A 55,640-nucleotide genomic window follows, 5' to 3' on the forward strand; every position below is an offset into this window, starting at 1 on the left:
CCGGTGAAGACCAGATTGCCGATGCCCGCCGAAAGCTCGGGGGCCGTTTCGAAAAGTGCTGCATAATGGCGTTCGACCTGCTGCAACGAGGCGCGAAACGCCAGGGAAAAGGCAGCCGCATCGGCAAAGCCCAGCATGCGGGCGATGCGCTCCAGCCCCTCATCGTCTTCCGGCAGCGTGTGGGTCTGCTCGTCGGCCACCATCTGGATGGCGTGCTCGACGCGGCGCAGGAACCAGTACTGGCGGGCGAGTGCGTCACGCGCCTCAGTGGTGATCCATCCGCGGGCCGCGAGTTGGCCGAGCATCGGCACGGTTTCGCGGCCGCGCAGTTCCGGAAAGCGGCCGCCGGCGATGAGCTGCTGGGTCTGGACGAAGAACTCGATCTCACGGATGCCGCCACGGCCGAGCTTGACGTTGTGGCCCTTCACGGCGATCTCGCCATGGCCCTTGTGGGCGTGGATCTGGCGCTTGATCGAATGGACGTCGGCAATCGCCGCGTAGTCCATGTATTTGCGCCAGATATAGGGCTGCAACTCCTTGAGGAAGGCTGCACCCGCGGCGAGGTCGCCGGCGACCGGACGCGCCTTGATCATCGCCGCGCGTTCCCAGTTCTGGCCACGCGCTTCGTAGTAGCGCAGTGCTGCTTCAACGGGGATCGCCAGCGGAGTCGAACCGGGATCGGGGCGCAGCCGCAGATCGGTGCGGAAGACGTAGCCGTGCTCGGTGCGATCCTGCAGGATGCGCACCAGCCGTCGCGTCAGCCGCGAAAACAGCTCTGTGGCGTCGAGAGGATCGACAATTGCGGGTGCTTCCGGATCGAAGAAGACGACGAGATCAATGTCGGAGGAGAAATTCAGCTCATGCGCGCCGAGCTTGCCCATGCCGAGCAGGATCCAGCCCGACTGCCGCGACGGGTTGTCGAGATTGGGCAGTTTGAGCTTGCCCTGGCCATGCGCGTCGCGCAGCAGGAAGTCGACTGCCGCCCGGGTGCAGGCGTCGGCAAGGTCGCTCAGCCGCCGTACCGTCAGCGACGTTTCCGCCTCCCCGGCGAGGTCGGCGAGCGCGATCAGGAAATGCGCTTCGGCCTTGCACTGGCGCAGCTCCATCATCAGGCTGGATTCGGAGACCGCCTCGGCCAGCGGCGCCTGTTCGATCGCGGCGGCGATCGCCTTCAGACGCGCCTCGACCGGCTGGTCGAAGAGAGCATCCAGAATCCGGGGCCGGCGACGCGCCGTGTCGCGCAAAAATGGCGAGAGATCGAAGACAGCGGTAAGGAAATCTTCGCCCTTCCCTTTGCCGGCCAGGAACTTGGCCAGCCGCGTCAGCCCTTCTTCGCGTGCCACAGCAGTGATTTCGGTCAGTTCCTGTCGCGCCCGACCTTCATCGAGAGGGACAAGCTCCAGCACCGGCTTCAGCAGCCAGTCCGTGGCCGTCCGTTTCGCGGCCGCAGCCATCAGTGATCCTCCCGTGCAGGGAAACTCATGACCACGGATAGTCCCGGATTGCCAGGCAAGAGATCAAGCCGTCCAGAGTGGAAGGTCATGACCGCCTTGGCGAGGCTGAGGCCTAGGCCGGAGCCAGGCTGCGAGCGGCTCTTCTCCAGCCGAACGAAACGTTCGGTCGCCCGAGCGCGATCGGCATCGTCTGGAATGCCCTGGCCGTTGTCGGCGACACAAAGCCTGATCTCGCCATGGGTGCGCTCAAGCGTCACCCGGACCGCCGGCTTGGACGTGGAATCAGTCGAATATTTGATCGCATTGTCGACGATGTTGGACAGCGCCTGGCCGATCAGTTCGCGGTTGCCGTTGACGACAAAGGCGCCGTTCACGTCGGCTTCGAGCGAAACGCCAGCCTCTTCCGCCACCGGCTCGTAGAGCTCGACGACATCACGCACGGCCGCTGCCAGATCGACGCGGTTGGTGTGCTCCGACGAATATCCGGCTTCGAGCCGGGAGATCATCAGGATGGCGTTGAAGGTCTTTATGAGCTGGTCGGACTCAGTGATGGTGCCTTCCAGAGCCTGGCGGTAATCGGCCGGCTTGTGCTTGCCGGAAAGTGTTGCTTCGGCCCGGTTGCGCAGCCGGGTCAGCGGTGTCTTCAGATCATGCGCGATGTTGTCGGAAACCTGCTTCAGGCCTTCGTTAAGCGTGGCTATCCGGGCCAGCATGGAATTGAGGTTTTCCGAAAGCCGGTCGAACTCGTCGCCGGCGCCGGTCACCGGCAGCCGGCCCGAGAGATCGCCGCCCATGATGCGGCGGCTGGCCTCCGACACGCTGTCGATGCGTTTCAGCGCGGCATGGCCGACAAAGAACCAGATGAGCAGTCCGCCGAGCCCCATCATGCCGAGCGCCAGCATCAGGGCGCGGCGGATGACGGCGCGAAAGCGCTCCGGTTCGCCAAGATCGCGCCCGACCAGCAGGATCATCTGGTTGGGCAGCCGCAGCACCAGCGCAATGGCGTTGTGACCCTTTTCGCCTTCGGCCTGCTGCGCCGTGTTGTCGCCAGTTGAAGGCGATGGCGTCTGGTCGGATGCTCCGCTGCGCAAACGATCAAGCTCGCCTTCGCCGAAGCGCTTGTAGGAGAACGGCTCGGTCGTCCAGCCCTCGGTATCGATCACACCAGGTTCCAGGGCCTGCACATTGCCGGTCAGGATCTGGCCATTGGTGTCGGCGATCAGATAGAGGTTGGCGCCAGGCTGACGGGAGCGGTTTTCGACCACGCGCACCAGCAGCGGCAGGCCGCCCTTTTGGTAGGCGCGGGCCAGGCCTATTATCTCATCATTGATTGTGTCCTGCGTCTGCCCGGTCAGCATGCTCGCTGACAGCGACGTCATGTAGAAGACCAGCAGCACGGCGCACAGCGCGAAAAGCAGGAAATAGAGCGCCGAAAGCCGCGCTGCCGTCGTCTTCATGATGGCGGGCACGGAAAGAGCCATGCTGTTGCTAGCCGCTTTTCAGCATGTAGCCGGCGCCGCGAACCGTATGCAGGATCGGCTTGTCGAAGCCCTTTTCGATCTTGCCGCGCAGCCGCGAGACGTGGACGTCGATGACATTGGTCTGCGGGTCGAAATGATAATCCCAGACATTTTCGAGCAGCATGGTGCGCGTCACCACCTGGCCGGCATGGCGCATCAGATATTCGAGCAGGCGGAACTCGCGCGGCTGCAGCGTGATCTCGCGCGCCGCCCGGCGGACCGAATGCGACAGCCTGTCGAGTTCAAGGTCGCCAACCCGGTAGACGGTCTCGGCCTCCTTGGCGCTGGCGCGGCGGTTCAGCACCTCGACGCGGGCCAGAAGTTCGGAGAACGCATAGGGCTTGGTCAGATAATCGTCGCCGCCGGCGCGCAGGCCGGTGACCCGGTCATCGACCTCGCCCAGCGCCGACAGGATCAGCACCGGCGTGGTGTTGCCCCGGGAGCGAAGGCCGGCAATGACCGAAAGACCGTCGCGGCGCGGCATCATGCGGTCGATGACCATCACGTCATAGTCGCCGGCGTCGGCAAGCGCGAAACCGGTTTCGCCGTCACCGGCGACATGCGCGGTATGACCAGCCTCGGCGAAGGCTTTCTGGAGATAATCCGCAGCCTCACGATCGTCTTCAATGACGAGAATCTTCATAGGGCCGTTATACGCGATTTCGTTGGAAGGTTGAGTAGCCGGCATCTGCATTTTAGCCTTTGCCAAAGCGCGTCGCGATCAAGATGATCGGGACCGCGCGCGATAAAATCTTATTCTCTGGTTGTCTTCATCCCGGACAAGCCTGTTTCGGGCCTGTTTCAGGGCATGATCCTGCAATCATAACGTCCTCTCGGCCCAGGCCCGAGGGAGCGCTTTTAGGCGGCTTCCAAAATGTGCGGCAGCGGGCGATGGGAGGCCCGCTGCCGCTGGAGGAGAGCACGATGACTGACTAACGTACCCGGCTCCATGCTTTCCCATGCGGTGGCTCGGGGGTGTTTGAAACCGCCGCACCGGAAAAGTCGTTGTCAGCCCTTGGCGACGGGCAGCGCGACGAAGCGGTTGTTGTCGTCGCGGGTGATCTGCATCAACACGGCCTTGCGTCCGGCCTTCACCGCTTCGGTCATCGCCTTGGTGACGTCGTCGGTGCCGTTGACTTCGATCGAGTTGACAGCGGTGATGATGTCTCCCGGCTGGATGCCGCGGTCGGCGGCATCGCTGTCGGGATCGACATCGGTCACCACAAGACCCTTGCCGTTTTCGGACTTGGTGACTTTGAGGCCGAGATCGGCCAGCGTGTCGGGCTTCGCCGGAGCGGCGGGCTGCTGTTGCTGGTCGTTCGAGGCCTGCTTGTCGCTTACCGGCAGCTTGCCGAGATCGACCTTGATCGTCTGGCTCTTGCCGTCGCGCCAGACGGTGACGTCAACCGACTTGCCCGGCGAATAGGCGCCGATCAGGCGGGCGAGTTCCTTCGGCGAAGCGACGTCCTTGCCCTCGACCTGGGTGATCACGTCGCCAGCGATGATACCGGCCTTCTTGCCGGGCCCATCGTCCTGGGCGCTCGACACCAACGCACCATTGTTGGACTTCAGGCCGAGCGATTCGGCGATGTCGGAGGTAACCGGCTGGATTTCGACGCCGAGCCAGCCGCGCTGCACCGCACCGTTCTTCATCAGGTCTTCGACGACCTGCTTGGCGGTCGAGGCAGGAATGTCGAAGGCGATACCGACGCTGCCGCCGGAAGGGGAGAAGATCGCCGTGTTGATGCCGACCACCTGGCCGTTGAGATTGAAGGTCGGGCCGCCCGAATTGCCACGGTTGACCGAGGCGTCGATCTGGAGGAAATCGTCATAGGGGCCAGCGCCGATGTCACGGCCGCGCGCCGATACGATGCCGGCGGTGACAGTGCCACCGAGACCGAACGGATTGCCGACGGCCACGACCCAGTCGCCAACGCGAACCTTGGAATCGTCGGCGAAGTCGACATAGGTGAACTTGCCACTGCCTTCGACCTTGAGCACGGCGAGGTCGGTGCGCGGGTCGGTGCCGACCAGCTTCGCATCGAGTTCCTTGCCGTCACTGGTCACCACGGTGAAAGCGGTGCCTTCCTCGACGACGTGGTTGTTGGTGACGAGATAGCCATCCTCGGAAATGAAGAAGCCGGAGCCCTGCGCCACCGGGCGCGGCTGGTCGTTGTTGCGGTCGCGATTACCGAAGCGGCGATGGCCGTCATCATTCTGGCCGTTCTGGTCGCCGAAGCCGCGGAACTCCTTGAAGAAGCGGCGCAACTGCGGATTGTTGGGAAGATTGTCGAGACCGTCCTGATCATCGGAGCCGTCATCGGCGGTCGGCTGGATCTTGGCCTTCACCTTGACGCTGACCACGGCCGGCGAAACGCGCTCGACGACATCGGCGAAGCCTTGCACCTGCGGTGCCTCGACGCGCACGGCATCGGCCAGAACGGGGCTGGTTCCAGTGGTCAGCGCGCCAACGCCGATCACGCCGGCAACGGCGACCGAAGCGACGGCTGCCATGAGACGCTTGCGGGTGACGGAATATGAATTGGGGGCAATATTCATGGATCTCTTATCCTCTTTCAAACGGACGCTGCTTGATTGGCATCCTCGAGGAGAGAGACTTAGAGAGGCGCACATTACGGCGCCATTTCCGACACATGAAACTTTGGTAATGTTGGTGGGGCGGTCGCCGCCTTCAGTCGCGGTGAAGGATAGCGTCCAGTGCCGCCTGTTCATCTGATGACAGAGACTTTGTCGCCAGTGTCCGGCGTGACCGCGCGGTCAGCACAATGAATATGCCTCCGACCAGCAGCAACAATACGGGCGTGCACCAAAGCAGTGCGTTGCGCAGGTCGAAACGCGGCTTCAGCAGCACGAATTCGCCGTAGCGCGAAACGACATAGTCCATAACCTGCTGGTCGGTATCGCCGGCGACCAGGCGCTGGCGCACCAGGATACGCAGATCACGGGCAAGATCGGCATCGGATTCGTCGATCGACTGGTTCTGGCAGACCATGCAGCGCAGGCCTTCCGACAGCGCCCGCGCCCTCGCCTCGAGCGCCGGATCGGCCAGCATTTCGTCAGGCTTCACCGCCATTGCCGTACCGGCAATGAACAGCGCCAGCAAAAGGACAATCGAGGTCAATGAAAGGCGTACATTCATGGCAGGGCCGCGGGCGCCACGGCGCTCGCCTGCTTGCGCCGGCGCGAGGGCGCGCCGACACGCAGGCGCCTGTCCATCAGCGACATGGCAGCACCTGCCATCATCACCAGGCCGCCGCCCCAGATCAGCGTCACCAAAGGTTTCCACCACAGGCGCACCACCACGGAGCCGTCCTTGTTCTCATCACCGAGCGAAATGTAGAGCTGCGAAAAACCAAGGGTCTTGATACCGGACTCCGTCGTCGTCGTCTGCCGCACCGGAAAGAAACGCTTGGCGGAACTGATTTCGCCGACAGGACTGCCGGCGACACCGATCAACTCGAAGCGGCCGCGGTCCTCGCTGTAGTTTGGCCCTTGCGCCGGATAGAGCCCGACGAAACGCAGCGTATGGCCGGATAATTCGACCGTCTCGCCGGCACGCATGCTGAGGATCTTCTCAGTGCCGAAGGAGAGCGTGGCGACGATGCCGAGCAATGTCAGGCCGAGGCCGAGATGGGCCAATGCCGTGCCGAAGACCGAGCGCGGCAGGCCGGCAAAGCGCCTGAACATGACGGCCGGTGCGACCGATCCGACGCCGGACTTGACGGCAAGGTCGGTGAGCGCGCCGGCAACCAGCCAGACGGCAAGGCCGATGCCGAGGGCGGCGAAAACCGACGCGCCGTCGACAAACAGGCCGGTGACCAGCATCGCCGCCAACGCTACGGCGAAGGCCGCCATCAGGCGTTGCGATGCAGCGAAGACATCGCCACGCTTCCAGGCCAGCAGCGGACCGAACGGCACAATGGCCAGAAGCGGCAGCATCAAGGGGCCGAAGGTCAGGTCGAAGAACGGTGCCCCGACCGAGATCTTGTCGCCGGTGAGCGCCTCCAACGCCAGTGGATAGAGCGTGCCGACGAGCACGGTGGCGGTCGCCGTGGTCAGGAACAGATTGTTGAGGACGAGTGCGCCTTCACGCGAAATCGGGTGGAACAGGCCGCCGGCCGTCAACCTTGAGGCGCGGAGCGCAAACAGCGCCAGCGAGCCGCCGATGAACAGCGTCAGGATGCACAGGATGAAGACACCACGCGTCGGATCGGTGGCAAAGGCGTGCACCGAGGTGAGCACGCCCGAGCGCACCAGGAAGGTGCCGAGCAGCGACAGCGAGAAGGTCAGGATGGCGAGCAGCAGCGTCCAGATCTTCAGCGCCGAGCGCTTTTCCATGACGATGGCCGAATGCAGCAGCGCGGTGCCCGCCAGCCACGGCATGAAGGAGGCGTTCTCGACCGGATCCCAGAACCAGAAGCCACCCCAGCCGAGCTCGTAGTAGGCCCAGTATGACCCCATGGCGATGCCGCCGGTCAGGAACATCCAGGCGACCAGTGTCCATGGCCGCACCCAGCGCGCCCAGGAGGCGTCGATGCGGCCCTCGATGAGGGCTGCGACCGAGAAGGAGAAGCAGATCGAGAAGCCGACATAGCCGAGATAGAGCAGCGGCGGATGAATGGCGAGGCCGAGATCCTGCAGGACCGGGTTTAGGTCACGGCCTTCGATCGGTGCCGGATTGAGCCGGATGAAGGGGTTGGACGTCGCCAGGATGAACAGGAAGAAGGCAGCGCCAATGGAGCCCTGCACCGCCAGCACATTGGCGCGCAGCGTCGCCGGCAGGTTGGAGCCGAACGCAGCGACCAGCGCGCCGAAAAAGGTCAGGATCAGCACCCAGAGCAGCATCGAGCCTTCGTGATTGCCCCAGGTTCCGGTGATCTTGTAGATCATCGGCTGCAGCGAATGCGAGTTTTCCCAAACACTCGCCACCGAGAAATCGGAGTTCGCGTAGGCACTCGCCAGCGCCGCGAAGGACAGCGCCGTCAGGGCAAAACCGGTCACCGCGACGGGACCGCCGACAGACATCAGGCGCTGGTTGTTGAGGCGCGCGCCATACAGCGGCACGATCGTCTGCACCAGCGAAAGCGCGAACGCCAGGACCAGGGCGAAATGTCCAGTTTCAACCATGGTTGTTCCCGAAATCCACGTTTGCTCTCCCGCTACTCACTCTTGCTCTCCTGCCAGACGCCCTTGGCCTTCAGCCCGTCGGCCACTTCCTTGGGCATGTAGCGCTCATCATGCTTTGCCAGCACGCTGTCGGCAACAAAGACGCCGTCCGGACCGAAGGTGCCCTCGGTGATGACGCCCTGCTCCTCGCGAAAAAGGTCGGGCAGGATGCCGGTATAGGTGACCTTGACCGATTTATGCGTGTCGGTAACCGAAAAGGCGACCGTCGCCCCCAGCCCGCGCTGGATGGTGCCTTTTTCGACCAAGCCGCCCAGCCTGATGCGCTGGCCGGGCTGGACGCTTGCCGTGGTGAGGTCAGCCGGCATGTAGAAATAGGATGCCTTCTGGCCAAGCGCGTAGAAGGTCAGCCCGGTGGCGGCGCCCAGGAAAGCCAGGCCGCCTACGATGACCGACAACCGTTTCTGCTTGCGCGTCATGTCTACTCCGTCGCCGTCAGGCCGAGCGAGGCGGCAAAGGCGGTGAATTTCTTGGCTTCGTCACTGCCGGCGCCAAAGACGGCGATGGCGCGACCCAGCGCCTCGCGCGCCTGATCGGCCTTGCCCAGCACGACATAGGAACGAACGAGCCGCATCCATCCTTCCGGGTCACGCGGATTTTGCCGCAATTTTTCGTCAAGGCCGGCGACCATCGTCTTGATCATGGCTTCGCGATCCTGCGGCGACATTGAGGATGCGTTGTCGACATCCGCAGCGTCAGGGCCTTTCGCTGCCGCGCCGGAAGCGACTTCGCCGGATTTGGCCAATGCCTGCTCGACCGCGCCGCGCCATGGCGATTCCGGCGGCAAAGCGCCCAGCATCGCCTGCCAGGCCGTCACCGCGTCCTTGTTCCGCCCCTCCTGCGCCAAGGCCATGGCCAGATAGAAGCTGGCTTTCGCGTTGGCCGGATCGAACTTCAGCGCCGCCTCGAAGGCATCCTGGGCATCGGCGGAAACAATGCCGCCCGCCGCACCGGCGATTGCCTCGCCGAGGCCAGCCTGGCGAACAGCGCTGTCGCCATCGAAGCGGATGGCGTTGCGATACGCGGCCACCGCGTCGGAAAAGCGCTGCATGCGCAGATAGACCGGGGCCAGCACGTCCCAGCCCCTGCCGTCGGAAGGGTTGGCGGCAAGATGGGCCTCGGCCCGCGCCACCAATTCGTCGACCGAACTGTCGGCCGGGTTCTTGGCCAGACGTTCGCTGAGCGGCTGCGATGGCAGGTCAGGCGAGCCGATCTGGCTGTAAAGGCCCCAGCTGACCAGCGGCACCGCCAGCACGGCCACGGTCGCGACAAGCCGCGCCATGACCGAGACCTGCCTGGCCGATGTCTTGCCGGCCGCATCTGAATTATCGAGGCGAAGGATCCGGCGCGCGATCTCGGCGCGCGCCTCGGTCGCTTCCGCCGGCTGGATCAAGCCGCGCGCAGCGTCGCGGTCAAGCTCGGACAATTGATCGCGGTAGACTTCCAGGTCGTGATCGCCGCTCGATGAGTCGCTCTTCGAGCCGGCCGCCAGCGGCAGCAGCACCGCCAGGCTCGCGCCCAGCGTCAGTATTGCGGCTATGACCCAGAACAGCATGGTTCTTCCAATAACGACAGAGCCCTGCCCTGCCAACACAAGCATCCTGCGACGCTTTGACGGCAGCCGCGCCTGATGTCCTTGATCGACATCAACCGGCCGGAGCCGGTCTGGATATCAGGTCAGCGGCGTCCAACTGCCATCGGCGTTGCGGCAAGCGGTTCCGCGCGCCGTAACGCCGGCTCCGCCGGTGAAGACCGTCTGCGTATATTGGCGGCAATCCTGCGAACCGACGCGATAGGGTTGGGCCGGAACCACCTCGCCATAGCGCGATGCCTGATCGCCCTTCCACGCCACCTTCTGGCCGCTCGTCGTATATTCGAGCGCCTTGTATTCGGCCTCGAGGGCGCTGCGTTTTTCCGATTCACTGAGGCCGTTGCCGATCGAGCCGCCGATGAGACCGCCGTCCATTGCCGAAATGATCGACTTGGTGACCTTGCCGCTTGACGGAGGCGTCGAGGCCGGTGTCGGCGCGAGCGTTGGGCCCTTGCCGCTCAACGTGGAGCAGCCGGACACGGCCAGCAAGGCGGAAACAAGCGCGACGCGAATCTTCATGCCAACAACCGGTTTTCTTGAGTTGGAGCCTGCCATGGATGCGCCGGGGGCCGCGTCATCGGAGAAAGTAAGCGTGGCCATAGTATTGATATTTGTCGGAAATTTGGCCGCTGCCGGCAGGTTCTGGAGCAATCGGTATTGCTCCAGGATGAATCGATATGCCGCCATACCATACGCCGTCCATCGCTGTCGATTGGCCCCGAGAAAGCGTCACTGAAGGCTCCGCAATCGCACCACTGCCTTCAACCCGCCCAGGCCGGACCGTTCGAGCGCAAGAACGCCTCCATACTCGTTGACGAGATCGGCGACAATGGCCAGCCCCAGACCTGTTCCCGGCTTTGTCTCGTCGAGGCGCCTTCCACGCTTCAACGCGTCGCGCGCCTTGTCCTCGGGAATGCCCGGGCCGTCGTCGTCGATGCTGATCTCGAAAAGATTGTCATCCTTGCCGGCCGACGGCGCCACCGTGACCGACACCGCGCTCTTTGCCCATTTCATCGCATTTTCGAGAAGATTGCCGAGCAATTCCTCGAGGTCCTCGCGCTCACCGGCAAACACGATCTCGGTGGCCGGCAGCGACAGCGACAGGCTGGTCTGCGGATTGAGTTTCTGCAAGACCCGCACCATGCGCTGCATCAGCGGCGCCACCGGTGTGCGGTAGACGACGCTGTCGCGTTGCGCGGCGACGCGGGCGCGCTGCAGATAGTGGTCGACCTGCTTCTGCATCGAGGCGGCCTGCTCGGCGATCAATTGTCCCTTGGCGCCGCCAAGTGCCCGGCCTTCGTTGAGCAGCACCGCCAGCGGGGTCTTCAGCGAATGGGCGAGATTGCCGACCTGGGTTCGCGAGCGCTCGACGATGCGTTTGTTGTTTTCGATCAAGGCGTTGGTTTCGTTGGCTAATGGTTCGATCTCCGCCGGGAAGCGGCCGTCGAGCCGCTGCGCGGTGCCTTCGCGCACCATGGCAAGTGCGTTGCGGACCCGGCGCAGCGGCTGCAGGCCGAGCAGGATGGCGATGGCGTTGATGGCAATCATGCCGACGCCGAACAGGCTGAGATAGGTCAACAGGCGGCGCTGGAAGGTGGAGATTTCCTGTTCGAGTTCGCTCTGGTTGCCCATGACGCGGAAACGCGCGGCGCGGTTCTTGGCGTCGAGCACGAATTCGCTCTCGAACACTTCGAGCTTCTCGCCGTCGATGCCTTCGGCCGAATAGCTGCGCTGGAAGCTGGCATTGAAGGGCACCTCGGCAACGCTGGGCGATGGGATCGTCGTGGTCATCGAGGACGAATGAAGATCGCCATGCACGCCTTCCGAGGCAGGTTCCACCGACCAGTACCAGCCTGAATTCGGCTCCGAGAAGCGGAGGTCGCCGAGGTCGGGAGCGCCAGTCAGAGCTCCCGTGTCGGAAATGCCGATGGACCCGATCAGGTTGAACAGATGCGCCGAAAGCAGGCTGTCGAAACCGCGCTCGCTGGCCTGGCGATAGAGCGTGGTGATCAAGGTGAAGATGACGACAAGTGTCAGGATCGCCCACACGGTGGAAAAGGCGATGACGCGGAACGTCAGCGAACGCGGCCACAAACGCAGCGAAAGCGGCGCCCTTGCGGTTGGTTTGAGCGGTTCCGAGTTACGCCTCCGGCTCACGCATGCGGTAGCCCATGCCACGCACGGTTTCGATCATGTCGATGCCCATCTTCTTGCGCAGCCGCCCGACAAAGACCTCGATGGTGTTGGAATCGCGGTCGAAATCCTGGTCGTAGAGATGCTCGACCAGTTCGGTGCGCGAGACGACCTCGCCCATATGGTGCATCAGATAGGCAAGCAGGCGGAATTCGTGCGAGGTCAGCTTCAGCGGCACGCCGTCGACATCGGCCTTCGAGGCCTTGGTGTCGAGGCGAAGCGGCCCGCAGGTGAGTTCGGACGAGGCATGGCYGGCGGCACGTCGGATCAGGGCCCTGAGCCGCGCCAGCACTTCCTCGATGTGGAACGGCTTGGTGACATAGTCGTCCGCGCCGGCGTCGATGCCGGAGACCTTGTCGCTCCAGCGGTCGCGCGCCGTCAGGATCAGCACCGGCATCTTGCGGCCGCCGCGGCGCCAGCGCTCGACCACGCTGATGCCGTCCATCTGCGGAAGGCCGATATCGAGCACGACGGCGTCGTAGGGTTCGGTGTCGCCGAGGAAATGGCCTTCCTCGCCGTCAAAGGCACGGTCGACGACATAGCCGGCATCGACCAGCGCATCCGCTATCTGCCGGTTGAGATCCTTGTCATCCTCGACGACGAGTACGCGCATGCGGTGATCGATACCTGTTGAAGGACTGGTTCAGATATAGGCCGATTCCGGCGGCCTGGGAAACTTAGCCTTGTCAGTTGAAAGATTGGCTCAGTTCTGCGGAACGACGATCTCGGACCGGCGCGGACGCTGCCCGTCCTTGCCAGGCACCAGCACGACGATGACGCAGACCGGCTGGCCACCGCGTGTCGACTGCGAGGCCTTGGCCAGCGTCCCGCCATTCTGCTCGGCCACCTGCTGGCCGATCGCGTAGCAGTCGGATGCGGCCAGGACGATCGGGCTGGCCTGGTCGGGCGCGATCACCGGCATCGCTGTCGCCTGCGACGCGAACAGCCCGGCAGCACAGAGCGCCAGGGTCGCGGTTCGAAAGTGGGAGCGAAGCGTTTTCATGGTCGGCGTTGTAACGCATCGGTGCTGAACGTGAAATGAACAGTGATCGATGCGAAAAACATGCCCGCTAAACCCCTGAACGCGAGACGACCGATGGCGATTTCGACGCCCCAACCCGACGAAATCCCTGAGATGCCAGTCTAGACTCCGTTTCGGTCAGATTGAAAGCGTGTCAGGCATCTTCCTGCGTCAGCGCACGAAACCGCAGCAGTCCGTGGTGGACGAGGAGATCCTCGTCGTAACGGGCCTCGGTGAACTCAAGCGACAGCCGCGTGTGGCCGCGCGGGCCGATCACCAGCGCCGCGTCGGCAAGGCGCGTCTTGATGGCGTCCATGATGGCAAGCGTTTCGGCTTCGCCCTGGGCTTTCGACCAGACATGCAGCGTGATCAGCTGATCGTCATTGTTGTCGGCGCCGGTGTTCCAGTCAAAGGCACTGGTCTGGCCGCAGGTCACATAGGGAAAGGCGGCATTGTCGGTCGCCTGTTCGAGCAGGCCAGCGCCGCTCAGCAACGCCGACAGCGACTTATCGCTTTTGAGCCTTAGAAACAGTGCCTGCAGCAAATCGCCGGGCGCGGTCATTTGTCATTCCTCAAGCCGTTGCATCACCGACATTGCTTTTCCAAAGCCTGTCCATGTCTGCATACCCTTGCCAGATATAGCGGTTCGCCACGCGAAGACGATGGCGATTCGTCATCAGAATGATGAATGCCGATGATCTCGGAAATACGACTTGCCGGCGCGCGTTGCAAACCGTGGCGTACTGCTTGCCTGGTCACCAGATCTTGCCCCATATGGACTGGTCCACTCGATGGAATGTTCCTTGCCGGTTTTGGCTGAGCACCGGAGCATTTCCCACATTTCCGGAGCTGACGATGCTCGATGCAGAAAAGGCCAGGGCCGCGTCCCGGTTGTTGGTAGGCCATTGGGACAACGGCACCCGTCTCGACGCCATACCCCAGGAATTGCGGCCGCAGACGCGGATCGACGGCTACGCCATCCAGTCACATGTGATGGAGCGTTCGTCAGCGCCGCTTTTCGGCTGGAAGATCGCGGCGACCAGCCTGGCCGGGCAAAGGCACATCAATGTCGATGGCCCGATGGCCGGGCGTCTCATCGCCGAGAAGGCGGTCGAGGTTGGCGGGGCCGTTTCGCTCGCGACGAGCAAGATGCGCGTGGCCGAGATCGAATTCGCTTTCCGCTTCGGACGCCAGCTGCCGCCGCGTCCGGCGCCTTATGAAATCGCCGAGGTGATGGATGCGGTGGCGAGCCTGCACCCGGCGATCGAAATTCCGGACTCGCGCTATGACGATTTCTGCGCTGTCGGGGCGGCACAGCTCATAGCGGACAATGCCTGTGCCAATCTGTTTGTCATCGGCGAGGCCGTCGAAGACGATTGGCGCGACGTGAACCTCGCGGAGCACCCGGTGACCGGCTTCGTTTCCGGCAAGTCACAACACAATGGATCGGGCGCGGCGGTGCTGGGCGACCCTCGTATCGCACTGACATGGATCGTCAATGAACTGTCGGGCCTTGGCATAGCGCTCCAGCCGGGACAGGTGGTGATTACAGGCACCTGTGTCACGCCGATCAGTGTCGAGGCCGGCGACGAAATCATCGGCGATCTGGGCAGGTTCGGCCGCGTCTCGGTCAGGTTTATGTAGAGCAATCAGTGCCCGGCGCGCTGCCTGGTGACCACACTGCGCACCGCCAACACCAGCACCGTGATGATGATCAGGATCACCGACAGCGCCGCGATCGCCGGGTCGATGTTGTCGCGCAGGCCCATCCACATCAGACGCGGCAGCGTGATGGCGTTGACCGAGGTGATGAACAGCGTGACGCCGATTTCTTCCCAAGACAGCACGAAGGACAGCAACGCGGCGGTGACGATGCCGAATTTGATGTTGGGCATGATGATGCGGGTGGCGCGCTCCCATACGCTGGCGCCGAGGCCCCGCGCCGCAAGGTCGATGCGGCGGTCGAGCTGGCTGAGCGAGACCAGGATTAGCACCGTGGCGAAAGGCACCGTCATCACCGAATGCGCCATGGCGACGCCAAGCCAGGTGTCGTAGCCGAAAAACGAGCTGACGCCGGACATCGAGGTGAGCAGGAAATAGAGTGTGATCGCCGAAACCACCGGCGGCACCACCATCGGCAACAGCACGAAGCCGACGAGAGCGGCGGTAAAGCGCGGCTGGAACATCCAGACGCCGAGGCTGAAGCACAGCGCGAGCACGGTGGAAAAGGCGCTGCTGACGACGCCGATGCGGATCGACAGCAGGATCGACTGGAGCCAACGCGGATCCTCGATCAGCGAGCGGTAGTGGCGCAGCGACAGTTCGCCCGATGGCATCGCCAGCATACGGCTCGGCGTCAGCGACACCGGGATGACCGCAAGCAGCGGCAGCAGCAGGAACAGCGCCACCAGCGCGGCGAGGATCAGCGAGACGGGTCCGGGGCGATAGGTCGGCATCAGATCAACTGCTTCGGTTTGACGTAGCGGAACAGCAGCGCCATCAGCCCGCCGACGAACAACACCAGCACAACGCTGATCGCAGCCCCCAGCCCCCAGTCCGGGCTCTGGAATATCCTGAGATAGATCAGCTCGGCGATCATGACGCTGCGGCCGCCGCCGAGGATTGCCGGCGTGACGAAGAAGCCAAGCGAGAAGACGAAGACGATCATCGCGGAGCCGATGATGCCGGACCGCGTCATCGGCACGAACACCGTCCAGAAGGTGCGCATGCGGCTGGAGCCGAGCCCGCGCGCGGCCAACAGCACGCGGTCGTCGAGGCTGCGCATGGCGGATGCCAGCGGAAAGACGGCGAATGGAATGAGGAAATGCGTCATGCCGACGATGACGCCGAACTCATTGCGCACCAGCGTCAGCGGTTCGGAGATGAAGCCGATCGACTGCAGCCAGGTGTTGATCAATCCGCGATTGGACAAAAGCGCCACCCAGCCGAAGGCGCGCGTCAGCACGGAGATCCAGAACGGCACCAGGATGCAGAATTCGGCGACGAGGCGCTGCGCCGGGCTGCCGCGCACCCAGACGACCGTGATGGCATAGGCGGCGGCGACGGACACAACAGTGACGATCGCCGCGATGCGCAGCGTGCGGATGAACACCGACTGCACCAGATCGTCGGTGAGCAATGCCTCGTATTGGCCTAGCCCAGGCGTCGGCAGAGTAAAACTCCACTTGACGACACCGAGAAACGGCCAGGCATAGGCAAGCACAAGGAACAGGAGCAGCGGCGCCATCAACAGCGCCGCGCCCATCCTGTCGGAGAGATATGCTCTCATTTGGACCCGATTATCCCGGCCTTGGTCAGGCCGAAATGATCTTGGTGTATTCGTCGAGGGCCGCGCCATAGTTCTTGGCGTACCAATCCATGTCGAGCGCGATCTGCTTCTTCATGTTCTCCGGATCGACGGGGTTGATGCGCTTCTTGTCGGCGGGGATCAGCGCGTCGGCGGCCGGATTGGCCGGCCCCTGGCCGAGCTTGTCGAACATGACGAGCTGCTTTTGCGGATCCTGGGCGCTGGCGATGAACTTCATCGCCGCGTCCTTGCCGCCGGGATTGCCCTTGAGCACGGCCAGCGCGCCGGGCGAGATCAGGCCCTGGTCCCAGATGAACTTGATCTTGCCGCCGGAATCCTGCTCGATCAGCGAGGCGCGGGTCGACCAGACGATGGCCATCGAGGCTTCACCATTGAGCAGCACGCTCTGGCTCTCGGCGCCGCCACCCCAGTAGGCGACGACGTTTTCCTTGAAGGCGGCGATCTTGTCATGCGCGCGCTTGAGGTCGAGCGGGTAGAGCGAAGCCGGCGCGATACCGTCTGCAAGAAGCGCCGCTTCCCAGCTCGACACGCCCCATTTGTAGAGCGAGCGCTTGCCGGGGAACTTCTTCACATCGAAGAAGTCGGCCATGCCGGTTGGGGCGTCCTTGCCGTATTTCTCGGAATCATAGGCGATGACATAGGAGAAGAAATAGGTCGAAGCGGCAAACTCCCAGCCGAAGCCGGGGCGCATCTTGGTCTTGTCGACGATCTTGTAGTCGATCGGCTCGAGAGCGCCCTGGGCGCCGAGTGTAATGGCCGAGAACGGGTCGACGTCGACCAGATCCCAGGTCGGCGCGCCGCTCTTGAACTGCGCCGAAATGGCGCCTTCGGTCGGGCCGGAGCCGTCCATCTTGACGGTGATGCCGGTGTCCTTGGTGAAAGCCTGGCCATAGGCCGCATCATAGGCGGTGATGGCATCGCCGCCCCAGTTGACCAGCACCAGTTCCTTGGCCTGGGCGAAGGCACCGGTCGAGCGCAGCAGCATCGGCGTGCCGGCAAGCACGAGGGCCGCGAGCTGCGTGAACTGGCGGCGCGAAATCTCGCCGCGACCTGCCCTTGCGGACAGGCTGTCGATGGCTTGTTTCTTGGTATCGTTTGTCATGTCAGTTCCCCTTTTTTGTCGTTGATCATTCCCGGAAGCCTGCGTGTCCCATAGGTCCACGCCGGCGGTCATTGTCCTCCGTCCGGAAGGAGGAAACCCTTTTCCGCCGGCCAGGTCAGCCAGACGGAATTGCCTTTGCTCAATGCGGAGGCCGCGACTTCGTTCGGCACCGAGACGGTCACCTTGGCGCCCTGGCGCGTCGTCAGGTCAAGCTTGGTCGCGGCACCCATATAGGTCGAGGCAATGGCGGTCGCAGCAATGCCGTTCTCGCCGACCGTCGCCTCACGCGCGATCGACATATGTTCGGGCCGGATCGCCAGGATGGCGTCACCCCGAACTTTCTCGGCCTTGCAATGCATGCTGACCGCGCGGTCCTCGCAAACGCCGGTCGAGCCATTGTCGGCGGGTTGCACGCCCTTCAATGGCAGCATGTTGATCTCGCCGAGGAACTCGGCGACGAAGCGGTTGTCCGGCCGGTCGTAGACTTCGTCCGGCGCGCCGACCTGCAGCAATTTGCCGTGGTTGAAGATGGCGACGCGCGACGACAGCGCCAGCGCCTCGCTCTGGTCGTGGGTGACGAAGACGAAGGTGGTGCCGGTTTCCTGGTGCAGGCGCTTCATCTCGGCCTGCATCTGGCCGCGCAGGCTCTTGTCCAGCGCCGAGAACGGCTCGTCGAGCAGAAGCACGCCCGGCTCGAACACCAGCGCGCGGGCAAGCGCCACGCGCTGCTGCTGGCCGCCCGAGAGCTGCGAGGGCAGTTTCTTTTCATGGCCGATCAGGCCGACACGCTCGATCATCTCACCGACGCGCTTCTTGATGTCGGAGGCCGATTTCTTGCGGACCTTGAGCGGGAAAGCGATGTTGGCCTCGACGCTCATGTGTGGGAACAGCGCATAGCCCTGGAACACCATGCCGGCGGCGCGCTGTTCGGCCGGTCGATCGGTGATGTCGGTGCCGTCGCTGAAAAGCTTGCCTTCGGTCGGCTGCACGAAGCCGGCCAGGATCATCAGGAAGGTGGTCTTGCCCGAGCCGGAGGGGCCGAGCAGCGTCAGGAACTCGCCGCGGCCGATATTGAGCGACAGATTGTCCAGCGCACGGAACGAGCCGAAGCTCTTGCCGATCCCGATTGCCTTGATCTCTGCGGCCCGGCCGGGTTGCTGCATCCTGCCTCTTCCTCAGTCTCTGGTGAAATCGTAGGCAGGCTCACGGCTCACCGCAACCGAATAGTTTTCGCCTGATCGGCAAATTTGATTCACGGGTGGGAGATGGCGCGCGCCTAATCTCCCACCTTGAGGGGGAGATGTCGCCAAAGGCGACAGAGGGGGTCGCCGCGCATGGAGCGCCAACCTTCATCCGCCGCAGCAGGCCGAGCCCGGTCGAACCGACCCCCTCTGGCCGCTTCGCGGCCATCTCCCCCTCGAGAGGGGAGATTAGAGCCTGTTCTCCGACAGCTTTGCCCTTAGCCAGTCGCTGAAGGCATTGAGCACGGGATGGTTGGCTTTGGCGTGCTCGAAGACCAGGAAATAGGAGCGTGGCGAGGGCACCGAAGCTTCAAACGGCTTGACCAGACGGCCCTCGCTCAGCGCCCGGCGGCCGGTCAACTCGTCGCCCATGGCAATGCCTTGTCCGGCGACCGCCGCCGAAAAGACGAGGTTCATGTCGGAAAAGAAGATACCGCCTTCGGTATCGGGGTTCTCCACCTTGGACAGCGCCAGCCACCGCGCCCAGTCCTCGGTGTCGGAGAGATGCAGCAGGTTGGCGCGCAGCACGTCCGCCGGTTTGGAAAAGCCGCCGACCTTGTTGAGCAGCGTCGGGCTGCAGAGCGGCGTGAAGTGAACTTCGCAGAGCAGTTCCACCGCCCGGTTCGGCCAGTTGCCGACGCCGAAGGCGATGAAGGCGTCAGCGTCCGGATTCGAGACGTCGTCGAGGCGGCGAGGTGTCAGGATCGAGAGCGCCACGTCTGGGTACATTTGCTGGAACTCGCCGATATGGCTGCACAGGAACATCGAGGCGAAGCCCGGAGGGCAGGAAATGGCGAAGGACCCACCGACGCCGGCGCCGCTGTTTTGCGCCCCCGCGTCGCCGAGCACGGTCAGCGCCTTCCTGACATCGGCTGCGTAGCGCTGGCCGCGCGGCGTCAGCGCCACCCCTTTGCCAATGCGCTGCAGCAGATCGAAGCCGAGATCGCGTTCCAACAGCCGCAACTGGTGGCTCACCGCGCTGCGGGTGAGGTGCAGTTCGTCGGCGGCACGCCAGACGCTGCCGTGGCGGGCGAAACTGTCGAGAGCGCGCAGCGCCTGTGTGGATGGAATTCTCAAGAGGTGAACCGAATTTGCATGAACCGGGAAAACATATCACTTTTTGGCGAGCCGCTTCACTGCTTTCTTTGCGGCATGGACAAACCGGTGACGACATCGGCGCAAGAGACGGCCCTTGCCTGCCTCGACGGCATCCAGCCGCTGCTGTCGGCGTGGACGCGCACCATCTTCGATTTCGGCGAGACCGCCTGGCGCGAATACCAGTCAGCCGCCTGGTATGTGGCACGGCTGAAGCTTGAGGGCTTTTCCGTCGAGGAAGGTTCCGGCGGCATGCCGACCGCATTTTGCGCCCACTGGACGAATGGCGCCGGGCCGACGATCGGTATGTATGCCGAATATGATGCCGTCCCCGGCAACTGCCAGGACGCAGTGACCGTAAAGCAGCCGCGGCCCGGCCTTGGCGTCGAGGCCGGCGGCCACACCGACCCGCATTCGGGGCTCGGCATGGCGAGCCTCGGCGGCCTGCTGGCCACCAAGGCCGCCATGCAGCGCCATGGCATTCCAGGCACGTTGCGCTTCACCGGCGAGCCGGCCGAGAAGGTGCGCGGCTCGAAGCCGATCCATGCGGCAAAAGGCTATTATGACGGCCTTGCCGGGATGATCTCCTTCCATCCCTTCTACATGCTGCCGCTCTGCAACACGGCGCGCTGGGATACGCATTGTGGCGCCGCCTACGCCATGATCTACCGCTTCATCTGCGACGAGCCGCAGAATTGGGCGCGCGCTGCGGGCGACGGCGCGCCGATCCCGCAGGCACATTCAGCGGTGCGGGCGCCGGGTGCCAACGACGCGCTGATGATGATGTATATGGCCTCCAAGGCGCTGCGCGACTCCATGCTGCCGCATCAGGGTGGCTGGTCGATCAGCGAGGCGATCCTGACCGCCGGCCAGGCCACCGCTGACAATCTGCCGGCGGGGCTGGCCGAGATCCAGTATATGATCCGGGTGCCGACCATTGCCATGGCCGAGCAGGTCACCGCCGTGCTCGACCGCAATGCCGCGGCCGCCGCCACGATGAGTGGCTGCCGATACGAACGCCACTGGGTGTCGAAGTCGCGGCCGGGACTGGCCAATCACGCCATGGCCGAGATCGCCTATGAAGCGCTGTCGACGGTCGGGCCGCCACGTTGGGACGAGGCCGCCAGGGCGATCGGCCGTGAAATCCAGGTCAATGCCGGGGCTGCCGCGACCGAGAACCCGTTCATCGATGAGCTGGAGCGGCTGATTTCGCCACAGGAGGCCGAGGCGATCCTGCGCCGCGACCTGCCGCCCTCGCAGGTGAATTCGACCTCCGACGACTATACCGACATGAGCTGGCATGGGCCGACGGCACGCTTCTATGTCGCCCGTCCGGCATTGCGTTCGGCGAATGGCCACGCCTATCCTGCCTGGGTGATGAATGCGCTGGGCGGCATTTCCGCCACCATCGACCCGATGGTCACCTGCGCGGCGAAGACGGTCGCGCTGGCAGCACTACGCCTGCTCGAGGACAAGACCGTCCGCGATGCGGCGATGGAAGAGTTCGTCACCCGCACCGGCGGCGGCATTGGCGGCACGAACTGGATCGCACCGCTCTGTGATTACGATCCGCCGATCAATTTCCGCTGGCCGGAATATGTCACCACAGCGCGTGGCCGCGACTGGTGGATCCCAAGCAATGCATGACCAGACCAACTCTTGAGAACAAGCCCATGAGGAGAACCGCATGACCGTTCATGATCGCATCGTCGCCGAGCCGTTTTCGCTGCAGCGCCGCAATCCGGCGGGCGGCACCAAGCCGCTGACCGCCTGGGGCTTCGCCAACGAAACCGATGTGTTGACCGACGTGCTGCTCGGATCGCCGAATTTTTTGCGCCATTTGTCGACCAGCTCGCTGTCGCGCAAGCATCTGCGCGAGGCGCCCTGCAACGTCCAGATCGCCCAGGCGCAGCACAAGGATCTGGTCGCCGCCTATGAGCATTTCGGTGTCAACATCCACTGGCACGAGCCGACGCCGGAACTGCCGATGCAGGTCTATTCCCGCGATTCCAGCGTCATGACGCCTTATGGCGCCTTCATCACCGCCATGGCCAACTGGTGGCGGCGCGGCGAAAACTATGCCGCCATCCGCACCTACGAGAAACTCGGCATCCCGATCTACGACATGGTGACCGCCGGCACGTTCGAAGGCGGTGACTTCAACGTCATCGAAGAGGGCGTGGTGCTGATCGGCTGCGGTGGCGCCCGCACGCAGGAAGAAGGCGCCCGCCAGGTCCAGTCCTGGTTCGAGAAGGAGGGCTGGGAGACGCGTCTCGCCTTCATCGACGAATATTACGTCCATATCGACCTGATGGTGGTGCCGATCGCCGAAAAGCTCACCGCCGTCTGCCTCGCCTGCACCGAACCCGGCATCGTCGACTGGCTGAAGGGCAAGGGCCATGAGATCATCGACGTACCGTTCCAGGACACGATGGCGCTCGGCTGCAACTTCATGTCTCTAGGCAAGGACCGGGTGATCGCGCCGACCTCCAGCCAGGCGCTGATCGGCCAGCTCAAGGCACGCGGCTTCGAGGTCGCGGCGATCGACATGAGCGAAATCTCCAAGACCGGCGGCGGCATCCACTGCATGGCGCAGGCGCTGAAGCGCGAAGCGGCCTGACAGCCAAGGAACGACAAACAGCCCTCGCCCGCCGGATCAAGAATCCGGTGGGCGGGCGGCCAGCTTGCCGGTTGCCTGCCTTTTCATCGACAAACCTTGCGGCTGTGTCCTCGGCGCCCTTGTGAGCGTCCACAAAATGGATGAATAGTCGGAACAGGGCGCTGCCCTGAAATTGCCGGCTTGCGGTTTTCAGGTCACGCCACAGCCGAGCCGGGTTTTTGAATGGTCAGCCCTGAACCGCGCAAGAGAAGAGGTGCGATCGCCTCCCGCCTTCTGGCGCTGGACGCCTGGATCGATTCCTCGCTCTACGAGATCGGTTTCAAGGCACGGCAGTTCTGGGAAGGCGCAACGATCTTCTCGCGGCGCTTCCGTCTGAAAGGCTGGCGGCGCGGCATCATCGAAGTTTTGAGCGAAGGGTTCACGCTCGGCGCCGGCGGCATCGTGGTGATGCTGGCGCTTGCGATACCCGCCTTCCAGGATACGACCGGCGACTGGCGTGCCCAGGGCGACTTCGCCGTCACCTTCCTCGACCGCTACGGCAATGAGATCGGCCAGCGCGGCATCATCCAGCGCGATTCCGTGCCGGTCGACGAGATGCCCGATCACGTCATCAAGGCGGTGCTCGCCACCGAGGATCGGCGTTTCTTCGATCACTACGGCATCGACGTGCTGGGCCTTTCGCGCGCGATCTTCGAGAATGTGCGGGCGAATTCCGTCGTCCAGGGCGGCTCCAGCATCACCCAGCAGTTGGCCAAGAACCTGTTCCTGACCAATGAGCGCACCTTCGAGCGCAAGATCAAGGAAGCCTTCCTGTCGCTGTGGCTCGAAGCCAATCTGTCGAAGAAGGAAATTCTGCAGCTCTATCTCGACCGCGCCTATATGGGCGGCGGCACGTTCGGCATCGAAGCGGCGGCCGACTTCTATTTCGGCAAGAGCGTCAAGGACCTGAACCTTGCCGAGGCGGCGATGCTGGCCGGCCTGTTCAAGGCGCCGACCAAATACGCACCCCACATCAACCTGCCTGCAGCGCGTGCGCGCGCCAATGTGGTGCTCTCCAACCTGGTCGATTCCGGCTTCATGACCGAAGGCCAGGTGCTGCAGGCCAGGCTGCATCCGGCCGATGTCGTCGATCGTGGCGAACAAAAAAGCCCGGATTATTACCTCGACTGGGCCTTCGACGAGGTCAAGAAGATCGCCAAGCCGGGCCAGCACTCGTTGGTTGCCCACACCACCTTCGACGCCAACATCCAGAAGGCGGCGGAAGAGTCCGTAGAGTTCCACCTGCGCCAGTTCGGCAAGGAGTACAACGTCACCGAGGGCGCGGTTGTGGTCATCGAGACCAACGGCGCGGTGCGCGCGATCGTCGGTGGCCGCGACTATGGCGCCAGCCAGTTCAACCGCGCCACCAAGGCGCTGCGCCAGACCGGCTCGTCGTTCAAACCCTATGTCTACGCCACGGCGATGGAACACGGCTTTACGCCCAACTCGATCATATCAGGCGGCCCGATCAGTTGGGGCAACTGGTCGCCGCACAATTACAGCGGCGAGTCGGCGGGCAACATCACGCTGTTGATGGCGATGGCCAAGTCGATCAACACGGTGCCGGTACGGCTGGCCAAGGACCATCTCGGCATCGCGCCGATCAAGGCGATGGCGGAATCCTTCGGGGTGGAATCGCCGCTCGAGGCACACAAGACCATGGTGCTCGGCACTTCGGGCATGACCGTGATGGACCAGGCGACGGGCTACAGCGTGTTCGCCCAGAACGGCTTCGTCGGCTCCCGGCACGGCATCACCCAGCTCGTCACCCGCACCGGCGACGTGGTCTATGACTGGACGAAGGATGCGCCGCCGCCGCACCGGGTGCTGTCCGAGCAGGCGCTGAAATCGATGAACACCATGCTGGCGGCCGTACCGGTGATGGGCACGGCGCGGCGGGCGCTCATTCCCAACATCGTCGTCGCCGGCAAGACCGGCACGACGCAATCCTACCGCGACGCCTGGTTCGTCGGCTTCACCGGCAACTACACGGCGGCCGTGTGGCTGGGCAACGACGATTTCACCCCGACCAAGAACATGACCGGTGGCTCGCTGCCGGCGATGGTGTGGCAGCGCCTGATGGTCTACGCGCACCAGAACATCGACCTGAAGCCGATCCCCGGCATCGACAAGCCGTTCGTCGATGAGGAGATCGCGGCCAAGGCCGCGGAAGCGCAGAAGAAGAGCGAGGACCAAGCTGCGGCCGACGCGGCAGCCGAACGCCCGGCGGTGCTGTCTAGCCGGACAACGCAGACGCTGCGGGACATGACCCAGCTGTTCCAGTCCGCCCCCAAACTCGACGCCTCAACGCCGCCCGAAACGCTTTCGGCGCTATGACATCGGCCCCGGCGCTGGCGAGGCCGACAGGCAAATCCATCACGCCGGCTTGCCACAGGGGCCTGCGCCGCGATATCCCCGAACGGCACTCCTTCATTCACCCGGCCCTTCATGCTCAAGAATGCCTTCCTGACGCTGCTTTCGCTTGCCATAGCCATTGGCGGCGGCGGCGCTAGCGTCTGGTATGCGCTGAAGATCCAGGACGGCGTCGGCGCGATCCGCATCGGCCAGTGGACCGCCTTTCCCGACATCGGCACGCCGGCCGCCGACCCCTATTCCAAGGCGCGCGTGGCGCGCGAGGGCGTGCTTGCGCTCGGCCGCGCCGAAGGCCTGTCCTTCGTCGCGGAAAATGACGCTGCCGGCGACCAGCTCAAGCGGGAATGCACCTATAGAATAGAGGGCGGATTTCCGACCGCCCGCTTCTGGACGCTCTATGCCGCCGATCAATCGCTTGGCGTCGTCGAGACCGGCAAGCCGCGGCTTGCAGCACTTCAGTCCTACGAGGTGCTGCGCCAGGCCGACAATTCGGTGATCATCTCGGTCGGCCATCACCCGATGCAAGGCAACTGGCTTTTGACCGACGGTTCCGGACGGATGTATTTCGTCCTGACCTTCTATGACACGCCGATCGCCAGCAGTACCGGCCTGTCGGACGTTTCGCTGCCCAGGATCGTGAAGGCCGGTTGCGATGCGTAATCTCCTGGCCGCACTGCGCCGCCTATTTCACGCCGTCCTGCTCGGCCTCGTCGGTGCCGGCATCGTGCATATCGTGGTGCTGCTTCTGGTGCCGGAATTTTCCGAGCGTGACGCGTGGTCGCGACTGTCGATGGCGTCGGATCTCTACAGGATGAACCGGCTCGATGCCGAGGCAGGCGGCGCGCCGGTGGTGAAATCGGTCGACCCGCTGTTTTATGCCACGGCCTGCCGGTTCGATCTCGAGGAAGGCATGGTCCGCATCAAGGCGCCGGGAAATGTCCCCTTCTGGTCGGTGTCGGTCTATGACCGCAACGGCCACAACATCTATTCCTTCAACGACCATACGGCGACCGGTGGCAGGCTGGACGCCGTGGTGCTGACGCCAGCGCAGATGATCGACGTGCGCAAGGATCTGCCCGAGGATCTGCAGGGGGCGATCTTCGTCGAAGCGCCGATCGATGAGGGCATCTTCGTCATCCGCAGCTTCGTCCCGGACGACAGCTGGAAGCCGATCGTGTCGCGCTTTCTCGATCAAAGCTCCTGCGAGCTGCAGGATTTCTAGACCAGATCGAGGCCTGATATCCGCACCAGGAGAGCCGGCAGCGGATGCTGCCTGACGAGCCAGTCGCCGCCTAGGGAAGACTCAGTGGTGCGGCATCGGCGTCCGTGGCGATCCCGGCTTGTCGGGCCCGGCAGGCCGCGCTTCGCCGGCGCTGGACCGCTCATAGCGGATGCCGGGAAAGATGATCACCGCCGCCGGTATTTCGGTGGTTTGCTTGGCTCGATTGGTCGGTGCCGCACGCGGCACGAAAGACAGTACCATGCCCATGATTCGCGCATTCCTCTCGGTTTCCCCGGAGCACAACGCAACGCCTCCAAATATCATTAAGGACGGCAGAGGGTTAACGGAGCGCTAACGGATCACCGCTAACTTGATCTTTGTCCAGAGGTCAGGAGGTTCTGACCGAGGCAATCGCGAAACCGACACAGTCCCGGTTGAGCGTGATCAAGGCTGTGTGTCGAGTATCGGGTATCCTTCGTGTCATCTTCGGACTTCAGGCAAATCGCGATACGGACGGAATCGGGCAAGGCCGAAAGGCTTTTCCGCGCCGCGGTGTCGGCGTTCTGTTCGCTGACCCGCCCCTCCCGCCGCGAGATCGGCCAGCTCGAAGACCTGACACTGCCGCTGTTCGACGATGTGTCCGTCGAATCGCGACGCTACGTGGCAGCCGCCCTCTCCGAATGTGAGTATGCCCCCGCGGCACTCGTGCGGCGCCTGTGCGAAGAACCGGTCGACATTGCCGCGCCGCTGCTGATCCGCTCGCGCGCCGTCAGCGATATCGACCTGATCGCGCTGATCGGCAGGCATGGGCTGCCGCATGCGCGCGCCATCGCGCGCCGCAAGGACCTGAACCCGACCATTGCCGACCTGATCAGGGTGCTCGAAAGACCGACGCTGGTGCGGAAGCGGGATCCTGAGGTGCAAGCTCCCGCGGCGCTAACCGTCGCAGTCGTCAATGTGGAAGCGACCGAAGACAGCGCGACGAGCCAACAGCCCTCCGGCATTGCTGCCGAGAATGCGCGGCGCAGGCTGCGCTCCATGATGCACACCGGTGATGAAGCACTGGCGGCGAAGGTCGATGCGTTCCACGGTTCGGATACCTATGTCAAGCTGCGCGAGACGGCGCTGACGGGAAACGCCGCCTTCTTCCAGACCGCGCTGGCGGACGTGCTCGACATTGATTTTTCGACCGCGCGATCGCTGACCGCCAACCAGAACTACGCCTCATTGTTGGCGGCGCTGCGCTCTCTCGACTTCAGCGAAGACAGGGCCTTCCTGATCACGGTCGCCATCTATCCCAGCCTGTTCCCGCATCCGCAGGCCATCCGCACCTATCTCGACCGCTATCGTCTGCTGCATCGCGATGTGGCTCTGGACACGGTGCGGGGATGGAAAGCCGAGACGCTGTCCAGGATGGTCCGTGAAGATTCCCCGGCAAACAGCGACAGCCGGACGGCCTCGAACAGCGACGATGCCGCCCCCAGCCTCAGGGCGTCTTCACGGAAATAAGCTCCTCGACGGGAACGGTGCCGGCCTCGATCTCGACCACCCAGATGTCGGGATCGAATTTCTTTTCCCTCTCGAGACGGGCATCGAGCACAGCCTGATCATCGCCGGCTGTGAGAAGGCTGAAGAAGCGGTCGTCCGGCTTGGCCGAATCGTAGCTTGTCTGCGGCGCCGGTCCGTAAAGCGCGATTTCGCCCAGCCTACCCCGCGCCAGCACGAAAACAGCACCGGCCTCGGTCGCGCCACGGTTGACCACGGCGGCAAATCCGCCGGCGCCGAAAACCCGGCGCACCAAGGCCGAGACCCAAAGATCCGATGTGACGCGCATGAAAACTCCGCAAAGTGTGCGGGCTATGTATCGCTGTTTCCGCCGCTGGGCGAGCCGTCGTTTCAGGCCTTAGTTGGTCAGGCCGATCTCGCGCATCTTGACGTAGACGATCTCGTCGGGCTCGCCGGTCTGCGGCAGCCCGAACAGCGACTGGAATTCCTTGATCGCCGCCTTGGTGCGCGCACCGACCACACCGTCCAACTGCATATCGTCATTGCCGAACGCCTTGAGCCCGGCCTGGATCTTGACGATGCGGGGATCGGGTCCCTGGGTCTGGGCCCCATCCGCCTGCCCTGAATTCGTTTGCCCGGCATTTGTCTGCCCGGAATTTGTCTGCAACGACACCGGAACGGCGGCTGGCGCGACGTCGGGACGAGGCTGCGGTTTCGGCACGGCAGCGGTCTTCGGCGTTGCGCCAAGCTGATCCAGCAGCAGCGCATCGATTTCGCCGGAGGCGTTGAGCCCGACCTTCTGCTGATAGGCCTGTATGGCCTTGCGCGTGTTGGGGCCGGAAATGCCGTCGACCGTGCCGGGATAGAAGTCGAGGTCCTTCAATATGCCCTGCACCTGCTCGACCACCGGATCGCCCTTGACCGGCGACGGCGCGGCACTGGGTCGTTCGATGTTGAATGTGGTCTCCGGCTCGTCAGCCGCGGCGCGCGGAAAAGCCTGAATGCTGCGGGTGGCGAAGAACGCGCCTGCATGCGGGAAAGGCTGATACCACAGCGCATTCGCCGAGACATAGAACAGCGTCACCAGGAATGCCGTCGATCCGCCCACCAGAACGGGATTGCGCGAAATCATGCCGCCGACGGCGATGGCGCCGTCCTGAAAGGCATTGCTGCGGCGTTTGACCGCCTTAGCCTGTTTTGCGGAGCGAGCCATTTCTGTCCCCTTTCGCCCTCGTCACCGGCATCGTCAGCACCCCTGCCTGGTGCGCCGGGCGCCCCTTCGGCCCGTTGACCGGCAGGCCGATGGTCACCGTGGTGCCCTCGCCCGGCATGCTTTCGATCGACATGGTGCCTTCGTGCAGCGCCACCAGCCCCTTCACCAGGGACAGGCCAAGGCCGGTCCCCTCGAAACGGCGCGTATAGTCGTTCTGGATCTGCATGAAGGGCTTGCCGAGATTGGCGAAATCCTCCTCGGCGATGCCGATGCCGGTATCCCTGACCCAGAAATGCAGGCGCGAACCGATCCGCTTGGCGCCGACGACGACATCGCCGCCGTCGGGCGTGAACTTGATCGCGTTGGAGACCAGGTTGATGAGGATCTGCTGCACGGCGCGGCGATCGGCATTGATGTCGCCGGCGTCGGGAGCGATCTGCGTCTGCAGGTTGATGTTCTTGGCCTGCGCCTGCAGGCTCATCATCGACTGGCACATGTCCACGGCTTCCATGAACCGGAACGGCTCCGGTTCCGCCGCGTAGGCGCCGGATTCGATCCGCGACACGTCGAGTATGGATGTCACGACGGCCAGCAGATGCTGACCAGAATCCCGCACCAGGCCGACATATTCCTTCTGGCGCGGATCCTTGAAATCGCCGAACATCTCGTGCAGCAGCATGTCCGAGAAGCCGATGATGGCGTTCAACGGCGTGCGCAGTTCATGGCTGACCACCGCCAGGAACCGACCCTTGGCCACTTCCGCGGCGGCTGCCGCTTCATTGGCCTGCGCGAGTTCCTCACGCAGCCGGGCCGTCTCATCATTCTCGCGCAGGATGAGCGTGAAGGCGTCGCCCTGTTCCTCGGCGCGCAGCAGTTCGAGCAGGAACGGCCGATAGTTGTCAGCCATCAAGCGACTGTCATGTTGGCGATTGCCGCTCTGGCCATTGCCGTTCTGGGGCAGCCTGATGCGCAATTCGAGGCGGCGCGAGGCAGCACCATCGCGCATGTCGGCCAGGGCGCTGAGATAGGCGACACGGTCCGACAGGTGGACGCGGTCGAAGAGGCCGGTTCCGGAAAGCAGCTCCGGCGGCAATTTCAAAAGCGTGCGCGCCTTGGCCGAGGCATCGAGCACCTCGCCATGGCGGGCGACCCGCAAGATCACCGCGTCGATGATGTCTTCCAGCCGGTCACCGCTATCCAGCGTATCAGCCACACCGGTGCTATCGCGAAACGCCGATAGGCGCGGGATCAGTGTCAGCGCCCAGGCCAACGGCACCAGCCAATGCCAGGCGGCTATCTGCGCACCCGCGAAGGGCAAGAAAGTCGCGGCCAGAGGCTGAAGGGCAATGGCGGCAATGGCCGAGACCGCTCCCCACAAGGCCGCACGCCGCGAGGCGCCGATCCACCAGGCTTCGAACGGCAGCGCCACGGCAAGCATGGCGACAGGAGAACTCAACCCGCCAGCGGCGGCGATCAGACCGCCAAGGGCAACAGCCGCCATCGCCAGGGCGATCGGTGCCGCCGTGGCCATCCTGCCGGTCGCCGCCACCAGCAGGGCGATAAACCAGCACAGACCGAAGGCCGCGAAGATGGCGGCCATGGTCACCGCGGCACCCATGCCTGACGTCACCAGCGTGACCGCGGCACCAGCGGCAAAGAATGGCGCCGCCAGCATGACGCCGATGAAGCGGCGCTGGCGCTCGCGGCCGCTCTGCCCAAGAATCGAGGGATGGACCATACGTTCGCAACCGGCGGCAATCGCGCCAGGCAATTCAGCGTATCTGGCCTTGATCGGCATCAACTCAACGCACTCGCACTCATCGTGAACAGCTCTGCTTTTGCAGATTGTTTTGATTGGCTCTGAAACTCTCATCCAGCGTTTAAGGAATGGATAAGGCAGGGCCGACCAAAGCCCGGCCTGTGGCAAATATCGGGATGCTTGCTGCCGAAAACCCGTGCAAATGCCGCCATAGTAAATGGAGGGTTATCCGAGAACGCCTGCCGTCAGCGGACCGTGGGCGCGGCGAGAAGCGGCTCAATCTAGAGAAAATGCAATGGGAACAACCAGATAAATGGTTATCAGAGCGTAACCAAAATCGTCCCGATATGAAACAAATCCATCGCAAAACGCTTCGTTTCGAATTTGCCTAAAATTTGAGGAAAATTCTCGGCGAACCTGCAAGCCGTCCTTTGTGCCTGTGTGCCAACATCCTGCCCATAAAAGAGGTCATGCCGTATGATGCATGATCCGGTCGCGACGAGAGGCAAGGCATGTTCTTCCTGATAAGAATGGCTTTCTGGTTTTCACTGGTGCTGCTGGCGCTGCCGCTGAGCGTCGGTTCCGACGAGCCGGGGCAGGACAGCGTCGGGCCGATCCAGGCCCTGTTCGCGGCCCGTGACGCGGTCGGCGACATTGCCGGCATCTGCGAACGCAAGCCCGATGTCTGTGAAACTGGCAAATCGGCGATGCACACCATCACCGCACGCGCCAAGGAGACCGCCAAGATCGCGGCCGCCATGCTGGACGACAAGTCCGCCGGCCCCGACACCTCGACGATGACGGCCAGCGTGCCGCAAGAGATTGTCCTGCCCGAGACCGTCAACCTGCCGATAAAGAATTAAGCCGTCTCGACGGCGCACCGCGGGCCGTCTGCCCTCTCGACGCCCGCGGTGTCCTTGTTTTTTTCGTGACGCGGCACCGCTGCATGACTATATCCGGGGTCATGACGACCACGATCCAGACGATCCGCGACGATTTTTCGTTCCTCGATGAATGGGAAGACCGCTACCGCTATGTGATCGAACTGGGCGAGGCGCTGCCGCCCTTTCCCGATGAGCAGCGCAATGCAGCCAACAAGGTGCCGGGCTGCGTCAGCCAGGTCTGGCTGACCACCGAACGGGGACCGGGCAGCGATCCGGTCATTAGCTTCACGGGCGATTCAGACGCCCATATCGTGCGCGGGCTGGTCGCGATCATGCTGGCACTGTTTTCCGGAAGGACCGCCAGCGAGATCCAGAAAACCGATGCGGAAGCGACGCTCAAAGAGCTCGGCCTGGACGAGCACCTGTCGCCGCAACGCGCCAATGGTCTTCGCTCGATGGTCAAGCGCATCAAGCGCGATGCCGAAATGGCGCTCGCGCAGACCGCCTGACGCCGCGCCGATCGGTCGACGACCCTGTAACTTCCCCAAAATCAAACGGCGCCCGAAGGCGCCGTTGATGTCGGTTCGACTTGACAGAGCAGCCGACTACCGCGCCTTGCGCTTGCGACCGAGGCCCATCTTCTTGGCGAGCTGCGAGCGGGCTGCCGCATAGTTCGGGGCAACCATCGGATAGCTCGGGTCGAGATTCCACTTATCGCGATACTGGTCCGGCGTCAGATCATAGTGGGTCATCAGATGACGCTTGAGCGACTTGAACTTCTTACCGTCTTCAAGACAGATAATGTAGTCGTCATGAACCGAGCGCTTCGGGTTGACAGCCGGCTTCTGCTTGTCGGCAGGGGGCTGTTCGGCGGTTCCGCCCACACGCCCGAGAGCGGCATGGACATCTGATATGAGGTTCGGCAGTTCGCCGACCGGCACGGGATTGTTGCTGACATAGGCGGCCACCACATCGGCGGTCAGCTCGATCAGCGCATCATTGTTTCTGGAAGGTGTTTCGACAATATCCATGGTCATCAGGCCCCAACAAGAGTTACGTGGTCAGCGCCCTTTTTTACAGGCAGGGCATTGCACGAATTTTGAGCAGGTAGAGTTTCTGCGATTCGTGTCGCGGGCACATCAATGCGACCGAAGAACAAGTAAGTCAATTCGCCCTTTGCATTATATTTGGGAATGTTGATCAACTATTCGGCAATTAGCTTCAATCTTTCGTGCATCATGTAATTTTTCGATATTTTCCCCGCCAAACCGGCAAGGGCTGACGTTACGTCAGCTGATCGTTACATTCGAGATAACTCACAAAGCAGATTTCAATGCTCTGGTTTGCTTTGCCATCGAGCCGACAATCTTGGTTGTTCACATCTGTCCACAAAACCACAGGTTGCCGCTCATCTTTTTTTGCAGGCAACGAGGCGACCGGCTCCGCCGGCTGGCCGCATCAGGTCAATCGCTGGTGGCCGGTCAATACGGGGTGATGTACTTGCCATAGGCCCAGCCGGTGACGAAGGCGCCGTTCTTGGCCGGGTCATGCCAGATCTCACACCAGCGATAACGAACCGTCTGCTGTTGCTTCCATGCCGGCTGATTGGCGATGTCGAGCAGGTTTATGCCGCCAGTGCAGCGTCCGGTCATCTGCAGGACGGTCCCGTTCGGGTATGCGGCCTGCTTCTGGGATGTGCCGGACGGATACTTGCGCACATTGAGCGTGTCGCCGAACGGCACGTTGGCCACTTGCCAAGCCGCGAATACGGTCGCATGAGACTGGCCGGCAAAGACCAGCGTTAGCGAAGCAACGGCGAAAGTCGCAGCAATCCGAGATCGAACAGTCATTATCTTTCCTCCCAACTCATCTCATGGAGCCGGCACCAGCTCTAGGCTGCGGCCCTTGAACCCACCCTGATCAGCGTATTCATTCGCCATTCAAGATAGTTCCCAAGCGAGACGCAATGACCAACACTCCCCGATTTCCGATCGTCAGCCCGCCGACACCCGAGAAGCGGCCGGTTTTCGACACGCATCACGGCATCACGCGAACCGACGAGTATGCCTGGCTGCGGGCCGACAACTGGCAGGAGATGTTTCGGGACCCTTCCCTGCTCGACGCCGGCATCCGTGCCGAACTCGAAGCCGAGAATGCCTACCAGTCGAAGCTGATGGCCGACACTTCAGACCAGCGGAAGCAGCTTTTCAAGGAGATGAAGGCCCGCATCAAGGAAGACGATTCTTCCGTTCCGATGAAAGACGGGCCCTATGCTTATGGTTCTTCCTTCAAGCTCGGCGGCGAGCAGCCGCGCTATTTCCGCATGCCGCGCGACGGCGGAGCTGAACACATACTGCTCGACGGTGACCTGGAGGCGGAAGGCAAGGCCTATTTCCGGCTCGGCGGCGTCGATCATTCGGCAGATCATCGCAAGCTGTTGTGGGCCTTCGACGACAAGGGTTCCGAGTTCTACACGCTGCGCGTGCGCGACCTTGCCGACGGCAAGGAACTGGCGGACCAGATTCCCGCAACCGGCGGTTCGGGCGTGTGGGACGCGGGCAATGACGGGTTCTTCTATACGCGTCTCGACCCCAACCACCGGCCGTCGAAAGTGCTGTTCCACGCATTGGGCCAAGACCCTGAGAACGACCGCCTGATCTATGAGGAAACCGATCCCGGCTTCTTCATGAATGTCGACGGCACCCGCAACAACCGATGGATCATGATCGGCATCAACGATCACGAGACTTCGGAATATCGCCTGCTGAGCGCCAGCGACCCGTTTGCCGAACCCAGGCTGGTTTCGGCGCGCGAGACCGGCCTTCAATACGAGTTGGAGGAAGGCGGCGACATCTTCTTCATCCTGACCAATGCGGACGGCGCCAAGGACTTCAAGATCATGACGGCGCCGGCAAGCGACCCGGTCCGCGCCAACTGGAAGGAACTGGTGGCGCATGAGCCGGGCCGGCTGATCCTGTCGGTCATCGGCTTCAAGGACCATATGGTCCGGCTCGAACGCAAGGAGGGCCTGCCGCGCATCGTCGTGCGCGACCGCGCCAGCGGTGAAGAGCATCTTCTGTCTCTCGACGAGGAGGCTTTCTCGCTCGGCCTGTCGGGTTCCTATGAATACGACACCGAGATCATGCGCTTTTCCTACTCGTCGATGACGACCCCGGCCCAAGTGTTCGACTACAATATGCGCACCCGCGAGCGCGTGTTGCTCAAGACCCAGGAAGTGCCGTCCGGCCATGATGCGGACCATTATGTCACCAGGCGGCTGATGGCGCCCGCCGCCGATGGCGAGCTGGTGCCGATCTCGCTTCTGCACCATCGCGACACGCCGCTCGATGGATCGGCACCTTGCCTGCTCTATGGCTACGGCTCCTACGGCATCACCGTGCCGGCGGCCTTCAACACCAACTGCCTGTCGCTGGTCGACCGCGGCTTCGTCTACGCCATCGCCCACGTCCGTGGCGGCAAGGACAAGGGCTACGGCTGGTACGATGACGGCAAGCGGGAGCACAAGATGAACACCTTCACGGATTTCATCGCCTGTGCGCGCCACCTCGTTTCCGAGCGCTATACCGCGCATGACCGCATGGTCGCGCAAGGCGGCTCGGCCGGCGGTATGCTGATGGGTGCCATCGCCAACATGGCGCCGGAGTGCTTCGGCGGCATCGTCGCCGAGGTTCCGTTCGTCGACGTGCTCACCACCATGCTCGACGCGACCCTGCCGCTGACACCGCCGGAATGGCCGGAATGGGGCAACCCGATCGCGTCGGCCGACGACTACCGCACCATCGCCGCCTACTCGCCCTACGACAATGTCGCGGCCCTCGATTATCCGCCGATCCTGGCGCTCGCCGGCCTCACCGATCCGCGCGTCACCTATTGGGAGCCGGCCAAATGGGTGGCGCGGCTGCGCGACCGCAAGAGCGGCGACAATCCAGTGCTGTTCAAGATCAACATGGACTCCGGCCATGCCGGGGCGTCGGGCCGGTTTTCAAGGCTTGAGGAGATCGCCTATACTTACTCCTTCGCGCTGAAGGTGACGGGAAAGGCGCAGCTTGCCGAGGAAACTCTCCGATGATCGATCTGTCGACATTGATCGCCTACATCGCCGTCGTGCTCGGCTTTGTCTTTATTCCGGGTCCGGCCACGCTGTTGACGATCGCACGGGCAACGAGTTCGGGAACGAAGGTCGGGATCGCAACCGGTGCCGGGATCGCGGCCGGCGACATGTTTCACACGGTCATGGCGATGGTCGGCATCTCGGCGATCATCGCTACGTCGGCGACACTGTTCAGCATCGTAAAATACATCGGCGCGGCCTACCTGGTTTACCTCGGCATTCGCGCGATCATCGAGAAGACGCCGACCGATCCGACCGCCGGCGCGCTCGCGATCCCCGCCGGCAAGGCATTTCGACAGGCTGTCCTGACCGAGGTGCTCAACCCCAAGACCGCGCTTTTCTTCCTCGCATTCCTGCCTCAGTTCGTGCGGCCCGAAAACGGGTCGGCGATACTTCAACTGGCCGTGTTGGGAATTGTATTTGTCGCGCTGGGCCTTTTCAGCACGGTCATCTTTGCGTTATGCGCCGGTCGGCTCGGCAGTTTCCTGCGCCGAAATCCGACAGTGCTGAAATGGCAGGGCAAGGTGGTCGGCGGCATCTACTGCGCCCTGGGTGTCCGCCTGGCCCTGCAGCAACGCTGACAGCGGCCAGCGCGCATCATCCGGCAGGCATGATGATCATGACTTTTTGAATTCCAAGCCGCTCATTTCCACTCGCAATTGCGACGCTCGCGCGCTACCCAAAGCACGATTTTCCTGGGGCAACAAAGCCCACGCTCGCACAAAGGTCCATTATGCTGCTCGTCGACGTCTATCTCGACAAATCGCCCATCCAGGGTATCGGCGTCTTTGCCAAGAACCACATTGCCAAGGGCACGCTGGTCTGGAAGCTCGACCCTCGGTTCGACCGGATCATCGACGTCGAGACCTATGAAGGCGAGACCGGGCCGGTGAAGAACTATCTCGACCGCTATTCCTACCCCGACCGGCGCGATCCGGCCTTTATCGTCTTTGAAGCCGACGACGCCCGCTACATGAACCATGACGACGAGCCGAATTGCGATGTCTCGTCACCCGAGGAAACCTACGCCTTGCGCGACATCGCTCCGGGCGAGGAGATGACATGCAATTACAACCATTTCTTCGAGGCAGGCTTCGATTTCCTGGGCGACCGCCATCCGTAGTCGATAATTAGCCCGCCGGTTTCTTGCGTGCGGGATAACCGTTCGGGTGCGGCGGTACTGCCTTGAGATAGGCAGCAATCGCTGCCCGATCCTCTGGTGCCAGCTCAGCCATGTTGCGCTGCACGTCGACCATCGCGCCGCCAACGGAATCGAAATCAGGCGTGAAGCCGGTTTCGAGGTAGTTGGCGATATCGCCTGCGGACCAGCTGCCGATACCCCCCTCACCCGAAGTGACGTTCGGCACGACGCCCGAGCCTTCGGCGGCCACGGCACCCGCCAGCCATTCGCCCTTCTTCGTCCCACCCGCCAAATCCCGCGGCGTGTGGCATTCGCCGCAATGGCCCGGTCCTTCGACTAGGTAGCGGCCGGCCATCACCGGCTCAGGCGTGCCAACGGGCAAGGCAACAACAGGCTGGTGGCTGAGATAGAGCAGCTTCCACAGGCCGATGCCGCGACGGACGTTGAAAGGGAAACCGAGCGAATTGGCCGGCGCCTTGCCGGCGACGGCGGGCAGCGTCTTGAGGAAGGCATAAAGGTCGGCGATGTCCGACGGCTTCATGCGGGCGTAGGACGCGTAGGGAAAGGCCGGATAAAAATGCTCGCCGGACGGTGACACGCCCTTGAGCATGGCGTTGGCGAGATCCTCGACCGACCACGCACCGATGCCGTCCTTGGGATCTTGCGAAATGTTGGGCGGCACGAAAGTGCCGAACGGCGTCTTGAGCTCGAGGCCGCCGACGAGCTGGAGCCGCGCATCACCCTGTGAGCCCGGCTTTGCGTGGCAGGAGGTGCAGCCGCCGGCATAGAAAATACGCTTGCCCCGGCTAGCATCGCCCGGCCCGAGTTGCGCCACGGCCGCCGCATCCAGTTTGACCGGTGCCGACAGAAACCAACCGGCAGCCGCGCCGACGCCGCCCAGAATAAGGGCCGCGCCGACGAGCTTTTTCAGCCATGCCATATCAGGCAATCAGCTCTTCTTGATCCTGTAGCCCTGGTGGCAGGTGCCGCAGTCCGAACCGATGGCGCCAACTTGCGCCTTCAGCGCGTCGACATCGGCGGGAGCCGCCGCGACCGCCGCTTTGACGTCGGCGAGATACTTGTCCTCGGCGGCCTTGAAGCCGGCCGTGTCTTCCCAGATTTTCGGGCCTGCCGTCGTGTCGCCGGTATCGCTGCCTTTCGGGAACAACGCGTCGACATCGAACTTCTCGGCGTTCGCCTGCAGCGCCTGCAACTGCGTCAGCACGGCAGCGGCATCAAAGGGCTCATCGCCCTTGGCCACTTTCGACAGGCCGCCGACGATCTTTCCGCGCTCCTTCATCAGAGCCTGCCGGTCGAGGATCGGATCGGCAAAGGCCGCCGAACCGGCGAAGGCGAGCATTGAGATGGCGATGACAAGCTTTCTCATTCATTTGGCTCCATGATGAAGGCATTTCAGGACAGGACGTTAACGGATGCGGTGGGCGAATTATTCCCTTTGCCCGGACGATTTTTGCCGGGCCTTCGCAGCCGCCGACATCGCTACAGAAAAAGAAAAGCCCCGGGATTGCCGGGGCCTTTCTGACGATCGATCACTTCGCCTTTTCGTACAGTTCCAGCACATGATCCCAGTTGATCAGGCTGTCGACGAAGGCCTCGAGATATTTCGGGCGAGCGTTGCGATAGTCGATGTAATAGGAGTGCTCCCAAACGTCGACGCCGAGGATCGGCGAGGCGCCATGAACGAGCGGGTTTTCGCCGTTCGGGGTCTTCGAGATCGCCAGTTTGCCGTCCTTGACCGAAACCCAGGCCCAGCCCGAACCGAACTGCGTCGTGCCGGCGGCGATGAAATCAGCCTTGAACTTGTCGTAGCCACCGAGGTCGCTGTCGACCGCCTTCTGCAGTGCGCCAGGCAGCTTGTTGCCGCCGCCGCCCTTCTTCATCCACTTCCAGAAATGGATGTGGTTGTAGTGCTGGGCTGCATTGTTGAAGAGGCCGGCATTCTTGCCGAACGACTGCTTGACCACCTCTTCGACCGACAGATCGCCAAGGCCGGCTTCCGCGGCCAGCTTGTTGCCGTTGTCGACATAGGCCTTGTGGTGCTTGTCGTGGTGATACTCCAGCGTCTCTTTCGACATGTAGGGCTGCAAGGCCTCATAGTCGTAGGGCAGAGCGGGCAATTCAAAAGCCATGGGTAGTACTCCCTCGTGGAAAAATCCGGTGTGGATACCGGATTAAGATAGGTCTGGATTGAGCTGGAACAACTCCGGAAGTGAAGCGCCGGCACCCTTTCTAAGCGGGTTCTGGAAAACTGTCACACGGTTTTCCCGCGACGAACCGCGCAGCGACAAAAAGGCCAGGCTGGCGCATCAGCCAGCCGACGTCGAATGCGCCCAGTCCCAATAGAGCTCGCGCGCCTTCTTGGCCACCGGCCCGGGTTGCAAATCGCGATCCTCGATGCGCGTGATCGGCACCACCTTGGAGTGATTGCCGGTCGAGAAAATTTCGTCCGCTTCGAGGAAATCGCGCACCGACAGCGTCTTTTCCGTCGTCTTGAAACCGTACTCGCCCAGCAGCGTCATCGTGCGCGAGCGGGTGATGCCGGACAGGAAGGTGCCGTTCGGCGCCGGCGTCAGCACGTGGCCATCCTTGACCAGGAAGATGTTGGAGCTTCCGGTCTCGGCGACATTGCCCAGCATGTCCAGCACCAGCGCATTGTCGAAGCCGCGGATCTTGGCTTCAAGGATGGCGCGGCCATTGTTGGGGTAGAGGCAACCGGCCTTGGCATTGGTCGGCATGGTTTCGATGGTCGGACGCCGGAACGGCGACACGGTCACCGAAAACCCGGTCGGCGAGATCATCGGCGATTCGTAGAGGCAGAGGCAGAAACGGGTCGATGCGGGGTCAGCCGGCACACCCATATAGCCGCCATGCTCGGCCCAGTACATCGGCCTGATATAGACCGCCGTCTTGCCGTCGAATTTCTTCAATCCGTCCCAGGTCAGCCCGACGATCTGTTCTGGCGTCATGGTCGGCTTAAGGCCGAGCGCGATCGCCGAGGCATTCACCCGCCGGGCATGGAGATCGAGGTCGGGCGCCACGCCCTCGAACCAGCGCGCCCCGTCGAACACGCTGGTCCCGAGCCACATGGCGTGGCTGCGCGGCCCAAGGATGGCGACGTTGCCCTCGTACCAGTCGCCGTCGACGAAAGTCCATGTCGCGGATTGCGCCGTTGCCGCCAGTGTCATCGCGTTGTCCCGTTCCGATCAATCTTGTGTGACAACATTGGATGATGCTTTGGCCGCTGCCGTCAACGGGCATCGGGGAGTTTTGTTGAGGCCAGCGACAGGCGTGATGCAATCAAGGCTTGCACCTTGCCCCGCCTCGCCTCAAAACTGTCGCCATGCAATACGCTGCCTATGTTTTCGACGCCTACGGTACGCTGTTCGACGTGCATGCCGCCGTGCGCCGCCATGCCGACCGGATCGGGCCCGATGGCCAGCTGCTGTCCGAAATCTGGCGCGCCAAGCAGCTCGAATATTCCTGGGTGCGCACGCTGATGGGCGCCTATTCCGATTTCTGGCAGTTGACCGAACAGGCGCTCGACTTCGCCTTGCGCAAGGTCCCTTCGGCCGATCCAAGCCTCAAGGCCAAGCTGCTGGAAGCCTACTGGCGGCTGGATTGCTACCCGGAAGTGCCGGCCGTGCTGAAGGCGCTCAAGGCCTCGGGAGCCAGGCTGGCGATCCTCTCCAACGGCTCGCCGGAAATGCTGGAAGCGGCGGTCAAGTCCGCTGCGCTCGACCAGGTCCTGGACGATATCTATTCGGTCGATGCGGTGCGGCGTTTCAAGACCGATCCGGCGGTCTACGACATGGTCGCCACCGGCTGGCGCCTCTATCCCGGCGCGGTGTCCTTCCAGTCCTCCAACCGCTGGGACATTGCGGGCGCCACCAAATTCGGCTTCCGCACGGTGTGGATCAACCGCTCCAACCAGCCCGAGGAATATCGGGACTTCCCGCCGGCACTGATCCTGCCAACCCTCGAAGCGTTGGTGCCTGGCACCTAGGCAACAAGCTGTGGCCCCAGCGCCACAGTGGCGGCGCAGTCACAGCTTCGCCTTTGTTTGTCCACGTTCGGGCCAGAATCGGAACCGCCTATCGCCTCAGGTGTTGTCAGGCACCCGTAACAGCGGTCGGCGTATTGACGCTTTGTTGCGATTTGAGTCTTAAAGAAGGCAATCATGTCCATAACCGAAATCGAATCCTACCGCCTGAGCCGTCGCGGCTTTCTGAACGCCGCAGCATTAGGCGCCGCCTCGATCGCGGTTTCCGCATGCGCCACTACAGGGCCGGGCCCGGTCGAGCCGCCGCCGCCAGCCTATGTTGAACCGCCTCTGCCCGACTACGCGACGATGTATGCGGCCGTCAGCGATGGCGGTTTCGACCTTCCGGCCATACCGTTCGAAAGAATCGATCCGCAGTACCTGCGCCAGATCGTGCCCGATCCGACGGGGCAGAAGCCTGGCACCATCGTCGTCGATACGACCGGACATCATCTCTATCTGGTGCGACCGGGCGGCCAGGCGATCCGCTATGGTGTCGGCCTCGGCCGCGCCGGCTTTGAATGGTCTGGCGATGCCGTCGTCCAGTGGAAGCAGAAGTGGCCGAAATGGACGCCGCCGGATGAAATGATCGCCCGGCAGCCGGAATTGAAGCCATACAGCGCCGACAATGGCGGCATGCCCGGCGGGCTGAAGAACCCGCTCGGTGCGCGCGCGCTCTATCTTTTCCAGGGCAACGTCGACACGCTCTACCGCTTGCACGGTTCGCCGGAATGGAAATCGATCGGCAAGTCGGTTTCGTCAGGCTGCGTTCGTTTCATGAACCAGGACATCATCGATCTCTATGATCGCGTGCCCCAGAAGACGCCGGTCATCGTGACCGCTGATATCGGCCAGGCAATGGCGGCGACGGCCAACCGCAAGGCTATCCCGATCGATTCCGGCGTGCCGGACGGATCGATCCTGCTCGGACCCGTCAAGGCGGTCACCAACGCGATCTTCTGAGTTGGCCATCTGCGGAGCTGCTTAGCGCCACGCGTCCAAGGGCACGCGCGGCGCTGTAGCAGCGGAGCCTTTAACTCTTTGTTTTGACGCAATTCCCCAGGGAAAGCGCTACGCGCTTTTCCCCCGAAACCGTCCACATTTCCTGGAATCGCTCTGGCTCTGGCCTACAATTCAGCGGCCCCGCGACAGGCTCCCCAGTATCCCGCGCACGATCGCGCGTCCGACCGACGAACCGACCGAGCGCACCACCGACTTGATTGCGGCCTCGGCCACCGTCTGGCGATTGGAGGGGCGCGGCGCCGGCGCGCGGCGGCCACCCGACTGCGACGGCGGATCGTCATTGCCAAAACCCGGAATGGTCCAGCGCGAGCCGCCAGTGCCGGCCTGCTGTGCCTGCGCTTCGGCGTCTTGCGCCTCCTTGGCCTTCTTCTGCAGCATCTCGAAGGCCGATTCGCGGTCGATGACCTCGTCGTACTGTCCGGTGACGGGGCTTTCCGCGATCAGCTTTTGCCGCTCGGCGGGAGTTATCGGCCCGAGCCGCGACGACGGCGGACGGATCAAGGTGCGTTGAACCATGGACGGAATGCCTTTGGCCTCCAGCGTCGAGACCAGCGCTTCGCCGGTGGCGAGCTGGGTGATGGCGACGGCGCAATCGAAATCGGGATTGGGACGGAACGTTTCCGCTGCCGTCCTCACCGCCTGCTGCTCACGCGGCGTATAGGCGCGCAGCGCGTGCTGGACGCGATTGCCGAGCTGGGCCAGAACCTTTTCAGGGATATCCAGAGGGTTCTGCGTGACGAAATAGACGCCGACACCTTTCGAGCGGATCAGGCGGACGACTTGTTCGACGCGGTCGATCAGCACTTTCGGCGCTTCGTCGAACAGAAGATGCGCCTCGTCGAAGAAGAACACCAGCTTCGGCTTGTCGGGATCGCCGACTTCCGGCAACACCTCGAAGAGTTCCGACATCAGCCACAACAGGAAGGTCGCGTAGAGCCGCGGGTTCATCATCAGCTTGTCGGCGGCAAGCACGCTGATCGCACCGCGCCCATCACGCGTGGTGCGCATGATGTCGGAAATCCGCAGTGCCGGCTCGCCGAAGAAATGCGCGGCACCTTGCTGCTCCAGCACCAGCAGCGTGCGCTGGATTGCTCCCACGGAAGGCTTGGTCACATTGCCGTAGCGCGAGCCGATCTCGTCGGCGCGCTGGGCGATGTTGGAGAGCAGCGCCTGAAGATCCTTCATGTCGAGCAGCAGCAGTCCTTCCTCGTCGGCCAGACGGAAGGCGATGTTCATGATGCCTTCCTGCGCCTCGGTGAGGTTCATCAGGCGCGACAATAGCAGCGGCCCCATTTCGGAGACGGTGGCGCGGATCGGATGCCCCTGCTCGCCGAACAGGTCCCAGAAGATGACCGGAAACTCCTGGAAATCATAGCGGTCGAGCTTGACCTGCGCGGCCCGCTTGACCAGGAAATCCTGCGCCGTGCCCATCATGGAAATGCCGGACAGGTCGCCCTTGATGTCGGCGCAGAACACCGGCACGCCGGCATTCGAAAAACCTTCGGCCAGGATCTGCAAGGTAACGGTCTTGCCGGTGCCGGTCGCACCGGTCACCAAGCCATGGCGATTCCCATATTGCAGCAACAGCTGCTCGGCGCGCTGATAGCTGTCGTCGGGCTTGCGGCTGGCGCCGATAAAAATACTGGTGTCGTCAGCCATATCCAGGGTCTCCGCAAACTGATGTGTCAAAAAGCCAGCCTTTGCCCGAAGGTATAGTGAGGCTGTTGCACAGCGACAAGCCGATCATCTAGATCGGGGCCGATCATCCAAAGCGGGCCAATCGTCCCAATCGGACCCATCGCCGAAATCGGATTTTTCGAACTTGCGGATTTCACTGGTGTTTGGCAATCGTCCATGGTTCGTCCATGCAAGCCGCCCTATATCTGGTGGATCGCATTCGGACCTCTACGTGCATTGCGATAACCGGTCGGGGACCGTAGACTGAAGCGCCCGGCTGGTGCGGCCACATAAACGAGGAAGATGGATGGGCGCCGGAGCCTTGACCAAGGATGTTGAACCCATGAACGCCGAGCGTCAGCGTTGGCTGGCCCTGGCGGAAAAGGCGTTGGCCGGCGCATCCTTCGAGGAAAAGCTGGTCTCGCACACCGACGACACCATCCGCATCGAGCCCCTCTACGATCGTGCTACCAGAACAGAGCCGATCGTGCGCGCAAATCCCCGATCGCCCTGGATTGTCAGCCAGCGCGTCGACGACCCCGATGTCGATCGCGCCAAGGCGCAGGTTCTGGATGATATCGCGCAGGGCGCGACGGGATTGTCGCTCGTCTTCGAAGGTGCTCCGAACGCATTCGGCTACGGTCTGCCGAGGACCGCACAGGCGCTGGAAACGGTGCTGGAGGGTGTGCCCCTCAACCGGATCCAGATTCGCATCGATACCCATCCGTGGAGCCGCCCCATGGCCGACTGGCTGGTGGCGTTCCTGAGCAAGCGCCGCTCCGATCCGGCAAAGCTCAACCTGTCGTTCGGCATCGATCCGGCGGCTATCCTGGCCGGTACCGGCCGGCTGCGCATGTCGATCGAGGCGCTGCAGGAATCGATGCCGCAATCGCTGGCGCATTTCTTCTCGATGGGCGTTCCCGGCGTGCTGCTGGAAGCGGACGGTCGCGTCTTCCACAATGCCGGCGCCACGGAAGCGCAGGAACTCGGCATCATGCTGGCTTCGGCGGTCTCGTATCTGAGAATGTTCGAGAAAGCGCGGCAGCCGCTCGTCTATGCGGCACCGCATATCGGCTTCGCGCTCAGCGTCGACCAGGACCAGTTCCTGTCGATGGCCAAGGTCCGGGCGCTGCGCAGACTGTGGGCACGGGTGCAGGAAGCCTGCTCGATCCCCAATTCCACGGCCAACATCCATGCCGAGACATCATTTCGCATGATGACGGCATTGGACCCCGAGACCAACATCCTGCGCACGACGATCGGCTGCTTCGCCGCGGCCGCGGGGGGAGCCGATTCGATCTCCATCCTGCCGCATACGATCGCGCATGGCCTGCCGGCGGCTTTTGCCCGCCGCGTCGCGCGCAACGCGCAGCTGATCATGGCCAATGAAAGCCATGTCGATCACGTCGCCGATCCCGCCTATGGATCCGGCGCGGTCGAAACGCTGACGGCAGACCTTTGCGAAGCTGCCTGGGCGGAGTTGCAAACGATCGAAGCCGAAGGGGGCGTATTGTTCAGCCTTCGGGACGGACACATCCAGAAGCGCGTTCGCGCTGCCGCCGCCCGTCGCGACGCCGCCTTCAAGTCCGGCGAGCGAGCCATCATCGGCACAACACTCTATCCGCAGAAGAGCGAGCGTCCGGTCGAGACGCTGGACGCGGAGCAGCGGCCTGCCTTCACCGAAGGTGTCGTCCTGTGCGAACCGCTGTTTCCGGCCCGCATCGACCAATCCATCGGGGCAGCCTCTTGATCCCGGATTTCAGTCAGATCGGCTGGGTGTCGCCGCGCCGCGCGCCGGTCGAGGTCAAGGGCCAGCGGACGACGCCGGAAGGGCTTGTCGTCAAGCATCTCTACAATCAGGGCGACCTCAAGGGCCTGCCGCATCTCGACACCTATCCAGGCCTGCCGCCCTTCGTGCGCGGCCCCTACCCGACCATGTATGTCCAGCAGCCCTGGACGATCCGGCAATATGCCGGTTTCTCCACGGCCGAAGAGTCCAACGCGTTTTACCGGCGCAATCTTGCCGCCGGTCAGAAAGGCTTGTCTGTCGCCTTCGATCTGGCCACGCATCGCGGCTATGACAGCGACCATCCGCGCGTTTCCGGCGATGTCGGCATGGCTGGTGTCGCCATCGATTCCATCCTCGACATGCGGCAGTTGTTCGACGGCATTCCACTCGGCGACATGACGGTGTCGATGACGATGAACGGGGCGGTGCTGCCGATCATGGCGCTCTACATCGTCGCGGCTGAGGAACAGGGCGTTGCACAGAAGGATCTGGCCGGGACCATTCAGAACGACATTCTGAAGGAGTTCATGGTCCGCAACACCTACATCTATCCGCCAAAGCCCTCGATGCGGATCGTTTCGGACATCTTCTCCTACACATCGAAGAATATGCCGAAATTCAACTCGATATCGATCTCCGGYTACCACATGCAGGAAGCCGGCGCGACCGCCGACCTGGAGCTTGCCTATACGATCGCCGACGGCATCGAATATGCCCGCGCCGGTGTCGCGGCGGGGCTCGATATCGACCGTTTCGCGCCACGCCTGTCGTTCTTCTGGGCGATCGGCATGAACTTCTTCATGGAAGTCGCCAAGCTCAGGGCCGCGCGCCTGCTGTGGGCGACACTGATGAAGAAGAATTTTGCGCCGAAGGACGAGCGCTCGCTGTCGCTGCGCACCCATTGCCAGACGTCCGGCTGGTCGCTGACGGCGCAGGACCCCTACAACAACATCATCCGCACCATGATCGAGGCGATGGCGGCCACGCAGGGCCACACCCAATCACTGCACACCAACTCTTTCGACGAAGCGATGGCGCTGCCGACCGACCATTCGGCGCGCATCGCCCGCAACACGCAGCTCATCCTGCAAAAGGAATCCGGCACCACGCGCATCATCGACCCGTGGGGCGGATCGGCCTATCTCGAACGGCTGACGCACGATCTGGCGGCACGCGCGCTTGCCCATATCGAGGAAGTCGAGGCTCTCGGTGGCATGGCCGCCGCGACCGAACAAGGCATTCCGAAGCTGCGCATCGAGGAGGCGGCGGCGCGCACGCAGGCACGCATCGATTCCGGCGAACAGATGCTGGTCGGCGTCAATGCGCATCGCCCCGAGAACGACATCAAGGTCGACGTGCTGAAGATCGACAATGCCGAGGTCCGGGCCCGGCAATTGTCGAAGCTGCAACGGCTGAAGGGCACACGCGAGGTCGCCGCGGTGGAGAGCGCACTCGATGCGCTGACCCGCGCCGCACAGGGCAATGAGAACCTGCTGGAATTCGCCATCCGCGCCGCGCGCGCCAATGCGACAGTCGGCGAGATTTCGTTTGCGCTCGAAAGAGCCTTTGGCCGCCACGTTGCGACGGTGCAGACCATTTCCGGCGTCTATCGCAAGGCGCTTGGCGACAATGCCGTGGTCGACGGGCTGCAGGACAAGCTTAGCGCCTTCGAGAAGAAAAACGGCGTCAAGCCGCGCATCCTCGTTGCCAAGATGGGACAGGATGGCCACGACCGTGGGCAGAAGGTGATCGCCACCGCCTTCGCCGATCTCGGCTTCGACGTCACCGTCGGCGCGATGTTCCAGACGCCGGAAGAGATCGCGAAACTGGCGGTCCAGCACGATGTCCATGTCATCGGCGCCTCGTCGCTGGCGGCGGGGCACCTGACGCTGATCCCCGAATTGCGCGACGCGCTTAAAAAGCTCGGCCGTGGCGACATGCTGATTGTGGCCGGCGGCGTCATCCCACCGCAGGATTATGAGGCGGTTCTGCAAGCCGGCGCGGCGGAAATCTTCCCGCCGGGAACGGTTATTCCGGAGGCGGCGGACCGGCTGATGGATCGGCTGCTGTCGACCCAATAGGTCTGTTATAATCCTTGTTGCAACATGCCGCCAATCGAGTTATAATTGGCGTTGCAACAGGATAATCCGTCATGAACACGACCATTCGCAAGATCGGCAATTCCGAAGGTGTGATCCTGCCGAAGGAACTGCTTGAACGTCTGAATATGAAGACGGGTGATCAGCTTCAGATCGTCGAAACGGACAAGGGCATTGCCCTTGAGCCGGTGGACGACAGTTTCGAGCGGCAGATGGAAGCGGCCCGCAAGGTCATGGACAAGTACAAGGTCGCGCTTCAGAAGCTCGCAGAATGAGCTGGGAGTTTCTGTCGCGTCGCGCAGTCGAAGCGATGCATGCCGAGCAACTGCGCAGGCATGGCGGAGCACAGGGTTTGAGAGATGAGAACGCTCTTGAATCGGCGCTCGCCCGCGCGGAGAACAAGGCCAGCTATGAAGACCCTTCGGTTGAGGATCTCGCAGCCGCCTATGTCTTCGGCATTGCCAGGAATCATGCCTTTGTCGATGGCAACAAGCGGACTGCCATCGTTGCCGCCGGCGCATTTTTGATTGTGAACGGCCACGTCATCACAGCCGACAACGGCACGCTCTACGAATTCGTCATCGCCGTTGCATCAGGCGAGATAGACGAAGCAGGAGCGGCGGCGTTCTTCCGCGACCACGTCGTCAAGCTCGAAGACTAACTGTCCGAGAGCTTGACGATTTCCCATTCCTTGCCGTTGACCGTGACGACCTCGCCGACCTTCTTGCCGAACAGGGCTACGGCCATTGGCGAGACATGTGAAATGCTGCCCTTGGCCGGATCTGCCTCGTCCTCGCCGACGATCTTCCAATGCACCTTCTTGCTGTCATCGCCTTCCAGCGTGACCCCCATGCCGAAGCGTACGACATCGCTGTCGGGCTCCGGTACCGAAAGCTCGGCGTTTTCGCGCCTGGCCGTCCAGTAGCGCAGGTCGCGCGACACGACCGCGATGCGCTCGCGGTCGGCTTTCCTCTCGGCTTTCGCCAGGACATCGCGCAGATCGGCCAGATTGTCCTCGATCTGCGCCAGACCGCGCTCGGTCACCAGGTTGCGGTGCGTGCTGATCGGCCGTTCGCCGACGCCGGCGATGGCATTTTCGCTGTCTTCTTCGCGGGTGAAAGCTCTGCTCATTTCCTGAACCTAGGCCTCGAGTGGCTGCTCGACAAGCCATTGTCGATACGTCGCGAAGCGGAACAGGGCGTCTGGCACGATTCCTGCGGTGTCAGGGCTGACACTGCGCTGTCGGGGTTGAACACTGGGATTCTGTGCCGATGTTGAACAGGCGAACACTGCTGACCGGAACCGCCGGCTTTGCCGTCATGGGCCTTTCGCTCGGCAAGGCAATGGCCGCCAGCCTGGCCGGCATCGAAAAAGCCTTGATGCGCGGCTCGATCAACGCCACCGAGCTTGGCGTGCAGCCCGGCACTTTCGACGACCAGAGCAAGGCCTTCGCCAAGCTGCTGCGTGACGCGAACGAGCGCGACATACTGGTGTTCCTGCCGGCGGGCAGCTATGTGGTGTCCAACCTGTCGCTGCCCAGCCGCGTGCGTCTTTCCGGCGTGCCGGGGGCAACACGGATCGTCTATGGCGGCGACGGCCACCTCTTCATGACCGAACAGGCCGACCATATCGAACTGAGCGGGCTGGTCTTCGACGGTTCGAACCGTTCGATGGGCGACTATGCGCAAGGACTGCTCGATCTGCGCCGGGTCGCGCATCTCGTCGTCGACAATTGCCAGATAACCGGCAGCGGCAAGAACGGACTGGCCTTGGAACATGCGGCAGGCCGCATCGAACGCTCCGACATATCGGGCGCGGCGGACGCCGGCATCTATTCGGTCGAGGCGGCTGGACTGGCGATCACAGGCAATACCGTTTCGGACTGCGCCAATGGCGGCATCCTCGTACACCGCTGGCAGGCGGCGGAAGACGGCACCATGGTCACCGGCAACCGTGTCGAACGCATCGGCGCGCGCAGCGGCGGAACCGGCCAGAACGGCAATGGCATCAACGCCTTCCGCGCCGGCAATGTCATCATCTCGGGCAATGTCGTTTCGGACTGCGCTTTTTCGGCGATCCGCGCCAACAGTTCGAGCAATCTGCAGATTTCAGGCAACACCTGCTCGCGCTCGGGCGAAACCGCGGTCTATTCCGAATTCTCCTTCGAGGGTGCCGTCATCAGCAACAACATCGTCGATGGCGCGGCCAACGGCATCTCGATCGTCAACTTCAACGAAGGCGGCCGCATGGGTGTCTGCTCGGGCAACATCGTGCGCAATCTGTCGACCAGCGGCCCCTACACCGCCGATCCGCCCGGCTTCGGCGTCGGCATTGCCGTCGAAGCCGACACCATCGCGTCCAACAACGTCATCGAGAGCGCGCCGCTCTACGGCATGTCGATCGGCTGGGGGCCGTATCTGCGCAATGTGGTGGCCACGGGCAACATCATCCGCAAGGCAGGCACCGGCATTGTCGTCAGCGTGGTCGAGGGCGCCGGCACGGCCGTCATCTCCGACAACGTCATCGACGGCGCGTTGAACGGCGCCGTCATCGGCCAGCGCTGGGCCGAGCCGGTGACATCAGACCTCACCCAGTCAAGCAATAGCGGCTTTGCGCATCTGACGGTTGAGCGCAACCGTGTCAGCTGAGAGCAATTTTCAATTCAAGGCTGGCGTCGGCCTCAGCGCCCCGACCTTGGCGCCGATCCGGCTTTCGATCGGGGCGTTCGCCAGTTCGAGCAGCTTCACCGCCACGGCCTCGTCGGCACGCAACAGCCTGGCAAGGACGGCGGCCGCCATGGCCTCGCCGGCGCGGCCGGCACCATCATCGCATTTGATCGCTATGCCGAGGCCAAGTTCAGGTATCGCGCTGCAGTGGACACCTTCGGCACCGCCTTTTGCAAAGATCCGGCCAGGCGCTGCTTCCATCAAAGCGACATCGGCGCGGCCGGTGCCAGCGACGAAAAAGGGCTCTGCCATGCAGGCCGCAAACAGCCGCTTCGCCGCCTTGGCCCGTTCTGGACCAAAACCTGATGTCGTCGCCATACGGGCAAAGCCGAGCGCGAAACTCTTGAGCGGCACTGCATAGGTGGGGATCGAGCAGCCATCGGTCGCCCGCTCATCCGGGCCATGGACAGCGCCGGTAACTGCCTGCATGGCGTCGCGCACCATTTCCTGCAAGCCATGTCCGGCCTTGACGTAGCCACCGTGCTCAATGCCCGAGTGGACGCAGGTGCAGAGGAAGCCGGAGTGCTTGCCGGAGCAATTGTTGTGCAGCGCGTTGGGCGAACTGCCGGCGCGCGCGAGCGCGATCTCCGCGTCATGGTTTGAGGGCCAATGCGCGCCGCATTCGAGCGCCGAGCCGTCCAACCCTGCCCTGGCCAGCATGGACCGCGCCAGTTCGACATGCGCCGGCTCGCCGGAATGGGAGGCGCAGGCCAGCGCCAGTTCGCGGTTGCCGAAGCCATAGGCATCAGCAGCACCCGTTTCGACCAGCGGCAAGGCCTGGATCACCTTGACCGCCGAGCGCGGAAACACCGGCTTCGAGGTATCGCCGATCTCCAGGACCGGCTTGCCGTCGGCATCGAAGACCGCGACGGCACCCCGATGCACGCTCTCGACGATCGCGCCGCGCAGAACCTCGATCAGAACCGGATTTGTCATGTCACCTCCCGTAAATGCGGGCGGTTTACCTGATCCGGTCGAGAATGGAAACGTAGTTGGCGACCGCCGCGCCACCCATGTTGAAGATGCCGCCAAGCTTTGCGCCTGGCACCTGGATGCCGCCGGCTTCGCCGACGAGCTGCATGGCGGTCAAGACATGCATGGAGACACCAGTGGCGCCGATCGGGTGGCCCTTGGCCTTCAGCCCGCCGGAGGGATTGACCGGCAGGCGGCCGTCCTTGGCCGTCGTGCCGTCCAGCGCCAGTCTGGCGCCCTCGCCAGGCTTGGCCAGCCCCATCGCCTCGTACTCGATCAGTTCGGCGATGGTGAAGCAGTCATGTGTCTCGACAAAGGAGAGATCGTCGAGTGTTATGCCGGCGTTCTTCAGCGCCTTGCCCCAAGCCTGCTCGCAACCTTCGAAGGACAGGATGTCGCGCTTCGACATCGGCAGGAAATCCTGCACGTGCTCGTTGGCGCGGAAGGCGACGGCGCGACGCATCTTCAGCGCGGTTGCCGTATCGGCAAGGATAAGGGCGGCAGCACCATCCGAAACCAGCGAGCAGTCGGTGCGCTTCAAAGGCCCGGCAACGAAAGGGTTCTTCTCGCTCTCCTGCCGGCAGAACTCGTAACCAAAATCCTTGCGCATCTGTGCGTAGGGATTGTCGACGCCGTTCTTGTGGTTCTTGGCGGCGATCATGGCCAGCGCATCCGACTGGTCGCCATAGCGCTGGAAATAGGCCTGCGCGATCTTGCCGAAGACGCCGGCGAAACCGGCAGGCGTCTCGCCATCCTCCGGCAGATAGGACGCTTTCAGCAGGTTCTTGCCGATCTCCGGTCCCGGCGTCGTCGTCATCTGCTCGGCGCCGACCACCAGCACGATGCGGGCGGCATTGGCATCGATGGCGCGGATGCCTTGTCTGACCGCCGCCGATCCCGTGGCGCAAGCGTTCTCGACGCGCGTCGCCGGCTTGAAGCGCAGCCGGTCGTCGGCCTGAAGCACCAGGCTGGCGGTGAAATCCTGCGCCGAAAAGCCGGCGTTGAAATGGCCGAGCACGATCTCGTCGACCTCGTCCGGACCGATGCCGGCGTGGTCGAGCGCGTCCGTCGCGACCTTGACGATCAGGTTCTCGAGAGTCTCGCCTTCGAGCTTGCCGAAGCGCGAATGCGCCCAGCCAACGATGCATGCGGTCATGGCGGTCTCCATCCTTGGCGCCAGCCTAGCCTATGGGCTCATGGCGCAGTTCGCGTTATTGTTCAAATATAAACATTCTCGGCTAAGCCGTGAAGGGCCGGAAGCCGACAATCGTTTGGTACAGGTCGCGGCGGCGTCGATTTTTTGTTGATTGACCCGTCAATAAAAAATAATCTCCGCGCAAAAATCGGGAACGACATGCCAAAAGTCGGAATGGAGCCACTGCGCCGCAAGGCGCTCATCGACGCGACGATCTCGGCGATCGGCGAGCGCGGCTCGCTTGACGTAACCATGTCCGAGATCGCCGGCCGTGCCGGAGTGTCGTCTGCGCTAGCCCATCACTATTTCGGTGCCAAGGACGAGCTGCTGCTGGCGACGATGCGGCACATCCTGGCCGAACTGACCATCGACATGCGCCGCGCCCTGCAATCCGCCGCTTCCCCGCGAGAACGCGTTTCTGCCGTGGTTGCCGTCAACTTCTCCGAGATCCAGTTCCAACCGGAAACCATCGCCGCCTGGCTCGCATTCTATGTCGAGGCGCAGAAATCGTCCGCGCTGCGCCGGTTGCTCAGGGTCTATGCACGGAGGCTGCACTCGAACCTGATGAGCGGGCTGACCGGCATCCTGCCCAGGGCAGAGGCCGACCGCGCAGCCGAAGCGACGGCGGCGATGATCGACGGGCTCTACATCAGGCGTGCGCTGAAGGATGGCGTGCCCGACGCCGCGACCGCGATCGCGCTGGTCGAGGACTATCTCGAAACCAAACTCGGCGAGCGGCGCAAACAGTGACAATGAAGCGACCCAATTTCCTGATCGTCATGGTCGATCAGCTCAACGGGACTTTTTTTCCCGATGGGCCGGCGGCGTTTCTGCACGCACCGCATCTGAAAGCGTTGGCGGCGCGTTCGGCACGCTTTGCCAACAACTACACGGCCTCGCCGCTCTGCGCGCCGGGCCGCGCCTCGTTCATGAGCGGCCAGTTGCCATCGCGCACCGAGGTCTATGACAACGCCGCCGAATTCGCCTCGTCGATCCCGACCTTTGCTCACCATCTGCGCGCCGACGGCTATCACACCTGCCTGTCAGGCAAGATGCATTTCGTCGGACCCGACCAGTTGCATGGCTTCGAGGAACGGCTGACCACCGACATCTATCCCGCCGATTTCGGCTGGACGCCGGACTACCGCAAGCCCGGCGAGCGCATCGACTGGTGGTACCACAATCTGGGTTCGGTGACCGGCGCCGGCGTCGCCGAAATATCAAACCAGATGGAGTATGACGACGAGGTCGCCTTCCATGCGGTGCAGAAACTCTACGACTTCGCCCGCGTCTCCGACGATGCGTCACACCGGCCCTGGTGCCTGACCGTTTCCTTCACCCATCCGCACGATCCTTATGTGGCGCGGCGGCAATATTGGGATCTTTACGAGGACTGCCCGGCGCTCGAGCCTGAAGTGGGCTTCATTCCCTACGACCAACAGGATCCGCATTCGAAGCGGCTCTACAAGGCTTCCGACTACGACAGTTTCAACATCACAGCCGAGCAGGTCCGCCGTTCGCGGCGCGGCTACTTCGCCAACATCTCCTATCTCGACGACAAGGTCGGCAAGCTGCTGTCGGTGCTGGAACGCACGAGCATGCTCGACGACACGATTATCCTGTTCTGCTCGGATCACGGCGACATGCTCGGCGAGCGTGGCCTGTGGTTCAAGATGTGCTTCTTCGAGGGCTCGGCGCGGGTGCCGCTGATGATCGCCGGCAAGGGCGTACCAGCAGGGCTGATCGAGACGCCGGTCTCCAATCTCGACGTGACGCCGACACTTTGTGACCTCGCCGGCATCGACATGAGCGCGATCGCGCCATGGACCGATGGCCAGTCGCTGCTGCCGCTGCTGGACGGCAAAAACCGCACCGCACCGGTGCTGATGGAATATGCCGCCGAAGGTTCCAACGCGCCTTTGGTCGCGATCCGCGATGGCCGCTACAAGTTCATCCATTGCGAGATCGATCCGTCACAACTCTATGATACCGAATCCGACCCACATGAGTTGAGCAATCTTGCAGCCGATCCGGCGCATGCCGGTCTGGTGGCGGCTTTCCTGGAAAAGGTCCGGGCGCGCTGGAACATGGGGGCTTTTGACGCCGCCGTGCGCGCCAGCCAGGCGCGGCGCTGGGTGGTCTATCCCGCCCTGCGCAACGGCACGCACTACCCCTGGGAGTTCCAGCCGCTGCAGAAGGCGTCGGAACGCTACATGCGCAACCACATGGATCTCAACGTGCTCGAAGAGCAGAAACGGTTTCCGCGAGGCGAATGATGACAAACCTTCTCGTTCCTTCGCTGGCCCATCTCAAACAGGCCTATGCCGTCACCTCCAGGGCGACGCAGATCACGCCGCTGCTGGAGTCGGCGGCACTTGCCCGCGAGACCGGGGCTGCCCGCGTCTTCATCAAGCCGGAATCGCTGCAATGGGCCGGGTCTTTCAAGGTGCGCGGTGCCTATTGGCGGCTGAAGCAGCTGTCGGCTAACGAAGCGAAAAAGGGCGTCGTCGCCTATTCCTCCGGCAATTTCGCGCAAGGGCTGGCCGCCGCCGGCCAGGCGCTGGGCATTCCGGTCACCATCGTCATGCCGATCGACGCGCCTGCCGCCAAGCGCGATGCCACCGCAGGCTATGGCGCGCGCGTCGTGCTGACCGACCATGGCGAGCGCGCGCGTGAAGAGGTCGCCGCCGCCAAGGCGCGCGAGATCGCCGAGACCGAGGGACTGGCCTTGCTGCACCCCTTCGACGATCCGGAGATCGTCGCCGGCCAGGCCGGCGCCGGCCTCGAAGCGCTCGACCAGCTTGCGGCCAAGGATGCCAGCGCCGACCTGTTGTTCTGCTCGGTCGGCGGTGGTGGACTGATCGGCGGCGTTTCGCTCGCCTTCCACTATCTGTCGCCAACGACCGAGATCATCGGCGTCGAGCCGGAAGGTTTCAATGGCATGGGCTCGTCACTGGCGCATGGCAGCATCGAGACGATGCCGATCGGGCCGAAATCGATCTGCGACGGACTGATGTCGCGACGGCCGGGCGATGCGCCGTTCGCGGCGGTCAAGACCGCCGGCGTTCGCGGCATCACCGTCGATGATCAATCGGTGCGCAGCGCCATGCGGATCGCCTTCGAGCGGATGAAGCTGGTGCTGGAGCCGTCAGGGGCTGCGTCGCTGGCGGCGCTGCTCGGCGGCAAGGTGGATGTGGCGGGCAAGACCGTCCTTGTTGTGGCAACCGGCGGCAATGTCTCGCTCGCCGATTTTATGGCGCATATGAACCATGCTTGAAGCGGATTTCGTCATCATCGGCTCCGGCTCGGCCGGCTCGGCCATGGCCTATCGCCTGTCGGAGGACGGCAAGCATTCGGTCATCGTCATCGAATTCGGCGGCAGCGATATCGGGCCGCTGATCCAGATGCCGTCGGCGCTGTCGATCCCGCTCAATATGAGCCTCTACGACTGGGGCTTTGC

General features: G+C 63.0%; 55 protein-coding genes (2 of these 55 only partly in view). 23 read left to right on the forward strand and 32 right to left on the reverse strand.

From position 1 onward, the window contains the following. From AC1DX4_RS06365 to AC1DX4_RS06425, 13 genes are all read right to left on the reverse strand, one after another. Positions 1-1,454, reverse strand: partial view of a bifunctional [glutamine synthetase] adenylyltransferase/[glutamine synthetase]-adenylyl-L-tyrosine phosphorylase gene (locus AC1DX4_RS06365; protein ID WP_477219508.1) — the 5' end (the start) only. The gene continues 1,507 nt to the left of window position 1, outside the view; the window shows 1,454 of its 2,961 coding nt (coding positions 1-1,454); it begins with the start codon at positions 1,452-1,454; the stop codon falls past the left edge of the window. After that, positions 1,454-2,935, reverse strand: coding sequence for a sensor histidine kinase (locus AC1DX4_RS06370; protein ID WP_477219509.1), 1,482 nt, complete (start codon positions 2,933-2,935; stop codon positions 1,454-1,456). The genes AC1DX4_RS06365 and AC1DX4_RS06370 overlap by 1 nt, the downstream gene beginning before the upstream one ends. 7 nt (positions 2,936-2,942) lie before the next feature. Then, the gene (locus tag AC1DX4_RS06375) at positions 2,943-3,617 is read right to left on the reverse strand and encodes a winged helix-turn-helix domain-containing protein (RefSeq protein ID WP_476093470.1); all 675 of its coding nucleotides are present in this window, start codon (positions 3,615-3,617) and stop codon (positions 2,943-2,945) included. 365 nt (positions 3,618-3,982) lie between these two features. Beyond that, positions 3,983-5,533, reverse strand: a complete 1,551-nt coding sequence (locus AC1DX4_RS06380; protein ID WP_477219510.1) for a Do family serine endopeptidase — start codon at positions 5,531-5,533, stop codon at positions 3,983-3,985. A 133-nt stretch (positions 5,534-5,666) separates the two neighbouring features. Then, positions 5,667-6,134 carry a cytochrome c-type biogenesis protein gene (locus tag AC1DX4_RS06385; protein WP_477219511.1) on the reverse strand — a complete coding sequence of 156 codons (468 nt, stop codon included), beginning with the start codon at positions 6,132-6,134 and terminating at the stop codon, positions 5,667-5,669. Beyond that, the gene (locus tag AC1DX4_RS06390) at positions 6,131-8,122 is read right to left on the reverse strand and encodes a heme lyase CcmF/NrfE family subunit (RefSeq protein WP_477219512.1); all 1,992 of its coding nucleotides are present in this window, start codon (positions 8,120-8,122) and stop codon (positions 6,131-6,133) included. The genes AC1DX4_RS06385 and AC1DX4_RS06390 overlap by 4 nt, the downstream gene beginning before the upstream one ends. A 32-nt stretch (positions 8,123-8,154) precedes the next feature. Further along, positions 8,155-8,598, reverse strand: coding sequence for a cytochrome c maturation protein CcmE (ccmE, locus tag AC1DX4_RS06395; protein WP_477219513.1), 444 nt, complete (start codon positions 8,596-8,598; stop codon positions 8,155-8,157). 2 nt (positions 8,599-8,600) lie between these two features. After that, entirely contained in the window at positions 8,601-9,734 is a 1,134-nt protein-coding gene (ccmI, locus tag AC1DX4_RS06400) for a c-type cytochrome biogenesis protein CcmI (RefSeq protein ID WP_477219514.1), read from the reverse strand. A 117-nt stretch (positions 9,735-9,851) separates the two neighbouring features. Continuing rightward, positions 9,852-10,289: a hypothetical protein gene (locus AC1DX4_RS06405; protein WP_477219515.1), complete on the reverse strand. Its 438-nt coding sequence runs from the start codon at positions 10,287-10,289 to the stop codon at positions 9,852-9,854. Between the two features lie 210 nt (positions 10,290-10,499). After that, positions 10,500-11,927 (reverse strand): ATP-binding protein, encoded by a 1,428-nt coding sequence (locus AC1DX4_RS06410; protein ID WP_477219516.1) that lies wholly within the window; start codon positions 11,925-11,927, stop codon positions 10,500-10,502. Continuing rightward, entirely contained in the window at positions 11,911-12,576 is a 666-nt protein-coding gene (locus AC1DX4_RS06415; protein ID WP_477219517.1) for a response regulator transcription factor, read from the reverse strand. Before AC1DX4_RS06415 ends, AC1DX4_RS06410 begins: the two co-directional genes overlap by 17 nt. A 90-nt stretch (positions 12,577-12,666) precedes the next feature. Continuing rightward, positions 12,667-12,966: a hypothetical protein gene (locus tag AC1DX4_RS06420; RefSeq protein WP_475451691.1), complete on the reverse strand. Its 300-nt coding sequence runs from the start codon at positions 12,964-12,966 to the stop codon at positions 12,667-12,669. A 172-nt stretch (positions 12,967-13,138) separates the two neighbouring features. Then, on the reverse strand, positions 13,139-13,546 hold the full coding sequence (locus AC1DX4_RS06425; protein WP_477219518.1) for a DUF3168 domain-containing protein: 408 nt from the start codon (positions 13,544-13,546) through the stop codon (positions 13,139-13,141). Between the two features lie 293 nt (positions 13,547-13,839). On the opposite strand from AC1DX4_RS06425, the gene AC1DX4_RS06430 reads away from it, so the two are divergent. Beyond that, on the forward strand, positions 13,840-14,628 hold the full coding sequence (locus AC1DX4_RS06430) for a 2-keto-4-pentenoate hydratase (protein ID WP_477219781.1): 789 nt from the start codon (positions 13,840-13,842) through the stop codon (positions 14,626-14,628). A 5-nt stretch (positions 14,629-14,633) separates the two neighbouring features. On the opposite strand, the gene AC1DX4_RS06435 is transcribed toward AC1DX4_RS06430, so the two are convergent. The 5 genes from AC1DX4_RS06435 to AC1DX4_RS06455 all read right to left on the reverse strand — a co-directional run bounded on the left by AC1DX4_RS06435 (position 14,634) and on the right by AC1DX4_RS06455 (position 19,732). Further along, the gene (locus AC1DX4_RS06435) at positions 14,634-15,440 is read right to left on the reverse strand and encodes an ABC transporter permease (protein ID WP_477219519.1); all 807 of its coding nucleotides are present in this window, start codon (positions 15,438-15,440) and stop codon (positions 14,634-14,636) included. Continuing rightward, entirely contained in the window at positions 15,440-16,273 is an 834-nt protein-coding gene (locus tag AC1DX4_RS06440; RefSeq protein WP_477219520.1) for an ABC transporter permease, read from the reverse strand. Before AC1DX4_RS06440 ends, AC1DX4_RS06435 begins: the two co-directional genes overlap by 1 nt. Before the next feature lie 25 nt (positions 16,274-16,298). Beyond that, positions 16,299-17,414 (reverse strand): ABC transporter substrate-binding protein, encoded by a 1,116-nt coding sequence (locus AC1DX4_RS06445; RefSeq protein ID WP_027041609.1) that lies wholly within the window; start codon positions 17,412-17,414, stop codon positions 16,299-16,301. Between the two features lie 68 nt (positions 17,415-17,482). Beyond that, complete coding sequence (locus tag AC1DX4_RS06450) at positions 17,483-18,577, reverse strand: ABC transporter ATP-binding protein (protein ID WP_477219521.1); 1,095 nt, start codon at positions 18,575-18,577, stop codon at positions 17,483-17,485. Positions 18,578-18,844: 267 nt separating this feature from the next. Further along, positions 18,845-19,732 (reverse strand): LysR substrate-binding domain-containing protein, encoded by an 888-nt coding sequence (locus tag AC1DX4_RS06455; protein ID WP_477219522.1) that lies wholly within the window; start codon positions 19,730-19,732, stop codon positions 18,845-18,847. Positions 19,733-19,807: 75 nt separating this feature from the next. Here AC1DX4_RS06455 and AC1DX4_RS06460 point away from each other — a divergent pair, with 75 nt between their 5' ends. From AC1DX4_RS06460 to AC1DX4_RS06480, 5 genes are all read left to right on the forward strand, one after another. Beyond that, positions 19,808-21,397 (forward strand): zinc-binding metallopeptidase family protein, encoded by a 1,590-nt coding sequence (locus AC1DX4_RS06460; RefSeq protein ID WP_477219782.1) that lies wholly within the window; start codon positions 19,808-19,810, stop codon positions 21,395-21,397. 40 nt (positions 21,398-21,437) lie between these two features. Further along, positions 21,438-22,370 carry a dimethylarginine dimethylaminohydrolase family protein gene (locus AC1DX4_RS06465; RefSeq protein ID WP_477219523.1) on the forward strand — a complete coding sequence of 311 codons (933 nt, stop codon included), beginning with the start codon at positions 21,438-21,440 and terminating at the stop codon, positions 22,368-22,370. 222 nt (positions 22,371-22,592) lie between these two features. After that, the gene (locus tag AC1DX4_RS06470; protein ID WP_477219524.1) at positions 22,593-24,746 is read left to right on the forward strand and encodes a transglycosylase domain-containing protein; all 2,154 of its coding nucleotides are present in this window, start codon (positions 22,593-22,595) and stop codon (positions 24,744-24,746) included. 111 nt (positions 24,747-24,857) lie between these two features. Next, positions 24,858-25,442, forward strand: coding sequence for a DUF1214 domain-containing protein (locus tag AC1DX4_RS06475; RefSeq protein ID WP_477219525.1), 585 nt, complete (start codon positions 24,858-24,860; stop codon positions 25,440-25,442). After that, complete coding sequence (locus AC1DX4_RS06480) at positions 25,435-26,004, forward strand: DUF1254 domain-containing protein (protein WP_477219526.1); 570 nt, start codon at positions 25,435-25,437, stop codon at positions 26,002-26,004. The genes AC1DX4_RS06475 and AC1DX4_RS06480 overlap by 8 nt, the downstream gene beginning before the upstream one ends. A gap of 81 nt (positions 26,005-26,085) precedes the next feature. On the opposite strand, the gene AC1DX4_RS06485 is transcribed toward AC1DX4_RS06480, so the two are convergent. Continuing rightward, positions 26,086-26,271, reverse strand: a complete 186-nt coding sequence (locus AC1DX4_RS06485) for a hypothetical protein (RefSeq protein ID WP_081850319.1) — start codon at positions 26,269-26,271, stop codon at positions 26,086-26,088. A 210-nt stretch (positions 26,272-26,481) separates the two neighbouring features. Between AC1DX4_RS06485 and AC1DX4_RS06490 the strand changes: the two genes are divergently transcribed. Continuing rightward, a complete protein-coding gene (locus AC1DX4_RS06490) occupies positions 26,482-27,513 on the forward strand; it encodes a hypothetical protein (protein WP_477219527.1) in 1,032 nt (343 codons plus the stop codon). On the opposite strand, the gene AC1DX4_RS06495 is transcribed toward AC1DX4_RS06490, so the two are convergent. From AC1DX4_RS06495 to AC1DX4_RS06505, 3 genes are all read right to left on the reverse strand, one after another. Then, positions 27,491-27,838 carry a DUF1491 family protein gene (locus AC1DX4_RS06495; protein WP_477219528.1) on the reverse strand — a complete coding sequence of 116 codons (348 nt, stop codon included), beginning with the start codon at positions 27,836-27,838 and terminating at the stop codon, positions 27,491-27,493. The two genes, AC1DX4_RS06490 and AC1DX4_RS06495, sit on opposite strands and share 23 nt — an antisense overlap. A gap of 69 nt (positions 27,839-27,907) precedes the next feature. Continuing rightward, positions 27,908-28,723, reverse strand: a complete 816-nt coding sequence (locus tag AC1DX4_RS06500; RefSeq protein WP_477219529.1) for a peptidoglycan-binding domain-containing protein — start codon at positions 28,721-28,723, stop codon at positions 27,908-27,910. Next, positions 28,698-30,461, reverse strand: a complete 1,764-nt coding sequence (locus AC1DX4_RS06505; protein WP_477219530.1) for a sensor histidine kinase — start codon at positions 30,459-30,461, stop codon at positions 28,698-28,700. Before AC1DX4_RS06505 ends, AC1DX4_RS06500 begins: the two co-directional genes overlap by 26 nt. A gap of 533 nt (positions 30,462-30,994) precedes the next feature. Between AC1DX4_RS06505 and AC1DX4_RS06510 the strand changes: the two genes are divergently transcribed. After that, positions 30,995-31,345, forward strand: coding sequence for a DUF5330 domain-containing protein (locus AC1DX4_RS06510; RefSeq protein ID WP_477219531.1), 351 nt, complete (start codon positions 30,995-30,997; stop codon positions 31,343-31,345). Positions 31,346-31,446: 101 nt separating this feature from the next. Further along, positions 31,447-31,875, forward strand: coding sequence for a SufE family protein (locus AC1DX4_RS06515; RefSeq protein ID WP_477219783.1), 429 nt, complete (start codon positions 31,447-31,449; stop codon positions 31,873-31,875). 96 nt (positions 31,876-31,971) lie between these two features. Here AC1DX4_RS06515 and AC1DX4_RS06520 read toward each other — a convergent pair whose 3' ends face one another. Both AC1DX4_RS06520 and AC1DX4_RS06525 read right to left on the reverse strand, forming a co-directional pair. Continuing rightward, a complete protein-coding gene (locus AC1DX4_RS06520; RefSeq protein ID WP_477219532.1) occupies positions 31,972-32,397 on the reverse strand; it encodes a Ros/MucR family transcriptional regulator in 426 nt (141 codons plus the stop codon). A 450-nt stretch (positions 32,398-32,847) separates the two neighbouring features. Beyond that, positions 32,848-33,216 (reverse strand): SH3 domain-containing protein, encoded by a 369-nt coding sequence (locus AC1DX4_RS06525; protein WP_477219533.1) that lies wholly within the window; start codon positions 33,214-33,216, stop codon positions 32,848-32,850. 116 nt (positions 33,217-33,332) lie between these two features. Here AC1DX4_RS06525 and AC1DX4_RS06530 point away from each other — a divergent pair, with 116 nt between their 5' ends. The 3 genes from AC1DX4_RS06530 to AC1DX4_RS06540 all read left to right on the forward strand — a co-directional run bounded on the left by AC1DX4_RS06530 (position 33,333) and on the right by AC1DX4_RS06540 (position 36,621). Further along, positions 33,333-35,456, forward strand: a complete 2,124-nt coding sequence (locus AC1DX4_RS06530; RefSeq protein WP_477219534.1) for a S9 family peptidase — start codon at positions 33,333-33,335, stop codon at positions 35,454-35,456. Further along, positions 35,453-36,079, forward strand: coding sequence for a LysE family translocator (locus AC1DX4_RS06535; RefSeq protein ID WP_477219535.1), 627 nt, complete (start codon positions 35,453-35,455; stop codon positions 36,077-36,079). The genes AC1DX4_RS06530 and AC1DX4_RS06535 overlap by 4 nt, the downstream gene beginning before the upstream one ends. Before the next feature lie 152 nt (positions 36,080-36,231). Continuing rightward, positions 36,232-36,621 carry an SET domain-containing protein gene (locus AC1DX4_RS06540; RefSeq protein WP_477219536.1) on the forward strand — a complete coding sequence of 130 codons (390 nt, stop codon included), beginning with the start codon at positions 36,232-36,234 and terminating at the stop codon, positions 36,619-36,621. 7 nt (positions 36,622-36,628) lie between these two features. On the opposite strand, the gene AC1DX4_RS06545 is transcribed toward AC1DX4_RS06540, so the two are convergent. The 4 genes from AC1DX4_RS06545 to AC1DX4_RS06560 all read right to left on the reverse strand — a co-directional run bounded on the left by AC1DX4_RS06545 (position 36,629) and on the right by AC1DX4_RS06560 (position 39,845). Next, complete coding sequence (locus tag AC1DX4_RS06545) at positions 36,629-37,579, reverse strand: cytochrome c (protein WP_477219784.1); 951 nt, start codon at positions 37,577-37,579, stop codon at positions 36,629-36,631. Positions 37,580-37,588: 9 nt separating this feature from the next. Next, a complete protein-coding gene (locus AC1DX4_RS06550) occupies positions 37,589-38,026 on the reverse strand; it encodes a cytochrome c (RefSeq protein ID WP_027041587.1) in 438 nt (145 codons plus the stop codon). 163 nt (positions 38,027-38,189) lie between these two features. Continuing rightward, on the reverse strand, positions 38,190-38,789 hold the full coding sequence (locus AC1DX4_RS06555) for a superoxide dismutase (protein ID WP_013532667.1): 600 nt from the start codon (positions 38,787-38,789) through the stop codon (positions 38,190-38,192). Positions 38,790-38,966: 177 nt separating this feature from the next. Further along, the gene (locus AC1DX4_RS06560; protein ID WP_477219537.1) at positions 38,967-39,845 is read right to left on the reverse strand and encodes a branched-chain amino acid aminotransferase; all 879 of its coding nucleotides are present in this window, start codon (positions 39,843-39,845) and stop codon (positions 38,967-38,969) included. Positions 39,846-40,000: 155 nt separating this feature from the next. Between AC1DX4_RS06560 and AC1DX4_RS06565 the strand changes: the two genes are divergently transcribed. Beyond that, positions 40,001-40,663, forward strand: coding sequence for a haloacid dehalogenase type II (locus AC1DX4_RS06565; RefSeq protein WP_477219538.1), 663 nt, complete (start codon positions 40,001-40,003; stop codon positions 40,661-40,663). Positions 40,664-40,837: 174 nt separating this feature from the next. Next, the gene (locus AC1DX4_RS06570; protein WP_477219539.1) at positions 40,838-41,662 is read left to right on the forward strand and encodes a L,D-transpeptidase; all 825 of its coding nucleotides are present in this window, start codon (positions 40,838-40,840) and stop codon (positions 41,660-41,662) included. A 171-nt stretch (positions 41,663-41,833) separates the two neighbouring features. On the opposite strand, the gene AC1DX4_RS06575 is transcribed toward AC1DX4_RS06570, so the two are convergent. Continuing rightward, on the reverse strand, positions 41,834-43,381 hold the full coding sequence (locus AC1DX4_RS06575) for a helicase HerA-like C-terminal domain-containing protein (RefSeq protein ID WP_477219540.1): 1,548 nt from the start codon (positions 43,379-43,381) through the stop codon (positions 41,834-41,836). Positions 43,382-43,706: 325 nt separating this feature from the next. Between AC1DX4_RS06575 and AC1DX4_RS06580 the strand changes: the two genes are divergently transcribed. The 4 genes from AC1DX4_RS06580 to AC1DX4_RS06595 all read left to right on the forward strand — a co-directional run bounded on the left by AC1DX4_RS06580 (position 43,707) and on the right by AC1DX4_RS06595 (position 47,948). After that, positions 43,707-45,149: a methylmalonyl-CoA mutase subunit beta gene (locus AC1DX4_RS06580; RefSeq protein WP_477219541.1), complete on the forward strand. Its 1,443-nt coding sequence runs from the start codon at positions 43,707-43,709 to the stop codon at positions 45,147-45,149. Then, on the forward strand, positions 45,146-47,269 hold the full coding sequence (scpA, locus tag AC1DX4_RS06585) for a methylmalonyl-CoA mutase (protein ID WP_477219542.1): 2,124 nt from the start codon (positions 45,146-45,148) through the stop codon (positions 47,267-47,269). The genes AC1DX4_RS06580 and scpA overlap by 4 nt, the downstream gene beginning before the upstream one ends. Positions 47,270-47,340: 71 nt before the next feature. Further along, a complete protein-coding gene (locus AC1DX4_RS06590) occupies positions 47,341-47,562 on the forward strand; it encodes an AbrB/MazE/SpoVT family DNA-binding domain-containing protein (RefSeq protein ID WP_140742344.1) in 222 nt (73 codons plus the stop codon). Then, positions 47,559-47,948 (forward strand): type II toxin-antitoxin system death-on-curing family toxin, encoded by a 390-nt coding sequence (locus tag AC1DX4_RS06595; RefSeq protein WP_477219543.1) that lies wholly within the window; start codon positions 47,559-47,561, stop codon positions 47,946-47,948. Before AC1DX4_RS06590 ends, AC1DX4_RS06595 begins: the two co-directional genes overlap by 4 nt. Here AC1DX4_RS06595 and greA read toward each other — a convergent pair. Further along, complete coding sequence (greA, locus tag AC1DX4_RS06600) at positions 47,945-48,418, reverse strand: transcription elongation factor GreA (RefSeq protein ID WP_477219544.1); 474 nt, start codon at positions 48,416-48,418, stop codon at positions 47,945-47,947. The two genes, AC1DX4_RS06595 and greA, sit on opposite strands and share 4 nt — an antisense overlap. 140 nt (positions 48,419-48,558) lie before the next feature. On the opposite strand from greA, the gene AC1DX4_RS06605 reads away from it, so the two are divergent. Beyond that, a complete protein-coding gene (locus AC1DX4_RS06605; RefSeq protein WP_477219545.1) occupies positions 48,559-49,935 on the forward strand; it encodes a TIGR03808 family TAT-translocated repetitive protein in 1,377 nt (458 codons plus the stop codon). Positions 49,936-49,944: 9 nt separating this feature from the next. Here the strand turns inward: AC1DX4_RS06605 and AC1DX4_RS06610 are convergent, their stop codons facing one another. Both AC1DX4_RS06610 and AC1DX4_RS06615 read right to left on the reverse strand, forming a co-directional pair. Then, complete coding sequence (locus AC1DX4_RS06610; protein ID WP_477219546.1) at positions 49,945-50,949, reverse strand: asparaginase; 1,005 nt, start codon at positions 50,947-50,949, stop codon at positions 49,945-49,947. 25 nt (positions 50,950-50,974) lie between these two features. Further along, positions 50,975-52,141 carry an acetyl-CoA acetyltransferase gene (locus AC1DX4_RS06615; protein WP_477219547.1) on the reverse strand — a complete coding sequence of 389 codons (1,167 nt, stop codon included), beginning with the start codon at positions 52,139-52,141 and terminating at the stop codon, positions 50,975-50,977. 198 nt (positions 52,142-52,339) lie between these two features. Between AC1DX4_RS06615 and betI the strand changes: the two genes are divergently transcribed. The 4 genes in view from betI to betA are tightly spaced (at most 2 nt apart) and all read left to right on the forward strand, a layout consistent with a single transcriptional unit that may run on beyond the window. After that, on the forward strand, positions 52,340-52,930 hold the full coding sequence (betI, locus tag AC1DX4_RS06620; RefSeq protein WP_477219548.1) for a choline-binding transcriptional repressor BetI: 591 nt from the start codon (positions 52,340-52,342) through the stop codon (positions 52,928-52,930). A 2-nt stretch (positions 52,931-52,932) separates the two neighbouring features. Next, positions 52,933-54,456, forward strand: coding sequence for a choline-sulfatase (gene betC, locus AC1DX4_RS06625; RefSeq protein ID WP_477219549.1), 1,524 nt, complete (start codon positions 52,933-52,935; stop codon positions 54,454-54,456). Beyond that, positions 54,456-55,457 carry a threonine/serine dehydratase gene (locus tag AC1DX4_RS06630; RefSeq protein WP_477219550.1) on the forward strand — a complete coding sequence of 334 codons (1,002 nt, stop codon included), beginning with the start codon at positions 54,456-54,458 and terminating at the stop codon, positions 55,455-55,457. Before betC ends, AC1DX4_RS06630 begins: the two co-directional genes overlap by 1 nt. Beyond that, on the forward strand, positions 55,450-55,640 hold the 5' end (the start) of the coding sequence (betA, locus tag AC1DX4_RS06635) for a choline dehydrogenase (RefSeq protein WP_477219551.1). The gene runs 1,462 nt beyond the window's last position; only the first 191 of its 1,653 coding nucleotides appear in the window; the start codon lies at positions 55,450-55,452; the stop codon falls past the right edge of the window. Before AC1DX4_RS06630 ends, betA begins: the two co-directional genes overlap by 8 nt.

The organism is Mesorhizobium sp. P3_A8, assembly GCF_056402995.1.

What these genes read in the sequence shown, in the direction of transcription:
- AC1DX4_RS06380 (WP_477219510.1), bottom strand. Translation starts at nt 5,533, where the DNA reads ATGAATATTGCCCCCAATTCATATTCCGTCACCCGCAAGCGTCTCATG.
- AC1DX4_RS06390 (WP_477219512.1), bottom strand. Translation starts at nt 8,122, where the DNA reads ATGGTTGAAACTGGACATTTCGCCCTGGTCCTGGCGTTCGCGCTTTCG.
- AC1DX4_RS06555 (WP_013532667.1), bottom strand. Translation starts at nt 38,789, where the DNA reads ATGGCTTTTGAATTGCCCGCTCTGCCCTACGACTATGAGGCCTTGCAG.
- AC1DX4_RS06495 (WP_477219528.1), bottom strand. Translation starts at nt 27,838, where the DNA reads ATGCGCGTCACATCGGATCTTTGGGTCTCGGCCTTGGTGCGCCGGGTT.
- AC1DX4_RS06545 (WP_477219784.1), bottom strand. Translation starts at nt 37,579, where the DNA reads ATGGCATGGCTGAAAAAGCTCGTCGGCGCGGCCCTTATTCTGGGCGGC.
- betI (WP_477219548.1), top strand. Translation starts at nt 52,340, where the DNA reads ATGCCAAAAGTCGGAATGGAGCCACTGCGCCGCAAGGCGCTCATCGAC.
- AC1DX4_RS06445 (WP_027041609.1), bottom strand. Translation starts at nt 17,414, where the DNA reads ATGACAAACGATACCAAGAAACAAGCCATCGACAGCCTGTCCGCAAGG.
- AC1DX4_RS06420 (WP_475451691.1), bottom strand. Translation starts at nt 12,966, where the DNA reads ATGAAAACGCTTCGCTCCCACTTTCGAACCGCGACCCTGGCGCTCTGT.
- AC1DX4_RS06480 (WP_477219526.1), top strand. Translation starts at nt 25,435, where the DNA reads ATGCGTAATCTCCTGGCCGCACTGCGCCGCCTATTTCACGCCGTCCTG.
- AC1DX4_RS06630 (WP_477219550.1), top strand. Translation starts at nt 54,456, where the DNA reads ATGACAAACCTTCTCGTTCCTTCGCTGGCCCATCTCAAACAGGCCTAT.
- AC1DX4_RS06550 (WP_027041587.1), bottom strand. Translation starts at nt 38,026, where the DNA reads ATGAGAAAGCTTGTCATCGCCATCTCAATGCTCGCCTTCGCCGGTTCG.
- AC1DX4_RS06430 (WP_477219781.1), top strand. Translation starts at nt 13,840, where the DNA reads ATGCTCGATGCAGAAAAGGCCAGGGCCGCGTCCCGGTTGTTGGTAGGC.
- AC1DX4_RS06530 (WP_477219534.1), top strand. Translation starts at nt 33,333, where the DNA reads ATGACCAACACTCCCCGATTTCCGATCGTCAGCCCGCCGACACCCGAG.
- AC1DX4_RS06610 (WP_477219546.1), bottom strand. Translation starts at nt 50,949, where the DNA reads ATGACAAATCCGGTTCTGATCGAGGTTCTGCGCGGCGCGATCGTCGAG.
- AC1DX4_RS06540 (WP_477219536.1), top strand. Translation starts at nt 36,232, where the DNA reads ATGCTGCTCGTCGACGTCTATCTCGACAAATCGCCCATCCAGGGTATC.
- ccmE (WP_477219513.1), bottom strand. Translation starts at nt 8,598, where the DNA reads ATGACGCGCAAGCAGAAACGGTTGTCGGTCATCGTAGGCGGCCTGGCT.
- AC1DX4_RS06405 (WP_477219515.1), bottom strand. Translation starts at nt 10,289, where the DNA reads ATGAAGATTCGCGTCGCGCTTGTTTCCGCCTTGCTGGCCGTGTCCGGC.
- AC1DX4_RS06505 (WP_477219530.1), bottom strand. Translation starts at nt 30,461, where the DNA reads ATGGTCCATCCCTCGATTCTTGGGCAGAGCGGCCGCGAGCGCCAGCGC.
- AC1DX4_RS06475 (WP_477219525.1), top strand. Translation starts at nt 24,858, where the DNA reads ATGCTCAAGAATGCCTTCCTGACGCTGCTTTCGCTTGCCATAGCCATT.
- AC1DX4_RS06485 (WP_081850319.1), bottom strand. Translation starts at nt 26,271, where the DNA reads ATGGGCATGGTACTGTCTTTCGTGCCGCGTGCGGCACCGACCAATCGA.
- AC1DX4_RS06565 (WP_477219538.1), top strand. Translation starts at nt 40,001, where the DNA reads ATGCAATACGCTGCCTATGTTTTCGACGCCTACGGTACGCTGTTCGAC.
- AC1DX4_RS06595 (WP_477219543.1), top strand. Translation starts at nt 47,559, where the DNA reads ATGAGCTGGGAGTTTCTGTCGCGTCGCGCAGTCGAAGCGATGCATGCC.
- AC1DX4_RS06615 (WP_477219547.1), bottom strand. Translation starts at nt 52,141, where the DNA reads ATGACCGCATGCATCGTTGGCTGGGCGCATTCGCGCTTCGGCAAGCTC.
- AC1DX4_RS06605 (WP_477219545.1), top strand. Translation starts at nt 48,559, where the DNA reads ATGTTGAACAGGCGAACACTGCTGACCGGAACCGCCGGCTTTGCCGTC.
- betC (WP_477219549.1), top strand. Translation starts at nt 52,933, where the DNA reads ATGAAGCGACCCAATTTCCTGATCGTCATGGTCGATCAGCTCAACGGG.
- AC1DX4_RS06440 (WP_477219520.1), bottom strand. Translation starts at nt 16,273, where the DNA reads ATGAGAGCATATCTCTCCGACAGGATGGGCGCGGCGCTGTTGATGGCG.
- AC1DX4_RS06575 (WP_477219540.1), bottom strand. Translation starts at nt 43,381, where the DNA reads ATGGCTGACGACACCAGTATTTTTATCGGCGCCAGCCGCAAGCCCGAC.
- AC1DX4_RS06580 (WP_477219541.1), top strand. Translation starts at nt 43,707, where the DNA reads ATGGGCGCCGGAGCCTTGACCAAGGATGTTGAACCCATGAACGCCGAG.
- AC1DX4_RS06425 (WP_477219518.1), bottom strand. Translation starts at nt 13,546, where the DNA reads ATGACCGCGCCCGGCGATTTGCTGCAGGCACTGTTTCTAAGGCTCAAA.
- greA (WP_477219544.1), bottom strand. Translation starts at nt 48,418, where the DNA reads ATGAGCAGAGCTTTCACCCGCGAAGAAGACAGCGAAAATGCCATCGCC.
- ccmI (WP_477219514.1), bottom strand. Translation starts at nt 9,734, where the DNA reads ATGCTGTTCTGGGTCATAGCCGCAATACTGACGCTGGGCGCGAGCCTG.
- AC1DX4_RS06470 (WP_477219524.1), top strand. Translation starts at nt 22,593, where the DNA reads ATGGTCAGCCCTGAACCGCGCAAGAGAAGAGGTGCGATCGCCTCCCGC.
- AC1DX4_RS06525 (WP_477219533.1), bottom strand. Translation starts at nt 33,216, where the DNA reads ATGACTGTTCGATCTCGGATTGCTGCGACTTTCGCCGTTGCTTCGCTA.
- AC1DX4_RS06465 (WP_477219523.1), top strand. Translation starts at nt 21,438, where the DNA reads ATGACCGTTCATGATCGCATCGTCGCCGAGCCGTTTTCGCTGCAGCGC.
- AC1DX4_RS06375 (WP_476093470.1), bottom strand. Translation starts at nt 3,617, where the DNA reads ATGAAGATTCTCGTCATTGAAGACGATCGTGAGGCTGCGGATTATCTC.
- AC1DX4_RS06560 (WP_477219537.1), bottom strand. Translation starts at nt 39,845, where the DNA reads ATGACACTGGCGGCAACGGCGCAATCCGCGACATGGACTTTCGTCGAC.
- AC1DX4_RS06510 (WP_477219531.1), top strand. Translation starts at nt 30,995, where the DNA reads ATGTTCTTCCTGATAAGAATGGCTTTCTGGTTTTCACTGGTGCTGCTG.
- AC1DX4_RS06535 (WP_477219535.1), top strand. Translation starts at nt 35,453, where the DNA reads ATGATCGATCTGTCGACATTGATCGCCTACATCGCCGTCGTGCTCGGC.
- AC1DX4_RS06520 (WP_477219532.1), bottom strand. Translation starts at nt 32,397, where the DNA reads ATGGATATTGTCGAAACACCTTCCAGAAACAATGATGCGCTGATCGAG.
- AC1DX4_RS06570 (WP_477219539.1), top strand. Translation starts at nt 40,838, where the DNA reads ATGTCCATAACCGAAATCGAATCCTACCGCCTGAGCCGTCGCGGCTTT.
- AC1DX4_RS06590 (WP_140742344.1), top strand. Translation starts at nt 47,341, where the DNA reads ATGAACACGACCATTCGCAAGATCGGCAATTCCGAAGGTGTGATCCTG.
- AC1DX4_RS06450 (WP_477219521.1), bottom strand. Translation starts at nt 18,577, where the DNA reads ATGCAGCAACCCGGCCGGGCCGCAGAGATCAAGGCAATCGGGATCGGC.
- AC1DX4_RS06385 (WP_477219511.1), bottom strand. Translation starts at nt 6,134, where the DNA reads ATGAATGTACGCCTTTCATTGACCTCGATTGTCCTTTTGCTGGCGCTG.
- AC1DX4_RS06515 (WP_477219783.1), top strand. Translation starts at nt 31,447, where the DNA reads ATGACGACCACGATCCAGACGATCCGCGACGATTTTTCGTTCCTCGAT.
- AC1DX4_RS06460 (WP_477219782.1), top strand. Translation starts at nt 19,808, where the DNA reads ATGGACAAACCGGTGACGACATCGGCGCAAGAGACGGCCCTTGCCTGC.
- AC1DX4_RS06435 (WP_477219519.1), bottom strand. Translation starts at nt 15,440, where the DNA reads ATGCCGACCTATCGCCCCGGACCCGTCTCGCTGATCCTCGCCGCGCTG.
- AC1DX4_RS06370 (WP_477219509.1), bottom strand. Translation starts at nt 2,935, where the DNA reads ATGGCTCTTTCCGTGCCCGCCATCATGAAGACGACGGCAGCGCGGCTT.
- AC1DX4_RS06500 (WP_477219529.1), bottom strand. Translation starts at nt 28,723, where the DNA reads ATGGCTCGCTCCGCAAAACAGGCTAAGGCGGTCAAACGCCGCAGCAAT.